Consider the following 54,871-nt stretch of genomic DNA (forward strand, 5'->3'; position numbering starts at 1 on the left):
GCAGCATGGGCACACTGCGTTAAGCAGCCTTGGGTGTCTGTGTGAGGCCTGCGGCATAGCGCGACCTTAGGGAAGATTAAGGGAGACTTCGGTCTCCCTTTTTGCTGGCTGAGTTTTTTACAAAACCTGAACGCCGGCATTTTCGAGCATCCGTACCAGACGGATCAGCGGCAAGCCGATCAGGCTGTTGGGGTCGTCGCCCTCCAGGCGTTCAAAGAGCGCGATGCCAAGTCCTTCGGCCTTGAAGCTTCCGGCGCACTCATAGGGCTCCTCTTTATCCAGATAACGGTCGATCTGTTGCTCGCTGAGAGTGCGAAAATGCACGCGAAAGTCGATCGCATCGATCTGGCTGTGCTGGCTGTTGCTGTTCAGCAGGCACAAGCCTGTGACAAAGCGCAGGCTGCGGCCTGATGCGCGCAGCAGCTGGGCGCGGGCCTTGTCGCGGCCCAGCGGCTTGCTGATAATCTCGCCATCGAGCACCGCGACCTGGTCGGAACCAATAATGAGGGCGTTGGGTGTCGTTCTGGCGATGGCGCGGGCTTTCTCCAGTGCAAGGCGCCGCACCAGGTCTTCGGCGTGCTCGTCCGGGTGTGCGCTTTCATCGATATCGGGGCTGATGCATTCGTAGGGCAGCTGTAATTTGTCGAGCAGGGCACGCCGGTAGACGGAACTCGAGGCCAGGATCAGTTTATTCATCAGTGAATGCCATTTCAGCGTTACAGGGGGTTCTATACGTCGTAGAATACCAACCCGAATTAATCATGTGGAAGACCCCTGTTTTTCTTTGACAGTCAGGGTTTTGCACCCTAGAATTGCGCGCTTATGTCGTACGGACCATTACCGAAAAGAGTTGACCCGCGAAAGCTTGCCGAACGGGAAGTACGTATTCAGGGTCTTGCCAGTCTGAATGGAATGCCACGCTTGTCGTCTTACCTCGTCGAGGAAGAAGGCGAGATCACCGTGGATCTTCTGTTTTCACTTGATCCGCAGCGAATTCGTACAGTTTCGGGCAGTGCGCAAGGCAGGGTCTACATGACGTGTCAGCGTTGTCTGGAGCCCGTCGAGGTTGTCGTTGAGGCCAGCTTTAATCTGGCAGTCGCGCCCAGCGAGGAAGTGGCTAAAACATTGCCACGTCATTATGATCCGCTGATCGTTGAGGATGAAGATGTCGAGCTCTGGTCTGTCGTGGAGGAAGAGTTGATCCTAAACCTCCCGGTGGTGCCTTATCATGACGACTGTAGTATTCAGACCTCTTTCGGGGAAATCGCCCCGGAAGATGCGAAGTCAAAAAAACCTAACCCGTTCAGTGTATTGGCCAAGCTGAAGGCCAACACTGACAAGAGTTGAACTAGGAGTTATCTCACCATGGCAGTACAGAAGAACAAAAAGTCCCGGTCTAAGCGTGACATGCGTCGTTCCCATGACGCTCTGGGCACCCCGAGTCTTTCTGTTGAAGCCACCACTGGCGAAACTCATATGCGTCACCACGTGAGCGCCGATGGTTTTTACCGTGGTCGTCAGGTTGTCAACAAGCAGGACGAAATCTAAGCTTGTCCGGCTTTTGTACCATTGCGATTGATGCGATGGGCGGGGACTTCGGTCCCCGCGTTACGGTTCCCGCCACCGTTGAGGCGCTTGAGCGATACCCCGGTCTGACCATCAAGCTGGTCGGCCAAACCGATACCTTTACCCCCTATCTGCATAATATTCCCGCATCCGTGCGCGAGCGGCTGCAGCCTGTTCAGGCTGACGGCGTTATTGCCATGGATGAAAAACCGTCCCATGCGCTGCGCAAAGGTCAGGATAGCTCCCTCAGTGTTGCGCTGCAGCTGGTTGCCGATGGTCAGGCAAATGCCTGCGTCAGTGCCGGCAATACCGGTGCGCTGATGGTGATTGGGCGGCGTGTGCTGCGCATGCTGGAGGGGATTGATCGGCCGGCCATAGTGACCGCGGTGCCAACACTTGAGGGTCACTGCTACATGCTTGACCTGGGCGCCAATGTGGATTGCTGTGCCGAGCATCTGCTGCAGTTTGCCATCATGGGCTCTGCCATGACCCAGGCGGTGGACGCTGTTGCCGCGCCCCGTGTCGGATTGCTGAATATTGGTCAGGAAGCCATCAAGGGTAACGAGCAGGTCAAGCTGGCATCCGCCCTCATCAAGGCGCATGGGCGTCTCAACTATATCGGCTATGTCGAGGGCGATGATATCTTCGCCGGCAAGGCTGATGTGGTGGTGTGTGACGGTTTTGTCGGTAATATTGCGCTCAAAAGCAGTGAGGGTGTGTCGCGTCTGGTGGCGAGCAGGCTGCGCGCGGCTTTTGGGCGCAGCCTGTATCGACGCATCTTGGCCTGGCTGGCGCGACCGGTACTGCGCGAGCTTGGGCGGCAGCTTGATCCGTCGCGGCGCAACGGTGCCAGTCTGCTCGGGCTTCAGGGGATAGTGGTCAAGAGTCATGGTGGGGCAGATCGTGCCTGTTTTGGCTTTGCCATTGATGAGGCGGTTGCCGAGATAAAGATGGATGTGCCGAGGCGAATCAGTGAGCAGCTTGCTGCATCCCTGGCCTGAGTGCCTATACTTTGTCCCGATGTGCCGGTTTAAGGCCGTCTGGCGGGCGGTTCGGTCTGCCAAGTATCGCGTATTCATGTAAACTACCGCTCCATTATGCCCTTCGGGCGGTCATCGCAATTAGATTGCAAAGACGAGGAATCCATGTCGCAAGCGCTTGCTTTTGTTTTCCCCGGACAGGGTTCCCAGCATCTTGGTATGCTGGCTGAACTCGCCGAACAGTATTCCGTTATTCAGGAGACCTTTGCCGAGGCGTCCGAGGCGCTTGGGTATGACCTCTGGGCGCTGGTGCAGCAGGGTCCTGAAGACGAATTGAACAATACCGAGGTTACCCAGCCTGCGTTGCTGAGTGCTGCTGTGGCGCTGTGGCGCCTGTGGCAGCAGCGTGGCGGTGCTACGCCTGCGCTGATGGCCGGTCACAGTCTGGGCGAGTACAGTGCCCTGGTCTGTGCCGGTGTGCTTGGCTTCGCCGATGGCGTGCGCCTGGTGCAGTTGCGTGGTCGCCTGATGCAGCAGGCAGTGCCTGCTGGCACAGGTGCCATGGCGGCGATTCTCGGGCTGGATGATGCCGGTATAGCCGCTGCCTGTGAGGGCGCAGCCCAGGGGCAGGTGGTCTCGCCGGTCAATTTCAACTGTCCGGGCCAGGTGGTGATCGCCGGTGAAAAGGCTGCCGTTGAGCGCGCCATGGAAGCTTGCAAGGCTGCTGGCGCCAAGCGGGCGATTCCGCTGCCGGTGAGTGTGCCGTCACACTGTGCGCTGATGCGCCCGGCGGCTGAGGGCATGGCACCAGTACTGGCTGATATTGCCCTGCATGCGCCGCAAATTCCGGTGTTGCAGAACGTGGATGCGGCTGTACCGGCTACGCTTGAACAGATCAGGGAGAACTTGCTGGCGCAGCTTTACAGTCCGGTGCTCTGGACGCGTACTGTGCAGGCCATGGTAGAGGCTGGTGCTGAAACCATGGTTGAATGTGGCCCTGGCAAGGTGTTGTCCGGCCTTAACAAGAAGGTGCACAAGGCACTCAATGTGGTTGCGATCAACGAGCCCGCAGGCCTTGCCAAGGCGCTGGGCGAATAAATATCGATAAGGGACAGCAGATGAGTATCGAAGGTAAAGTGGCACTGGTGACCGGTGCTACCCGTGGTATCGGCAAGGCAATTGCACACGAGTTGGGTGGTCAGGGCGCCATCGTGGTGGGTACGGCAACCAGTGAGTCGGGTGCCCAGACCATCGGTGCCTACCTCGGTGAAGCGGGTTTCAAAGGCGCGGGCATGGTGCTGGATGTCTCCAGTGCAGAGTCCGTTGAACAGGTGATCAAACGCATTCAGGAAGAATTCGGTGCGGTGGAAATCCTCGTCAATAATGCTGGTATCACCCGCGATAATATACTGATGCGCATGAAAGAAGATGAGTGGGATTCGGTTTTGAATACCAATCTCACCTCGGTTTATCGTGTTGTCAAGGCGTGCCTGCGTGGCATGACCAAGGCACGCTGGGGGCGTATCATCAGTGTCAGTTCGGTGGTGGCGTCCATGGGTAACGCTGGGCAGGCGAACTATGCTGCTGCCAAGTCCGGCATGGAAGGCTTTACCCGAGCGCTGGCGCGTGAGGTGGGTTCGCGCAACGTTACGGTTAACTGCGTCGCGCCGGGCTTCATCGATACCGATATGACCAGTGGTCTGGCGGATGAGCACAAGGCCCATCTGCAGGCACAAATTCCAATGAATCGTCTCGGTCAGCCCGAGGAGATCGCTGCCGTGGTAGGCTTTCTCGCCGGCCAGGGGGGCGCCTATGTCACAGGCGAGACAATCCAGGTCAATGGCGGGATGTACATGGCCTGATTTAGGCTTCTGTCACAAAGAATTGTTTTTTTCGGCAATTTGTTGATAATTGGCCGTCAGTTTACGGTGATAATAAACGCTGTCACGCTTGCTAGGGCATGACGGTATCTATAAAATCCCGATTCGCATCTCAGGGTGCACGGGTTGAAAAGAATATAGGAAGAGTTATGAGCAACATTGAAGAGCGCGTAAAGAAAATCATCGCAGAACAGCTGGGCGTTAAAGGCGACGAAGTGACCAACGAAGCCTCTTTCGTTGAAGATCTTGGCGCTGACTCTCTGGACACTGTAGAGCTGGTTATGGCTCTGGAAGAAGAGTTCGAAACTGAGATTCCTGACGAAGAAGCTGAAAAAATCACCACCGTACAGCTGGCAATCGATTACATCAACACGCACCAGTAATCGACAGGTTCAAGAATAAGTGAAAAGCCGCACCTATCGCAGTATAGTGCGGCTTTTCTTTTTTACGGCCAGAGTAACTGGAGGATCGCAATGTCTCGCAGGAGAGTGGTGGTTACCGGCATCGGAATGCTGACCCCGGTGGGGAATACGGTTAAAGAAACCTGGGACAACATCCTTGCTGGCAAAAGTGGTGCAGCTCCGATTGACCACTTCGACGCATCTGCGTTTGCGACACGCTTCTCTGCCCCGGTCAAGGGGTTCGATGTTAGCGAGTACATGAGTGTTAAAGACGCCCGCAAAATGGACCTGTTCATCCAGTACGGCATGGCAGCCGCGATTCAGGCGATCAATGACTCTGGTCTGGAAGTGAACGACGAAAATTCGCACCGCATCGGTTGTGCGGTGGGCTCGGGCATCGGCGGCCTGTCGATGATCGAGAGAAACCACGATATTTTGAACGAAGGCGGCCCACGCCGTATTTCTCCGTTTTTCGTGCCAGGCAGCATTATCAACATGATTGCCGGCAATCTGGCGATCAGGTACGGCCTGCGCGGCCCGAACATTGCCATTACCACGGCCTGTACCACAGGCACACACAACATTGGTCATGCCATGCGCATGATTCAGTATGGTGATGCCGATGTGATGGTGGCCGGCGGTGCCGAAATGGCCAATACCCCCCTGGGTATCGGTGGTTTTGCCGCCGCCCGTGCGCTTTCGACCCGTAATGATGATCCGACAGCGGCAAGCCGCCCCTGGGATCGCGATCGTGACGGCTTCGTGCTGGGCGACGGCGCCGGTATTGTGGTACTGGAAGAGTACCAATGCGCCAAGGCGCGCGGTGCGCGGATCTATGCGGAAATCGTGGGCTTTGGCATGAGTGATGATGCCTACCACATGACCGCGCCGCCCGAGTCCGGCGAAGGCGCTGCCCGGGCGATGGAAAATACGCTGCGTGACGCCGGCATGAACCCGGATGAGCTGCACTACATCAATGCCCACGGCACCTCGACGCCGGCGGGGGATATGGCAGAGTCCAATGCCGCCAAGCGTGTGCTCGGCAGTGCCGCCTCGGGGGTGCGAATGAGTTCCACCAAATCAATGGTTGGACATTTGCTGGGCGCAGCCGGTGCGGTGGAGGCAATTTTCTGCCTGTTGGCCATTCGTGACCAGGTGGCACCGCCCACCATCAACCTGGACAACCCGTCCGACGGTTGCGATCTCAATTATGTGCCCAAGGTGGCCCAGGAATGCCGGATAGACACAGCGCTGTCCAATTCCTTCGGCTTTGGCGGCACCAACGGCACTCTTGCGTTTCGCAAGATTTGATCCGCCGTCGTGCGTTCCTGTCCTGCGGGGCAGGGGCGCAGTCTGTGCCCGTCTATGAATAAGTCTCCCTTCACTCTGATCAATGGCGTTCCGGCCGACTCAGTTACAGTAACCGACCGTGGCCTGGCCTACGGCGATGGCCTGTTCGAAACTGTGCAGTTGCGTGCGGGGCGCCCGCTTTTGCTGGATTTGCACCTGGAGCGCCTGCGCAGGGGGTGCGAACGTCTGGCGATCGATGCCTCAACGCTGTTTGCCGACTTGCAGCATGATCTGGAGCGCCTCGCCAGTCTCTGTGCCATGCAGGACTTTGGTGTGCTCAAAATCCTGGTAACCCGCGGCGCCGGTGGGCGCGGTTATCTGCCCCAGGCCGGTATGGCGCCGACGCGCATTGTAATGCTCTCTGTTATGCCGGAGTATCCGCACAGTCCTGCTCAGGCTGGCGTGCGGGTGCGCTGGTGTGACATGACCCTGGCGCTGAGTCCTCGGCTGGCGGGTATCAAGCACCTCAACCGGCTGGAACAGGTGCTGGCGCGCAGTGAGTGGGGTGATCCTGAGATCCGCGAGGGCTTGTTGTGTGACAGCGAGGGCTTTGTGGTGGAGGGCACCATGAGCAACCTGCTCTGGGTCCGCGGCACACGTCTTTATGCGCCACTGCTGGATCGCTGTGGTGTGGCCGGTGTGGTGCGTACGCGCTTGCTGCAGCTGGCCGCCGCCGCCGGGATCGGAGTACTTGAAGGGCGCTTTGGTAAATCGGAACTTGAACAGGCGGACGAAGTCATGCTGTGTAACAGCCTGATTGATATCTGGCCGGTGGTCACACTGGACGCACACCACTGGTCGGTGGGTCCGGTTACTCGAGCGCTGCAATCGCTGCTAGCAAAGGATTATCTTGCGTGTTGAAAAAATCTATAAACCTGATGGCCGTCGGCGCCTTTCTGGTTCTGTTGCTGAGCGCCATCGCCTGGCAGCGTATCAATGCCTATGTCGACAGTCCGCTGCCGGTGGATGAGCCCCGCACGGTGCTGATCGAGCGGGGGCAGGGGTTCAACCAGATTGTTGCCGAGCTGGAGGCCGAAAATCTGGTGCAGCGGCCGATTTTCCTGCGGATTTATGCGCGTCTGCATGGCCTGGCGCACCAGGTCAAAGCCGGTGAATATGAGCTGGAGCCGGGTCTGACGCTGCGTGCCCTGCTGCAGAAAATGATTGACGGAGATACGCTGCGTCATTTTTTCACCGTGGTGGAGGGTACCACCTTTGCGCAGTTGCGTGAGCAGCTGGAGGCCAATACAGTGCTGCTGCAGACCCTGAGTGAACTGGACGACAGCGAGGTCATGGCGCAGCTAGGGGAGCCGGAGAAACACCCGGAAGGCATGTTCCTGGCCGAGACCTACCAGTATCTGCGGGGCATGACGGACCTGGATCTGTTACGTCGCGCCCGCGCCTCGCTGGATGACGCCCTGGCACAGGCGTGGGAGAAGCGTGAGTCGGAGTTGCCCTATGATTCTGCGTACGAAGCCCTGACGATGGCCTCGATCATTGAAAAGGAAACCGCCGTGCCGCAGGAGCGCCCGCGCATCAGCGGCGTCTTTGTGCGCCGATTACAGCAGGGCATGCGTCTGCAAACCGACCCAACGGTGATCTATGGCATGGGGGCTGAGTACAAGGGCAATCTGCGCCGTTCCGATCTGCTGAAGAAAACGCCCTATAACACCTATGTGATCGAGGGGCTGCCGCCGACGCCAATCGCCATGGTCGGTAAAGACGCCATCGAAGCTGCACTCAATCCTGAAACCGGTCCCTGGCTGTTTTTTGTGGCCAAGGGTGACGGCAGTCACCATTTCTCGGCCCATCTGTCGGAGCATAATTCCGCCGTGCGGCGTTATCAGCTGCAACGGCGCGAAGACTATCGTTCGACGCCGGAGGGCTGAATCATGACCGCAATGCGAGGACGCTTTATCACCGTCGAGGGCACCGAGGGCGCCGGCAAAAGCAGCAACATTAAATATATTCGCAGTGAGCTCGAAGCGCGGGGCATCGACGTTGTGCTCAGTCGCGAGCCCGGTGGCACGCCGTTGGCTGAAGAAATCCGAACACTGCTACTCAGCCCGCGGGACGAACGCGTCTGTGAGGATGCCGAGCTGCTGCTGATGTTTGCCGCCCGTGCCCAGCATATAGCCGCACTGATCAAGCCTGCGCTGGCACGGGGCAGCTGGGTGCTCTGTGATCGCTTTACCGATGCAACCTTTGCCTATCAGGGCGGTGGTCGCGGGGTTGATGTTCAGCGTATCCGTACGCTTGAGTCTCTGGTGCAAGGGGCGTTGCGCCCCGATTGCACCTTCCTGCTGGATCTGCCGGTGGAGCTTGGGCTTGAGCGGGCCCGCAAGCGATCCATGCCGGATCGCTTTGAGCAGGAAAAGCAGGCATTCTTTGAGCGCGTGCGTGCAAGCTACCTGCAGCGGGTTGAGGCCGAGCCCGAGCGCTTTGCCGTCATCAATGCTGCGCTCGAGATGGAGCAGGTGCGCCAGCAGTTGTTGCCCCATCTGGATCGACTGCAGGCACTTCGCTATGGATGAGATTGCCGTACGCAGGAGCGCCGAGATTTACCCCTGGTTGCGCGAGCGCTGGGAACACTTAGCCCGTCTGCACAGGCAGCAGCGTCTGCCCCATGCGCTTATGCTCAATGGCCCCATGGGTATTGGCAAGCGGGATTTTGCGCAGGCGCTGTCGCGCTATCTGCTGTGCCAGAAGCCTGGTGACGATGCCGCCTGTGGTACTTGTCGCAGTTGCGTGCTGTTTGACAGCGGCGGCCATCCGGATCTGTTCCAGCTGAGCCCGGAAGAGCCTGGCAAGTCGATCAAGGTGCAGCAGGTGCGTGATCTTACCGGCTTCCTGCACAGCACGGCGCAGCAGGGCGGTTACCGGGTAGTGATTCTGGAACCGGCGGAGGCGATGAATGCATCGTCCGCCAATGCCCTGCTCAAGACGCTGGAAGAGCCCGGGCGCGATACCATACTGCTGCTGGTGACGCATCGTTTGGGCCAGGTGATGCCCACGATTCGCAGTCGCTGTCAGCGGGTGGACTGTCATCTGCCTGAGCCGGAAAAGGCGCAGGCCTGGCTGTCGACACAGTTGAATATCACGCCGGACAAGGCGCATCAATTGCTGAGTATCTGTCTGGGGTCGCCGCTGCGTGCACGCGAGTATATTGAGCAGGATCTGATGGCGCTGCGGCGTAAATTTATTGAGGGTCTGGCCGATATTCTAAAACAGCGTCGTTCGGCACTGGAGGTCGCGCAACAGCTGGCCAAAGAAGATCTGGAGCTTTTGCTGGGATGGTTGTATGGTTGGCTTTTAGATATTGTGCGGGTTCTGGAAACTGGCGATGAAAGTTGTTTGCGCCATCTGGATGCAAATAACATGCTGCGGGCCGTGTCGCGCAAAGCCGATGCTCAGACCGTTTACGCACTTTCTGACCTGGTTCACACTGAGCGGGTCAGCCTGATGCAGCGCTTGAACCCCAACCGCCAATTGCTGCTGGAGCGGATATTGTTGAGTTGGTCTGCGCTGGTTAGATGAAACTGAGTGGGAGCTTAGCTCGATGTCCTTAGTGCCACGCATCAGTCATGGTATTTTGTCCTTGGCCATAGAAACCAAGGAAGATCTGTACAAGGCCTTTATGCCGTTTGTTACCAATGGGGGCCTGTTTATTCCGACGCCCAGGGCCTACCAGCTCGGTGAGGAAGTTTTCATGCTGTTGAGCCTGATGCAAGAACCGGACAAGCTGCCGGTCACCGGCAAGGTTATCTGGGTCACGCCCAGGGTCGCTCAGGGTGGGCGTGTGCCGGGCATCGGCATACAGCTGTCTCCGGACGATAATACCCTTGTGCGTAAGGTCGAAACCTACCTCGCCGGTACTCTCAATTCCGGGCGCCGCACGCACTCCCTGTAAACCATTTTCTCCCGAGCTTATTTCGTCTGATGTTTATTGATTCACACTGTCACCTCGACAAGATCGACCTTGCTCCTTACAACAATGATTTTGATGCCATGCTGGCGGCCACCCGCGCCAGCCAGGTCGGTACGCTGCTCAGCGTTTCGGTCAGCATGCAGGACTTCCCCGCGCTCTATAAAAGTATCGAGCCCTACGATGGCATATACGCCTCAGTAGGGGTGCATCCGCTGCATTCCGATGAAGGTCTGGTCGAGGTTGACGCCCTGGTGCGAGAGGCGGCGCGGGCCAAGGTCATTGCCATCGGTGAATCCGGTCTGGATTACTTTTACAGCGCGGAATCCGCCGCGCTGCAAAAGGCGAGTTTTGTGAATCATCTGCAGGCGAGCACGCAGACCGGGCTGCCGTTGATCGTGCATACCCGGGATGCCCGGGCGGATACCCTGGCACTCATCGAACAGCACGGCGACCCTGACGTGGCCGGGGTGCTGCACTGCTTTACCGAAAGCTGGGAAATGGCAGCGGCGGCGATGGAGATGAATTACTTCATTTCATTTTCCGGCATAGTCACTTTTCGCAATGCCGCTGAGTTGCGTGACGTAGTGCGAAAAATGCCGCTGGAGCGTCTGCTGATCGAAACCGATTCGCCTTATCTGGCGCCGGTGCCGCACCGTGGCAAAAAGAATGAGCCGCGCTTTGTGTGCGAAGTGGCGCGCTGCATTGCTGATATAAGGGGCGTATCGGTGGAAGAAATTGCCGCCGCCTCGAGTGAAAACTTTTATCGGCTGTTTCGTCGCGCCGCCTGAGTTTCATTCTCCGGTCGTGCGGTCTTTGCACTGTTTTACAGGGTGAGCACTGCGGATGTTGCAAGTGCAGTATCGCAGCCTTATTTGAGTCTGTTCAGGCTCCCATCGTGGTTTGTCATCAAAGAGTCGGCTAGCGAACTTACATTACCCATCGGACTTTGGTACTAGTAGAGTTATACCAGGCTTTACTATTCCTGCATTCCAGATGGGAGCTCCAGATGAGAAGACCAGTACGAATTGCCGTTACCGGTGCGGCGGGCAGCATTGCGAATAATTTGTTGTTCAAGATTGCTGCCGGTGAAATGATGGGCAAGGATCAGCCGGTCATTTTGCAACTGATCGAAGTACCCCAGGCGATGGAAGCGCTGCGCGGTATTGCGATGGAGTTGGAGGATTGCGCCTATTCGCTGCTCCATACCATTACACTGCATGACAATGTCGAAGATGGCTTCAAGAACACCCATTTTGCGTTGCTCATCGGTGCCAGGCCGCGGGGTCCTGGCATGGAGCGTAGTGACTTGCTGGAAGTTAACGCCGAGATCTTTTCCCGCCAGGGGCGGGCGCTGAATAAGGTCGCCAACCGTGATGTGAAAGTGCTGGTCGTGGGCAATCCGGCCAATACCAATGCCCTGATCGCAAGCCGCAACGCTCCGGATCTGAGTCCGTCACAGTTCACCTCGCTGACGCGTCTTGATCAGAACCGTGCCCGCGGCATCCTGGCCAATCATACCGGCGCCAGCCCACGGGATATTCGCCGTGTCGTGATCTGGGGTAACCATTCTCCGACCCAGTACCCGGATCTGCATCAGGCGACCGTTCTGGATCGCGCCGCCATGGATCAGATCAGCTTCGACTGGTACACCGATGAATATATCCCCAAAATTCAGTTTCGAGGTGGCGAGATTATCAAGGCTCGTGGCCAGTCCAGCGCAGCCTCGGCGGCGCAAGGTATCGTCGATCACATGCGTGACTGGGTTCTGGGAACCGAAAGCGGCGAGTTTGTCAGCATGGGTATTGTCAGTGATGGCAGCTATGGCATCGAGAAAGGCATTTTCTACTCCTTCCCTGTGCGTTGTGACTACGGCCGCTACCAGATCGTGCAGGGGCTCGAAATCAACGAGTTTAGCCGTGCGCGCATGAGCGCTACCGAAGTCGAGTTGCTGGAAGAAAAGGCCATGGTGGAGCATCTTTTGCCCAGCGAAACTGCAGCATCACACGAGAATTTGAATATCTGCCTGCGCTCAGGCGTGACCCTGTACGCCGATGGTACAGGGCCGGACGGTGCGAGCAAATACCTCACCACTAACCGAATTGGATGAGGTAAGGGTTCCGTCAGCGCTGCTAGCCTGATACGCAAAAGCGCTCGCCTGGTGCTCGTAGAGTAAGAGGCGGGCGCTTTTTTTGTAGGCTGGCATGAGGTGCACACAAAAAAGGGTCATTAGTCAGGGTGGCGCAGAAGGAGTACTGTAAGACCTTCGCGCAGGGTGCAGGATTCCTTCCATGCGACTGCGCATTTACAAGATCAGGGACATCCATGTCTGCGTTGCGCGTGCGATACCAAACTATGGAGTTTGGTGGTGTAGATATCCATATCCGTTCCCTGCGAGATAACCAGCAGTTTCTTGATGTTGACCAGGTGGCTGCAAATCTGGGCATTTCATCAGCCTCCTGGCCGTTGTTTGGTATTGTCTGGCCGTCTGGTCAGGTACTGGCTCACCTTATGTTTGAATATGAAATCGCCGGCAAGCGCATTCTGGAGGTGGGCTGCGGTATCGGGCTGGCCAGTCTGGTGCTGAATCACCGTCAGGCGGATATAACCGCAACCGATTATCATCCCGAGGTGGCGGCTTTTCTCAGTGCCAATGTTCTGTTGAATGCAGGGCGCAGCATCCCCTTTGTGCGCACCGGGTGGGGTGATCCGCAGTCGCTGCTGGGTGAGTTTGATCTGATCGTCGGTAGCGATCTTCTGTATGAGCATGAGCATGTGGATATGCTGGCTGGCTTTATAGATCAGCATGCCGCGACCAGCTGTGCCGTGGTGTTGGTGGACCCCGGTCGTGGCAATCATGCCCGCTTTAGCAGGAAAATGATCAGCCTGGGCTACAGTCACAGCCAGGCGGCACCGGTGTCAGTCGACTATCTGTCCCAGCCGTTTCGTGGTCAGGTGTTGAGTTATCAACGTTAGGCCCGCAGCCTCCTGAGGTCAGCTTTGCACTTGGGCCTGTTGTCATCGGACACGGACGACTAAAGTTGTAGTAGTCAGAAACCCCGAGAGGCGGGAGGCAACAATGATCTTTGAGCAGGTTGCAACAGGCGGGTGTCAGTCCTATCTGGTGGGCTGTAGCGACACCTGTTCGGCGGTACTGATCGACCCCGAAATCAGCCAGGTTGATCGTTATCTCGCGATTGCCGCCCGGGACGGGCTGCGCATTCATTATGTGATTGATACGCATACTCACGCCGATCATTTTTCAGCTACCCAGGCGCTGGCGAAAAGGCTGGAGGTACCGGTGGTGATGCACCGTGACAGTCCGGCGCCCTTTGTCGATTTGCGCCTGCAGGATGCCGATCTGTTGCGCGTCGGCAATCTGCGTCTGCAGGCGCGGCATACACCGGGCCATACCCGTGATTCCATGTGCCTGTTGCTGAATGACCGGATTTTTACCGGCGATACACTGCTGATCGGTGGCACTGGCCGGACCGATCTGCCGTCGGGTGATGCTGGGGCGCTCTATGACAGCCTGTTCATCGGAATTCTCAAGCTTGATCCAGCTCTGCGGGTATTCCCGGCCCACGACTACAAACAACGTGGCTCAAGCACCCTGGCCGAGGAACTGGCCACCAATCCCAGGCTGCAGAATACGGATCGCGAAGGCTTTATTGCCATGATGGAGCACCTCGATCTGGGCGCGCCGACGCACCTGACCGAAGCCCTGAGGATCAATATGAGTGGCGGCAAGAGCGTGGCACAGTTGCTGGGGGAGGCGGCGGCAAAAACCCCCTTTGTCTCGCTGGTCGACTTGAAGGCCCGGATTGGCGACGGCAGCGATGATCTGATTGTGCTGGATGTGCGCGAACGCGAGGCCTTTGATGCCGGGCATGTACCGGGGGCGTTCAATCTGCCGCGTGGACAGTTGGAACTCAGGGTCAATGATGTGCTGCCTGATCCGACCCGCCGCATTGTAACCCTGTGCCAGTTCGGCAAGATCTCCACACTGGCGGCGGTTAGCCTGCGCGAGCTCGGATTTCTGCGCACCTCGGCGCTGGATGGCGGCATGGTCGCCTGGCAGGAGGCGGGCTATCCGCTGGAGAAAACAGGCTGAAAAATTGACTGTTCGGCCACGGTTGAGGCTGGCTGAAAATGACTGAGGGCAGTCGTGGGCGATTGAGGAGAAGCGGGGATGAACATTGTTATTGCCTGCGTGTGGGCGTTATCGCTCTGCGGGGCAGTGCAGGCACAGACCTTTAAATCCGGCCCGCAAGGCGCTGATCTAGTGGAGCTTTATACTTCGGAGGGGTGTAGCAGTTGCCCTCCGGCCGATGCCTGGCTGCGGTCATTGGTCGGTGATCCCAGGCTGTTCCGCAGCTTGTTCCCGGTGGCCTTTCACGTCGATTACTGGAATCGGCTGGGTTGGTCGGATCGCTTTTCGTCCGCACGTTATACCGAGCGCCAGCGCACCTATGTGCAGCAGGGTCATGTCAGTCAAGTGTACACGCCTGGGCTGGTGGTGAATGGGCGGGAGTGGCGCGGCTGGCTGCAGGGGCAGCGGCGCTGGCAGGTGGCGCCGGTGACGGCCGGGGCCCTGGCGCTTGATTATCAGGCGGGTCGGCTGGATGCGCGTTACAGTGCCGGTATCGCTAAGGCCGGCAAGCGGGGTAAAAACACGCTGCATCTGGTGCGCCTGGGCATGGGGTTGCAGACCGAGGTCGGGGCGGGTGAGAACAAAGGGCGCAGTCTTTCCCATGACTTTGTGGTGCTCGATTATCATCGGTTTGAGTCAGGCAGTGGCGACTGGTCACTGGATCTGGGTGCCATGCCTGATCAGGGGCAGAGCCGTTCCGCGCTGGTGGCCTGGGTGAGCCAAGACTCGGACCTGCGACCGTTGCAGGTGATCGGTGGTTATATTGAGGCTGGTCTGTAACAGGATCTAAGTGCGCTTTCTCTTTTAAACAGGAATAACGATGTGGATTCAGCGGGAAGTACGGCTGCGACCCCGTGAGCGTGGCTTTCATCTGATCACCGACGAAATAGTGCGTGAGCTGCCTGAGCTTGGTCGCCTGCGGGTGGGGCTGTTGCATCTGTTTATCAGGCACAGCTCCGCGTCGCTGACGCTCAACGAGAATGCGGATCCCAGTGTGCGGCGGGACTTCGAGCAGTTTTTTAGCCGTCTGGTACCGGAAAATGCTGCATGGTGTACGCATCTGGACGAAGGCCCGGATGACCTTCCGGCCCATGTAAAAGCCAGCCTGCTCGGATCGAGCCTGAGTATCCCCGTGACGGATGGGCACTTAACACTGGGCATCTGGCAGGGCATTTATCTGGGCGAGCACAGAAATCAGGGCGGCGGTCGCTGTATCCTTGTTACCCTGCAGGGCGAATAGGTAGCAGACCGTCGTTTGGCAATGGCCACCGGCGATGACCGGTTATCAGGCGTCTGGGGTGTCGTCCGGCTTGTTGGTGGCTTTGTCATTCAGTCGGGCTGGCGCATTCAGCGCTTCAAGCTGCATTAGCAGGCCGCTGTGATCCACGTTATCAAGGCCCCGTTCAACCAGTTGAGCGTACTGGGCAAAGGCCTGTTCGGTCAGCGGTAGCTGCAGCCCTTCGGTGCTGGCAGTATCCAGGATGGTCTGCAGATCCTTGAGCTGTACGCGGGCCGTTGCGCCCGGCATAAAGCTGCGCTCGATCATGCGCTGTCCGTGCAGATCCAGAATCCGGCTGGCGGCAAAGCCGCCCAGCAGGGCTTCACGCACGGCGGCCGGGTCTGCACCACCCCGGGCGGCCAGCAGCAGCGCTTCTGCCACGGCGCCGATGGTAATGCCGACAATTGCCTGGTTGGCGCACTTTGCCAGTTGGCCAGAACCTGCCGGGCCTATGTAGGTGGCGGCCTTGCCAAGGCAGGCGAACAGCGGGCCGGCGCGCTCAAAGTCGGCCTTGTCGCCGCCGGCCATAATGGACAGGCTGGCCTGTTCCGCGCCGACCGTACCACCAGATACCGGTGCGTCAAGATAGCCATGACCGCGCTCCATCAGTTGCCTACTGTGACGCTTGGCCAGCTCCGGCGGAATCGAACTCATGTCGATAACCAGTGCGCCGGGCTTGAGCGCCGCCAGTGTCGTCTCACTGAAGAGTACCGCATCCACGACCGGACCATTTTCCAGCATGCTGATAACGATATCGGCGTCCTTTACGGCCTCCTGCGGCTGGCTGTGCGGGGTGGCGCCGTGGCTGCGCAGGGCTTCTGCCTTGCTGAAGGTGCGATTCCAGGCGTTGAGTGGATAGCCTGCACGCAGGAGGTTGAGGGCCATGGGGTGGCCCATGAGGCCGATTCCAAGAAATGCGATACGGGGCTTGTTCATTGTTGTTGTCACTGCTGGCTTAAAGTTGGAAACCGCTACGTTGACGCCATGGCGTTAAAGGCAGTTGGTCGGTTTGGGTAAACCGGCAAGCCGTGCTGCAAGCTTGGCCGGGCTGTCGGGGAACAGCTTGAGCAGATAGATGCTGCGGCCTTTTTCCGGGCCCAGATTCAGGCTGACGGCCTTTACCAGCGGGCGCATGGCCGGCGCATGTTCAAAGCGCTGGTAGAAGTCGCGCAGCAGGTAGAGTATTTCCCAGTGGGCGTCACTCAGCTGCAGCGGAATCTCGGCGGCCAGGGCTTCGGCGACCTGGGGGGACCATTGCGAGAGATCGCGCAGGTAGCCCTCGTTGTCCAGCTCAATGCTGTGGTCATTCAATTGCAGATGCGTCATGTCAGTACCAGCTGATGACACGGGCATGCTCGCAGCACAGCTGCACGAAGTCGGCGTCATCCACCTGGCTGATGCTGCTTGCGAGCCGGCTGTCGAGCCCGCGTGCTGCGACATCTGCGGTAAGGGCGCAGACATTAACGCCGGCGGGCCATGCAATTGGCTGCTCTGCCAGCGCGCAATAGACGCCATCTTCGATCAGCAGCAGGGTATCTCCACTGCTGCAGGCCCGCAGACAGTCAGTCAGCAGGGCGGTGTCGGAGGGGGCGCGATTCAATGTATGCAGGGTCATGGTCAAAAGCTCAGTACCACATCGTGGTTGCGAATCAGTTGTGCAATGGCGTTACCGTCGAGCAGCTGAACCGGCAGCAGGCAGTCGTCAAGGCTCAGTCCGCGGCTGCGCAGGGCGCTATCGCAGACGTACAGCTGATCAATATCGTACATCGGCAGGGCGCTGAGCGTTGCACCCAGGTTCTTCTGCTGGATGCCGGCAGGTTGTTGAGCCTGCAGCAGTTGATAGACGCCGTCATCGAGAAACAGCATGCTGACGGGCTGCTCGAATACCGCAGTGGTCAGCGCCGTATCCAGCGCATCCCGTGCATGACTGCTGCCATAGGGCGGGCGACGGCTAATCACTAAAAAGCGTTTGCTTGTACTCATGTCAGGCTCCGAAAGTGATCATTCGATCGGACACTATGGCGGCTTCGGCGAGCTGGCCAAGGCCGGAAAGCTCAAAGCCTTGATGCAGATTGTGGCCGGGCTTTTCATAGCGGCGTGCTTCATTGGCATCCAGCAGGCCGCGACGCACGGCGGCGGCGATGCATACTACCAGGTCCAGCTCATGGGCCTGCGCCAGTGCCTGCCAGCGGGCGGGCAGGTTGGGTTCGTCCTGTGGCGGTGCCGCCAGGGCTGAGGCGCCATGAATGCCATCGCCATAAAAGAACACGCGATGAATGCTGTGTCCCTGGGCAAGGCAGGCAACAGCAAAGCGATACGCACTTTCTGCGCCCTGGTGGCTGTGGGGTGCGGCATAAACCAGCAATGAAAAGATCATTTTCAACCTGTGGGACAGAGCATGTTAAGTGAAACTGGCGCAAATGCATGTTCGCAATGGCAAGGCGCAGCTGTACCGAGCAACGTCCTGATTCAGAATGCAAAAGCCCCGCTATCTTAGCAAAGATAGCGGGGCTTGGCAGTCGCTTTGCCTGTTGCCGGTCAGTGACCGGCGTCAGGGTCTCAGTCGCCGCTGGTGACGCCCAGGATGTGCAGCAGGCTGAGGAAAATGTTGTAAATGGATACGTAGAGCGTAACCGTCGCGGAGATGTAATTGGTTTCGCCACCGCGCACGATCGACTGTGTGGTCAGCAGTATGGCGCCGGCCGAGAACAGAATGAACATGGCGCTAATGGCCAGTGCCAGCGCCGGCATCTGCAGGAAGATGTTGGCGATGACGGCGACGATCAGCACCACAAAGCCCGCCAGCATCATGCCGCCAAGGAAGGACAGGTCCCGCTTGGTGGTGAGGGCGTAGGCCGAGGTGGTGAAGAAGGTCAGGGCGGTGCCGCCCAGAGCCATCATGACGATTTCAGAGCCACCGCGGGCCATGACCATGTTGATGATCGGACCCAGTGTATAGCCCATGAAGCCTGTCAACAGGAATACGAATAGCAGACCCAGCGAGCTGTTGCGGTTCTTTTCGGTCAGGTACAGCAGGCCGTAGAAGCCCACCAGTGTGATGATCAGGCCCGGACGGGGCAGGGCCATGGCTGCGGCAACACCCGCGATAATGGCAGACCATGCCAGCGTAATACCCAGCAGAAAGTAGGTATTGCGCAAAACCTTGTTGGTCGCCAGGGCGGATGAGCTGTATGCATCGTTATTGATGGTACGAACGTTACGCATGGTTTCCCTCGATTGATTTCAGTCCGATAGGCACATCATGCCCTTTATATATGAATTTACAAGCCTTTCAACTGTTTGACTTACCGGTAATTCCACGTAAACTATGCGCCGCAAGACTTGGTGGGGTGGCTGAGTGGCCGAAAGCACCGGTTTCGAAAACCGGCGAGTCGAAAGGCTCCCAGGGTTCAAATCCCTGCCCCACCGCCATTTCCTTGCTTCCCGGATCCCGCCTGAGTCTGATAAGCACCATGTCCGAGCTGAAGATCCTGTTTGAGGACGAATACCTCGTCGCTATAGACAAGCCTTCGGGTCTGTTGGTTCACCCCAGCTGGATTGCGCCTGCCTATACCCCCAATGCCGTTGCCCTGCTGCGTGATTATTTGCAGGACACTGTCTACACCATCCATCGTCTGGACCGTGCCACCTCGGGTGTCATTCTGTTTGCCAAGCAGAAACAGGTCGCCCATGACATGAATCTGGCTTTTGCCGAGCGTCAGGTACGCAAAACCTATCTGTGCGTTACCCGCGGCTACACACCGGAAGCGGGTCTGATCGACTACGCTCTCAAGCCGATTTTTGACAAGAAAGCCGACCCCTTCGCGGACCCGGACAAGCCGGCCAAAGAGGCGCAGAGCGAGTTTCGCCGCCTGGGAACCATTGAGTTGCCGTTCGCGGTCAGCCGTTATCCCAGTGCGCGCTACTCCTTGGTAGAGGTGAAGCCGCACACCGGACGCAAGCATCAGATACGGCGCCACTTGAAGCATATTTTCCATCCGCTGGTCGGTGATACCGCCCATGGTGATGGCAAGCACAACCGCCTGTTTCGCGAAAAATTCGATCTGCACCGTCTGCTGCTGATGGCAACTGAACTTGAGTTTACCCACCCGGTCAGCGGCGAGCTTGTTAATCTGCAGTGTCCTGTCGATGCCGCCTGTGATCGGCTGTTTCAGCGCTTTGGCTGGGACGGTCTTTACCTGAGCTGAGGCCGTCGGGCCTGGTGGTTTTCAAGCGTCTGCGGTCTTGCCTGGCTCTGCCCGGTAGTCTCAAACGCGGGTCTTGAAGTGCTGTTCGGCGACATCAGGTGCCCGTTTGCTCTATTGGCTTGCCGAATTTTCCGAACAGGGCAGAAATAATCCGCACTGGCGGCATTAAAGCTGTCTGCACTATTCTTTCTGCAGGGTAAATTACGTATTCTTGCCCCGCGCAAAACATAATTCTCAGAGAACAACGGTAGTTACGATAGATGAGCACGCGGCTGGCTGACATACTCAAGCAAAAGGATGGATTACGCATCGGTATTATTGGTGCCATGGATCAGGAGGTAGAGCTGCTGAAATCGGCCCTGCAGCAGATCGAGGAACACCAGTACGCCGGCTATTCATTCTTTACCGGTCAGATGCACGGGCAATCTGTGGTGCTGCTGAAATCGGGTATTGGCAAGGTCAACGCTGCGGTCAGCACAGCGTTGCTACTGCAGCAGTTTACCCCGGACTGTGTCATTAATACCGGTTCTGCTGGCGGTTTTGATCCTCAACTCGAGGTCGGTGATATCGTCATTTCGACCGAAGTGCGGCACCACGATGTCGATGTGACTGTGTTTGGCTATGAGCCCGGTCAGGTGCCAGGCTTGCCTGCTGCGTTCGAACCCGACCTGTTGCTGGCGCAGATTGCCGAGCAGTGTGTCGGTCAGATGCGGGGCATGAAGACGGTGCGTGGTCTGATCGCAACCGGAGACAGCTTTATGAACTGCGCCGACCGGGTGGCCAAAACCCGGGCGCTGTTTCCGACGATGAAGGCTGTTGAAATGGAAGCTGCGGCGATCGCACAGACCTGCCATTGCTTCGATGTTCCCTTTATCGTTATTCGGGCGCTGTCCGATATCGCCGGCAAGGAATCCAACCTGTCGTTTGATCAGTTTCTTGAAACGGCCGCCACTCATTCGGCGCAAATGGTGATGGCCATCGTCAAAAGCCTTTCGGCTCATGCAGGATCCCGGGCCTAGGAGGCTGTCCTAGCTGCCTGTCGGGCTTAACGCTGATCTGCTCGGCTGGGGCATGCCGCCTGAGCCCTGCATCCATGCAGGGCAGGCGTGCGGAAAAGCCGATTCTCTCCGGTAAGGAGGGGGCATTTTTTGCGCTCTTTGTTAGCCGTCGCAGGCTCCTCGGTCTGCGACCCCGCTAAAACGGTTCTTTCCACTTAGTTCCAAGCGTTAGATAGAACCACTTTTCACAAGCTAGTGTACTGCTTCGCTCTTAGAGGCGCTTTTAGCGAGTCGCCAGGAGGTTGACCGCACGGCGCATTTTCGAAGCCATAGTGGGCCTATGTCGAGGAAATGCAACACCGCGGACGGCCTCCTGGCGGCTCGCCCGCAGGGAGCACGCCAATTCGCGCCCTGCTGCGTTGCCGCTCTTGGCAAGAGCCCCACTTATACCTGCGAACGGCGTCTTGCCGGACACGAATTGGCGGGCTCTATAAGCACCCATTAGGGCGAAGCAGTACACTAGTCGCTGTGCCTGGCTCCCAGGCCCCTCGCTTCAAATCCATGCGGGCTGGTTGCAGCCTGGGTGGACGGCGGAAACGCTGTGTTCACAGCTTGGCGTCCTCCATTTGTGTTCCTATCAATAGTCTTGTTAGCGACAAAGGTGCATCTGTTTGGTGCGTTTTACGTCTGCGCGGGCAATATCACCCTATTGTCTGTATCTTTAGTGCAGCATTTGCCTGAGCACTGTTATATCTATAGCGCCTGATGTTCGTTTGGTATGTCATAATGTCGCGGGCTTGCGACAATTTTTGTCTGATGAATACAATAGGGCTATATAACAATAACAGCTAAACTTTGGTCAGCTTCTGATTAGGCCCAAAGCACCGCTTTGCAAGGTGTCGCGCAAGCCGATACCGGCCAGTTACTGATCAGAATCTCTTAAGTGATGCGGTATAGCGAGAGGCCTGGTTTTGAGTGATTTATTGACGGTAAAGGATCTTCGCGTCTCATTCCGCCTGCCGGAAGGCGTGATCGAAGCAGTCAAGGGTGTGTCATTCAGCATTGCACCCGGAGCATCCGTGGCGCTGGTCGGCGAATCGGGGTCGGGCAAGTCGGTGATCAGCCAGGCAATCATGGGGCTTTTGCCAAAGGCCGGCGTCATTGATTCTGGCGAAATTCTGTTTCACGACCCGGAAACCGGCCAGACGGTCGATATCGCTGCACTGCACCGAGACAGCGCCCATATGCGCTCTATTCGTGGCGGGCGAATTTCGATTATATTCCCGGAGCCCAGCACCTCGCTATCGGCGCTGCACACCATTGGCGATCAGATCAGTGAAGCCCTGCGCCTGCATCGCAGTGTCGGCAATGCCGAAGCACTTGAGCTGACCCGGGATATTCTGCACCTGGCCGGCTTTGCCGATGCCCGCCGTGCCCTCAAAACTTATCCGTTCGAGTTGTCAGGAGGTCTGCGCCAGCGCGCCATGATCGCCATGGCGCTGGTGTGTCATCCGGCATTGCTGATAGCCGATGAGCCCACCACGGCGCTGGACGTCACCATTCAGGCACAGATTCTCAAACAGATCCGCGATCTGCAGCAGGAGCTCAAGATGGCACTGTTGCTGATTACCCATGATCTGGGTGTGGTTGCCAATATGGCCGAGGAGGTCGTGGTGGTGTATCACGGCGAACTGATGGAGGCCGGCACCCTGGATCATATATTCCGCCAGCCATCCCATCCGTACCTAAAGGCGCTGCTCAAGGCGGTGCCGCGTTTTGGCATGCGTCCGGACGAGCGTCTGGTGCCCATTCGTGAAATCCGCCCCAATACCGACAATCTGCACACTCCCAAGCACCCGCTACCTGCCACCGCGGACCTGAACAAGCCCATTCTGAGCGTGCGAAATATTCGCAAAGAGTTCCGCATTCGCTCGGCCTCCGCGGGGTCCGAGTCCAATATACTGGCGGTGGATAATGTCAGTTTTGATATTCAACGGGGCGAGTGTCTTGGGCTGGTGGGGGAGAGTGGCTGTGGCAAGACAACGCTGAGCAAGATTCTGATGCGGGCGCTGGACCCGGACCAGGGCAGTGTCACCTTCTACGATGGGCATCGGGACCTCGACCTGTCGTCCCTCAAGGGGCAGGACCTGCTGGATTTTCGTCAGCGCATGCAGTTCGTGTTTCAGGATCCGTTCTCGTCACTCAATCCGCGCATGACGATTCTCGATATTATTACCGAGCCCCTGGTGATCCATGGCATTGGTACGCACCAGGAGCGCCAGTCATTGGCGCGGGAGCTGATGGAGCTGGTCGGGCTGGATATGCGCTACCTGCAGCGCTACCCCCACAGCTTTTCCGGTGGGCAGCGCCAGCGTATCGGTATCGCCCGCGCCCTGGCGCTGAGTCCTGACCTGATTATCTGTGATGAGCCCGTTTCGGCACTGGATGTCTCGGTCCAGGCGCAGATACTGAACCTGCTCAAGGACCTGCAGGCGCAGCTTGGTCTGACGTACCTCTTTGTCAGCCACAACCTCGCAGTAGTGGATTACATAGCGGATCGTATAGCGGTCATGTGTCGCGGGCAGTTGGTGGAGATTGCCCCCAAGGCGCAGTTGTTTAGCCGACCGCTGCATCCTTATACCCAAACGCTGCTCAGCGCAGTGCCTGATCCCAATCCGGATCACCTGCTAGACTTCGAACGACTGATGCTTGATCGTGCGTCCTGTCCGGAAGACTGGCCCATGCCTTTCACACACCATCCGGATGCCCCGGCATCCCTGATTGAATTCGAAAAAGGTCACTTTGTCCGTGTTGTGGCCGGTACGCGCCCCGAGGAGCTGGTAGCATGAAATTTTTTGACTGGCGTTGTGGTCTGGTTCTGCTGTCGCTGTTGGGTTGCAGTCTCGGAGTCATGGCGGCCGGCTATTCCCAGGCGCCCTCGCTGGATGCGCGGGTGGCCAGCGGTGAGTTGCCGCCGGTAGAGGCTCGCTTGCCTCAGACGCCATTGACGATGGACTTTGCGGCCAACGGGCTGCAGGTGGGGGTCTATGGCGGCACGCTCTCGATGCTTATGGGCAAGGAGAAGGACACTCGCCGCATGACTGTGTACGGCTATGCGCGCCTGGTGCGTTATGACGAAAAGCTGAATCTGGTGCCGGATATTGTTGAGTCTGTGGATATTGAACAGGATCGTGTATTCACCTTTCATCTGCGGCCCGGTCACCGCTGGTCCGATGGCGCGCCCTTTACCTCAGACGACTTTCGCTACTGGTGGCAGGACGTTGCCAACAATGATCAGCTCTATCCGGTGGGGCCTCCGGCCGAACTGATGATCAACGGCAAGTTCCCCGACGTCAGCTTTCCGGATGCCGTTACGGTGCGCTACGCCTGGAGTGATCCCAATCCTGAGTTTATGGCCCATCTGGCATCTGCCACGCCGCTGTACCTGTATGCGCCGGCGCACTACCTGAAGCAGTTTCACTTCAAATACACCGAAGCCTACAAGCTCGCCGAGCGGGTGCTGGACGAAGGCAAGCGTGACTGGGCCGCGCTTCATACCGCCATGGGCAGGCTCTACCGGGCCGATAACCCCGACCTGCCGGTGCTGCAGCCCTGGCATCAGACCACGGCAAGCCCAAGCAGCCGCTATCTGTTTGAGCGCAATCCCTACTTCCATCGTGTGGACCCGGAAGGTCGACAGCTGCCCTACATTGACACCGTTATAATGGGGATTACCGAATCCAAGCTGATATCGGCCAAGGCCGCCACCGGGGAGACCGATCTGCAGGCACAGTACCTGCGCTTCAACGATTTCACGCTGCTAAAGCGCAATGAAAACGACTACAAATACCATGTCACGCTCTGGCCGATTGCCAAGGGCGCACACCAGGCGCTGTATCCTAACCTGAACCACAACGACCCCGTCTGGCGTGGGCTCTTCCGTGATGTGCGTTTTCGCCGTGCGCTTTCCATGGGTATCGACCGGCATGAAATCAATCAGGTGATTTATTACGGCATGGCGGTCGAGGGGCAGAACACGCTGCTGGAGCGCTCGCCGCTTTACAAGCCGGAATACCGTACCAGCTGGACCCAGTTCGATATCAAGCAGGCCAATCAGCTGCTGGATGAAATAGGCCTGACCGAAAAAGACATTGCCGGCACGCGCAAGCTGCCGGATGGGCGCTTGCTGGAGATCATTGTAGAAACCTTTGATGGCACCAGTGAGCAGGCCGACGTGCTGCAGCTGATTGCCGACAAGTGGCACCAGCTGGGAATCAAGCTGCATATCAAGCCCTCCAACCTCGACAACGTGCGCCGCCGTGTCTATGCCGGCGAAACCCTGATGACGATTTCATCCGGGCTTGAAAATGGCATCGCTACAGCGGCCAATTCTCCCCATGAACTGGCGCCAGTGCAGCAGGATTACTACCAGTGGCCCAAATTTGGCCAGTACAGGGAAACCCATGGCGTGGCGGGGCTTGCACCTGATTTCCCTGAAGCGCAGCAGTTAATGAACCTGCTGGATAGCTGGTACCAGGCGGATTCTACCGAGCAGCGGCGTGATATCTGGCAGCAGATGCTGCAGATCAATGCCGACAACCTGTTCAGCATCGGTATTCTGGCCGGGGTCATGCAGCCTGTCACCATTAACAGCCGCCTGCACAATGTGCCGGAAAAGGGTATCTGGAACTGGGATCCCGGCGCTCACTTCGGTCTTTATTCGCCCGATACTTTCTGGTTCGAGCAAGGCGCGGCGCACTGATGATGCTGAGATATATAGTTCGCAGAGTCCTGGTGATGATTCCGACACTGATCGTGATCAGCATGCTGGTGTTTACCATCATCCAGTTGCCACCGGGCGACTATCTGACCACCATGGTCAACGAGTTGCAGGCCCAGGGTGAAAACGTCAATCAGGAGCGGGTTGCGTACCTGCGCGAACAGTACGGTCTTGATCGCTCCGGCGTCGAACAGTATTTTCACTGGGTCTGGGGCATGCTGCATGGCGACATGGGGCATTCATTTGAACATGACAAGCCGGTCAACGAGGTGGTCGGGGATCGCATGTATCTGACCATGCTGGTGGCCTTCGTGACGACACTGTTCGTCTATGTGATGTCCTTTCCTATCGGAGTCTACTCCGCCGTACGCCAGTACAGTATTGGCGATTTTACGCTCTCATTTATCGGATTTATCGGTCTGGCGACCCCCAACTTCCTGCTCGCGCTGGTGCTCATGTATATGGCGAAGGCCTATTTTGGTACCGATATCGGTGGCCTGATGGATGCCCAGTACATTGACCAGCCCTGGACCACGGACAAGGTCATGTCGGTGCTGGCGCATCTCTGGGTGCCGGTACTGGTAATCGGTACCTCCGGCACCGCTGGCATGATCCGGCGCCTGCGGGCCAACCTGCTCGATGAGCTGCACAAGCAGTATGTGGTAACCGCCAAGGCGAAGGGGCTGGGTCCGATCAAGGTGCTGGTCAAGTATCCGCTGCGCATGGCGCTGAATCCTTTTATCGCCGATATCGGCAACCTGTTACCGGAAATGATCTCCGGTGCAGTTATCGTCTCGGTGGTGCTGGGGCTTGAAACCACGGGTCCCATGCTGCTTAAAGCGTTGCAATCGCAGGATATGTATCTGGCGGGCAGCTTTCTGATGTTTATTTCGTTGCTGACAGTTTTCGGCACCCTGATTTCGGACCTTGCGCTGGCGGTACTGGATCCGCGCATTCGGCTCGACGGAGGGCGCAACCGATGAGTCGCGAACCGCTGGAGCATTACGTTAACCCTGCGCCTTTCAATCCCTATGCGGCGCTGGAGCTGACGCCGGAGCAGGAACGCTACTACATGGCGTCGCAGTGGCGTCTGGTGTGGTGGAAGCTCAGGCGTCATCGCCTGGCGGTGATCAGCGGCAGCTTTCTGACGCTGATGTACCTCATTGTGGTCTTTGCCGAAGTCGTGGCGCCCTACGAGCTGGAGGCGCGCCACGTCGATTACCTGTTCGCACCGCCGCAGGATGTGCATCTTTTCGACGAGGGCGAGTTTCGCGGGCCCTTTGTCTACGGCATAGACGTAACCCTGGATATGGAGCGCCTGCAGTGGGTCTATCAGGAAGACCGCAGCCAGGTGAACCCGATTCGATTCTTTTGCGTCGGCAATGACTATCTAGGCTCCAGTTATGAATTCTGGGGTTTGTTTGAGGGCAGCTTTCATCTGCTGTGTCCATCGCCGGACGCGCCCATGTTCCTGCTGGGAACCGATCGTATGGGGCGGGACATGCTGTCGCGCATTGTCTATGGTGCGCGCATCTCCCTCACGCTGGGTCTGATCGGTATCGCCATCAGCTTTTTCCTTGGCATTACCATTGGCGGTGTGGCGGGCTACTATGGCGGGCTCGTGGATAATATCGTCCAGCGCATCATCGAGGTTATACGTTCGTTCCCGATGCTGCCGTTGCTGATGGCGCTGTCGGCGATACTGCCGATCACCTGGCCGCCGACGCTCATATTCCTTGGGATTACGGTCTTGCTGGCGTTGCTTGACTGGCCGGGCCTGGCCCGTGCCGTGCGCTCAAAGCTGCTGGCGCTGCGTGAGGAGGATTTCTGTGTGGCAGCACAGCTGATGGGGGCGAAGCCCGGGCGTGTCATCATGAAGCACCTGATGCCGAGCTTTCTGAGTCATCTGATCGCATCGGCTACGCTGTCCATTCCCACCATGATCCTGGGTGAAACGGCTCTGAGCTTTCTGGGTTTGGGGCTGCGCCCGCCGGTGACCAGTTGGGGTGTGCTGCTGAATGAGGCACAGAACATCAATTACGTGGTGCTCTACCCCTGGTTGTTGTACCCCGTCATACCCGTGATTATGGTGGTACTGGCCTATCAGTTCCTGGGTGATGGCCTGCTGGATGCCGCTGACCCCTACAAGCACTAATTGACGCGGATCGGCATTCAATAGCACTGACCATTATGACTATGGCAGGGTGGTCGCTTTGGGTGGCGCAGCCCGGTTCAGGGCTTCAGCCAGGCTTGGATCTGCGCAATGCGTTCCGGCGAGTCCCATTCGTGGCCGCCGGTTACGGTCTCCAGCAGTTCGCCATCACGGTCATACAGGTAGCTCATCGGCAGTCCGGGGATGCCCAGCTCCCGAAAGGCAGTGCCCGACTCATCCAGCAGCAGTTCAAAGGCCAGCGGCGTATCCAGCTGCTGCCTGAAGCTGGCGATCGCCTCGGGGCTTTCACCGACGTTCACCGCCACAATCGTCAGTTCTTTACTGTCAAAGCGCTGTTGTAACCGCGTCATGGAGGGCATTTCGCGGATGCAGGGTGGGCACCAGGTGGCCCAGAAGTTCAGCAGCAGCAGCGTGCCGCGGTACTGATCCAGCGGCGCAGGATTGCGCTGCAGATCGGCAAAGCTCAGTTCATATACCGACTCGGCCGCGTTGGCGGGCGTCAGGCTGGCAATGGCAATTTCAGCGGCAAGGGCAAAGCCCAGCAGGGCCGACTTCATGGCAACATCCTCTGTGTCCGGTGAGGCCAGCTTAGCAGGCCAGTCACGGGACGTCACTGTCGCCACTTGGCTGGTCAGGCGGGGTCGAAATATGGCATAACAGGGGCCCGCAAACAGTGCATAGGATATGACATGAAGCTGGCATTTCTGGGATTGGGTACCATGGGGTACCCCATGGCAGGCCATCTGCAAAAAGCTGACCACGACGTCTGCGTTTATAACCGCACCCGGGCCAAGGCGCAGCAGTGGGTCGAACAGTACGGTGGTACCCTGGCCGATACCCCGGCCCAGGCCGTCGCCGGTGCCGACATAGTGTTTAGCTGTGTAGGCAATGATGCGGATCTGCGTCAGGTAGTGATGGGCGAGCAGGGAGCCTTTTGCGGCATGAAGGCCGGCGCTCTGCTGGTGGATCACACTACGGCATCGGCGGATGTTGCCCGTGAACTGGATCTGGCGGCGCAGGCGCAGGGTTTTCATTTTATTGATGCACCCGTGTCCGGCGGCCAGGCCGGAGCCCAGAATGGCCAGCTCAGCATCATGTGCGGCGGGTCTGCTGATGCCTTCGCACAGGTGGAGTCGGTGCTGGCGGCCTATGGCAAGTCGATCCGCCTGCTCGGTGTCGCCGGTAGTGGGCAGCTGGCCAAGATGGTTAACCAGATCTGTGTCGCAGGCGTGGTGCAGGGGCTGGCGGAGGCGGTGCATTTCGCCAAGCGTTCAGGGCTCGACGGCCGTGCGGTGTTTGACGTGCTTCGTCATGGCGCGGCGGGGTCCTGGCAGATGGATAACCGGCACGAAGCCATGCTCGACGGCGAGTTCGACTTTGGTTTTGCGGTTGACTGGATGCGCAAGGATCTGGGTATTGCCCTCGACGAGGCGCGCAACAACGGCGCCCGCTTGCCGTTAACGGCGCTGCTGGATCAGTTTTATGGCGACGTTCAGGCGCTGGGGGGCGGGCGCTGGGATACCTGCAGCCTGGTGAAGCGGCTCGAGCAGGATTAAGGCGCTAATGGCGCTGGACTTATCCGGCGCTTTCCTTATAATCCGCTGCCAGATTTGTACAAAAAACACACTATATGAGGTTTAGCTCCATGACCCTGATCGACAAATACAGCCTGGTTTCCTTTGCTCCGAGTGTTCTGATCATTGCAGGCTGCGTGGCTTTTGTAGCGCTGGGTATTGGTTTCCTGCGCAAGAATATTGCCCGTGACGCGGCGGCGGCCATGTCAGTCGAAGGTCAGGCCAAGTAAGACCTGTCGTTGTAGCCCGGTCTGTGTCCTGCAGGCCGGGTTGGCTGTTTCCAGCCGCGCTGTTTTTCCCTGTACATCGTTTTTGCTGTTTATTCTCTTCTTGCGATAGCGCGTACCCCATATGGCCGAATTGCAGCTGCCGGTTTATCTGCGGTCATATAACATGACTGCAATGCTGAGGCGGGTGCTGTTGAAGTCTGTGCGACCTGTTTGTGCGCAACAGTGCACTGTGTTGTCACGCAGAGGGGTGAAACGGAGTAGTTGTGGCGCAGAAGAGTGCAGCTGGCCCGAACGGGCGTCCGGGCCAGCGGTTGTGCTTAACGTTTGGGCAGAACGTCCTTGAGCTGAGCGTGCATTTTCAGCAGGCTCTTTTCGGTGGTATCCCAGTCGATGCAGGCATCGGTTACGGACACGCCGTATTTCAGTTCACTCAGATCCGCCGGAATGGACTGACTGCCCCAGCCCAGATTCGACTCGATCATCAGGCCTACGAGGGATTTGTTGCCCTCCAGGATCTGATTGCCGACGTTCTCGGCTACCAGGGGCTGCAGTGCCGGGTCCTTGTTGGAGTTGGCGTGGCTGCAGTCCACCATGATGTTGCGGGCCAGGTTGTTCTTTTCCAGCGCCTGTTCACACAGTGTCACGTTGACCGAGTCATAGTTTGGCTTACCATTGCCGCCGCGCAGCACCACATGGCCGTACTGGTTGCCCTTGGTGCGAATGATGGAGACTTCGCCGCCCGGGTTGATGCCGAGGAAGTTGTGCGGGTGGCTGACGGACTGCAGGGCGTTGATGGCCACGGCCAGGCCGCCGTCGGTGCCGTTCTTGAAGCCCACGGCACAGGAGAGGCCCGACGACATTTCGCGGTGTGTCTGGGATTCGGTGGTACGGGCGCCAATGGCGGACCAGGAGATCAGGTCCTGCATGTACTGCGGTGAGATCGGATCCAGTGCTTCGGTGGCCAGTGGCAGGCCCATTTCCGACAGATCCAGCAGCAGTTTTCGTGCAATGTGCAGGCCTTCCTCAATGTCGAAGGAGTCATCCATGTGCGGGTCGTTGATCAGGCCTTTCCAGCCCACGGTGGTGCGTGGCTTTTCAAAATAGACGCGCATGACCAGATAGAGGCTGTCCTTGACCTGCTCGGCCAGTGCCTTGAGGCGCTTGCCATACTCGATGGCCGCGACCGGATCGTGGATGGAGCAGGGGCCGATAACAACAAAGAGGCGATGGTCCTTTTTGTCGAGGATGTCACGGATGACCTTGCGGCCTTCCATCACGGTGTCGGCCGCGGCATCGCTGATGGGCAGCTTCTGTTTCAGTGCATCGGGTGTGATGAGCACTGAGTGGGAGTCAATATTCAGGTCTTCTACGCGGATATCAGTCATGTTATTTCCCTGCAGCAGTGGCGTGCTGCGTCTTTATTACATCTTAGCGAATCTTTTTAACACATAAATCAGGAGGTTATAAGCCCAAACGGGCCCCTGTTCCGGGCCGGTGATACAATAGTGCCCACAGCTAAGGTGTAGCATGCGAACTCGAAGGCGCCGGTGTGGTCTATTGGCTGCCATTTTGATCAATCTGTGGAAACTGGAATCCCGTGCACTGTTATTTCTCTGTCTTTTTACGTCGCTGTCTGTGGTTCATGCTGCTGTTGCCGCTTGCATTTGCGGCACAGGCGGGCCTGTTTGACAAAAATCCCTTTGCCGCGGCAGAGGGCCCCTTGCAGGTCGATGAAGCCTTCAGGCTTGACGTTGAGCCCCTCGGCGATGGCCGCGTCAAGCTGCTATGGACCATAGCACCGGATTACTATCTGTACCGTGATCGCATGGACTTCAGCAGCACCACGCAGCGCTCGGAAGTGGTGCAGCGCATTAATGCACCGGCACTGGAGAAAGACGACCCGCTGTTTGGCAAGGTGTGGGTCTATCACGAGTTTGCCGAAGTTGAGTTGCAGCTGGCAAGTCAGGCAGGAGCCACCACCGACGATACCCTGGCGGTTACCTATCAGGGCTGCTGGGAGGGAGGGATCTGTTATCCGCCCGTGACCCAGGGTATCGAGGTTAAGGCGATAGCCATACTGGCGAATGCTGACAGCTCCACCGATGGCCAGGCCAGTAATACCGGCGCAGCCCCCGCAACAACGAGCTACATCACGGGCAATGTCTCAAATGCTGCCGCGAGCAGGGTGCCAAACACGGCTGCGCTGGATGGGCCTGTCAGTGAGCAGGATCGTTTTGCCGACCTGCTGCGAAACGCCAGTCTCACGGTTACGCTGGGAGCCTTCTTTCTTGCCGGTCTGGCGCTGGCGTTCACGCCCTGCGTCTTTCCGATGATCCCCATTATTTCCAGTATCATAGCCGGCCATGGTGCGCGCATGACCACGGGGCGCGCCTTCAGTCTGTCGCTGGTGTACGTACTGGCGGTTGCCGCCACCTATACCCTGGCGGGGGTGCTGGCGGGGCTGTTTGGCGCCAATATTCAGGCGGGCTTCCAGAACCCCTGGATCGTATCCGTTTTTGCCGGCATTTTCGTACTGCTGGCGCTGTCGATGTTTGGCTTTTATGAGCTGCAGCTGCCTGCCAGCTGGCAGAGCCGACTGGCCCGGGCGAGCAACCGTGGCAAACCCGGCAGTCTGCGTGGTGTCGCGCTCATGGGGCTGCTGTCGGCACTCATTGTCGGTCCCTGCATGGCGGCGCCCCTGGCCGGTGCCCTGATCTATATTGGCCAGACGGGTGACCCGGTGCTCGGCGGCCTTGGATTGTTCTTTCTCAGTCTTGGCATGGGCGTTCCGCTGTTGCTGATTGGTGCTTCGGCGGGCAAGTTGCTGCCCAGGGCCGGTGCCTGGATGGCATCGGTCAAGGCGGGCTTTGGTGTGCTGCTACTGCTGATGGCCATCTGGATGCTGGATCGCATCATTGCCGATCAACTGACCATGGCGCTGACGGCGATTGTGCTCGTGGTCTCCGCGGTCTACATGAATGCGCTGGATCGCCTGCCTGATGTGAATGGCGGCTGGCACCGGCTCTGGAAAGGTGTTGGTCTGGTGCTGCTGGTGTACGGTGTTGCGCTGATGGTGGGGCTGTTTTCCGGCAGTCGCAGCTTGGTGTATCCGTTGCAGGGGCTCTCTGGCGGGCCGTCCGTTGCGGCCCAGGCGCTACCGTTTCAGAAAGTGACCTCCAAGGCGCAGCTGGAACCCTTGCTGGAGCAGGCGCGGCGCAAGGGGCAGCCGGTGATGCTGGATTTCTTCGCCGAGTGGTGTGTGTCCTGCTATGAGCTGGAGTATGTGACCTTCAATGATGCGGGCGTGCGCCAGGCGCTGTCCGGCTATCAGCTGATCAAGGTGGATGTGACGGCCAATGATGCGGCGGCTCAGGTGCTGAATCGGGAGTATGGCGTTATAGGTCCGCCGGCATTGCTGTTCTATGGTGCCGATGGCACCTTGCTGCCGCAGCTGACGGTGGTAGGCGTGATGGATGCCGATGACTTTGTGCGTCATGTCGCCCGCGTGCCGGGCTAGCCCGCTGACGGGCTGTTGCTAAGCTGCGAATTGCGTGCGCCCGTGTCGACCTGGCAGTCGGTTGCGGGCGCAGCAGCTGGATAGTGTAGCTAGGTTACTAGCGCAGATAGGTGCGGCTGATATGGCGAAAGCTGTCGGTACCGGCCTTGCGCATCCATTCGAACGCCACCATTTCCCGACTGACGATCTGTATGCCCAGCTGGCGCATGCGCTCGATGGCGGCTGTCTTGTCCTGGGGGTTGCGCGATGCAATGCAATCGGCGACCACAAAGACGTCGCGCCCCTGCTGGCGCAGTTCGATGGCGCTTTGCAGCACGCAGACATGGGCTTCAATACCGATCACCACCACCTGTTCGCGTGCAATTGTGCTGATACCGGCGTCGCAGCCCGGCTCCGACATGCAGGAAAAATGCGTTTTCTCCAGCATGGCGCTGACGGGGATCAGTTCGCCCAGGCGCGGGTGTGTATGACCGATACCCTGGGGATACTGCTCAGTGCCCAGTACCGGCACCTTGAGGTGAACGGCAATTTCCAGCAGCCAGCGGCAGTTGTCCAGCAGCTGCTGCGGCGCTTCAACCGCCGGCAGCAGTTTGTCCTGGACATCTATCACCAGCAGCAGCGACCTGTCGGGATGGATCAGCATGGCGGTTGTCCTTAGAGCCTGTTTACGATCTATTGCTTGCTGCGACGGAGGCTATTTTCGCGCAGAGCAAGGAACGAGGAGCGTGGTGTACTTGATGTACATGAGCGACGAGAGACGCCGCTATGCGCGAAAAGGGCCCCGTCCCTTCGGGTTGCGCCCCTAAAAGCGCCATACGGCGTTGCTCGCCGCTCATTTAGGCCCACTAAATCACACGACTCGCGCCTTGTCTGGCGCTTTTAGGGGCGGCAACGCAGTCGGGCAAATAGATCGTAAGCAGGCTCTTAGGCAGCGGGCTTCTTGTCGACCATCACTAAGGCCTCGCCCTGGGTGACGCGCTTGCCTGCCACAAAGCACTCGGTGCTGAGGGTGACACGGCCGCGACGAAGATTGATGTCGGTGACGGTGACACGGGTTTCGACTTCATCGCCGAGGTGAATCGGCAGGCGAAACTTGAGGCTCTGATCCAGATAGACCGCGCCCGGGCCCGGCAAGTGCGTGCCCAGTACGGCGGATATCAGGCCAGCGCTGAACATGCCATGGGCGATACGGGTCTTGAACTGAGTGTGTGCGGCGAATTCCTCATCCAGGTGCACCGGGTTGGTGTCGCCGGTAATTTCGGCAAACAGGCGGATATCCTGATCGCTGACGGTCTTGAAGACCGACGCGCTCTGGCCAATTTCCAGATCTTCCAAATAGAGGCCGTGGGCCTGACTCATGCTGTTTCTCCGTCGATGAATTCTTCTGTACCAGGGTGTGGGGCGGGCGAGACCTGTCTAGTCTTCGTGCATTGCCTGCATGGATTCCTGCGCCCATTGCAGGCTGGCCCTATAGGCCCAGTCGTATACGGCGCCGTCAAAGTCCACCGGCAGGCGGTCCCAGTCGCCGTTTTCGTAGTTGATTACATTTTTCAGCACGTCACCGATGGGGCCTGCGCCGCCGCGAATGGCGGCTTTGACGTCATCTCCCAAGGGTACCTGGGCCAGCATGGATTCCTGCTGGATATCCAGCATGGCGTGCAGGCCCGACATCATGCCGGCCATGAAGTAGCTGGTAGGCGACTGCAGATTTTGGGTAATGGCCACGAGTTCGCACATGCGTCCGCGAATCAGCAGTACACGGGACAGTTCTTCGGGCTTGTCCTTGTTGGCGGACATGGAAATCAGCATGGCCCATTTCTTCACCTGTTCCAGGCCTAGCAGCACCACCGCCTGGGCAACAGACTCCACCTTGCGCACCAGAGCGTAGGCGGCGGAATTGACGATGCGCAGTAGCTTGAAGGTCAGCACCGGGTCGCGGATGATCAGGGCTTCCAGCTTGGCCGGTGTAGTACCAGGCTTTTGCAGCTCCTGAATCAGTTGCAACAGGGTGAACTGCTGGGCGCTGACGCGGCGTTCCTGCACCAGCTTGGGTTTGCTGAGAAAACCGCCCTGGTAAAGCTTGAAGCCCATGTCGATGCAGCGCTCAAGCTGCTCGAAACTGTCGATGCCCTCGCCGAGAAAGGCCACCTTGAAGGGTGTAATCAGGCGCATTTGCTCTGCCAGTTGCTCTTCGTCGAACTGGCGTATATCCAGTTTGACGATCTGAGCGGCCCGCAGCAGGTTGTCCTGTTTGGCATTGTAGTGAAAATTGCACAGCGCCAAACGATAACCGTCTTTTACCAGCTTGAGCGCCGCACGTTCATAATCCTGATCCGGATCAGCGCCGGGCTGCAGCTCGATAACCACCTGCTTTCTGGGCAGGTCGGGAAAATAACCGGACAACAGCAGTTCGCGGCTTACGGGTACGAACGCCGGTACCCGCCGGACGGAGCCGGCATCGGAAATGCTGGTATAGATATTGAGGATGATTTCGCCGTTGGGGGCAGATCCTTCGAGTCGTGTCGCACCAGTGCCTTCGTCATCAGGCCGGTAGAGCAACTCGTAGGCCACTACCTTTTGATGCTGATCGAAGATCGGCTGGCGGGCGACAAGCAGGCACTGATCGTCAGGGGTTTTGTCCATTTTCCCGTCACTCTTCCTGTTCTCGAGTTACAACCCAGAAGTGTATACGCAAATGGGCGTTTACCGATAGGGCTGATCGGCGTCACGGGAGTATCGCTTTGGCGCCACAACGCTATAATAGGCGGCCTTCGAACAGGGCAGGGTAAAGATGAGCATTAATTGGTTTCCAGGGCACATGCACAAGGCACGCAAAGAGATCGCCAAGACCATGGACGAGATCGATGTGGTGATCGAGGTGCTGGATGCCCGCCTGCCCCAGTCGAGCGAGAATCCGCTGGTGGATTCACTGCGCAAGGGCAAACCTGTTATCAAGCTGCTGAACAAGTCCGATCTCGCCGACCCGGACGTGACCGCTCAGTGGCTGGCGTTTTTCAATGCCATGGACGGGGTGCAGGCGCTGGCGCTGGATACCGAGAACCGCAAGCTGATCAAGCGCCTGCCCGAGCTGTGCAAGCAGCTGGTGCCGTCCCGCGTGGCCCAGGGGCGGCCGGTGCGCGCCATGATCATGGGGATTCCGAACGTCGGCAAGTCCACCCTGATCAACGCACTGGTGGGCAAGCGCATTGCCAAGGTGGGCAATACGCCGGCGGTTACGCGTCACCAGCAGCGTTTCATGATGCAGGGCATGGCGTTGTCGGATACGCCGGGCATCCTCTGGCCTAAAATAGCCGATCGAGATTCCGGCTACCGTCTGGCCGCCAGTGGTGCAATCCGTGATACTGCCATTGAGCTGGAAGATATAGCGCTCTTTACCGCCAGCTTTATGCTGGTGTCGTACCCGCAGCGGCTGATGGAACGATACCGCCTGACGACACTGGCCGACATTGGCGATGAGTTGCTGGACCAGATAGGGCGCAAACGAGGATGTCTCAGGCCGGGCGGCATAGTCGATCGGCACAAGGCATCCGAAATACTGTTAATGGAATTACGTAGCGGCAAGCTCGGACGAATCAGTTTCGAGACCGTCGCTGAATGGGATGAGAAACGACGCCAGGCTGCTTTGGAAGAAGCCGAACGGCTGGCGGCGCTAGACGAGCAACAGCAGGATCCAACATGACACGTTTAAAGAAGAAACGCTCCGATGCCAACCGTATCGAGTGGGGCGAAAGCGCGCCAAGGCGCAGTGAAAAACTGGCTGATCCCGGCAGTTACGAAAGCCGCAAGCGCAAGTCGCTGGACAAGCGCAAGCAGCAGAAGTCCGTGTACGAAAAACAGCTTGAAAAGGAAGAGCGCGAAGCGCGTCTGCGTGCGCAGCAGCAACCGCGCGGCGGTCGTCTGGCGGAAAAAATCCGCCGTCTGAACCGTGAAAAGAACGCGGCTGAAGTGCCTGAAGAGAATGCGGCGGCAGAGTCTGTAGCAGAGACAGCTGCAGAGCCCGCAGACCAGGCGCGGCAGGACACAAAGGACTGACGGCCACCCGGCACCTGTGCCGGGTGTCTCCTGGCCCTGCTGTGTATGGTCAGGTGCGTGGTTGGCGTTCCTCTCGGTGGACTGCTAGCTTTAGCTCATTGCGACAAGCGGAGAGCAGCAGCATGACCCACTCACCGATTCACCGCGCCGGCAACGCACCGATAAAGGTCGAACTCACCCAGGGCGAGACTTATACCTGGTGTGCCTGCGGGCGCTCCGAAAACCAGCCCTGGTGCGATAGCTCCCATCAGGGCACCGGTATTGATCCGGTGGTGTTTGTTGCCGAGCGCACTGGTAGCGTCTGGCTCTGCCTGTGCAAGCAAACCGGAACCCCGCCACTGTGTGATTCCAGCCATAAAAAGTCGCCGCCTGACTCTGCCTGATTTGGTTCCATAGCCGCCGCATACAATACCTTGAAGTAAGGCCCTCAAGGCGCTTGGTTGCAGTTGCGCCTAGCACTTTGTGCTAGCATACGCGCCTTTCCAACACAGCCAGGTAAGCTCCTTGCATTCCCAGGATTTTTCCCGTGATGTCATCATTATCGGTGCCGGCGCCGCAGGTCTCATGTGTGCCGCCACGGCCGGTTACCGGGGCCGTTCGGTGCTGCTGCTCGAGCACAGCAACAAGATCGGCCGCAAGATACTGATGTCCGGCGGCGGACGCTGCAACTTTACCAATCTGCATAACAGCCCGGCCAACTACCTGTCGGCCAATGCGCATTTTTGCAAGTCGGCGCTGAGCCGTTATCCGGCGTCGCGCTTTATCGAGCTGGTGGAGCGCCACGGTATCGATTACCACGAAAAGACGCTTGGGCAGTTATTCTGTGATGTTTCCAGCAAGGAAATACTGCAGCTGCTGCTGACCGAATGTGACTGGGCGGGGGTGGATGTGCGCACCGACAGCTCGATCTATCGCATCGACAGGGTCGCCGACGGTTACCGCGTCAAGACCTCCGCCGGTATCTGGCAGTGCAGTTCTCTGGTGATTGCCACCGGTGGCCTGTCGATACCCAACGGCGGCGCAACGCCCTTCGCCTATGAAACGGCGAAGCAGTTTGGCCTCAACGTCTTGCCGCTGCAGGCCGCACTGGTGCCCTTCACGCTGCAACCCAAGGACCTCGAGGTATTCAAGCCGCTGTCCGGCGTATCGCACCGCATTCGTGCCCGCGTCGCTGAGACCGCCTTCGTGGAAAACCTGCTCTTTACCCACCGTGGCCTCAGTGGCCCGGCGATTCTGCAGATCTCATCCTACTGGGACCCGGGCGCCGAGGTGGAAATTGACTTGTTCCCGGAACTCGATCTGCTGCAATGGCTGGGCGGGCAGCGGGAGAGTCGCCCCAAAGCGGATATCCGCACCTTGCTTTGCCAGCAGATGCACAAGCGGGTGGTGCAGACCTTCTGTGATCTCTGGTCCTTCGAAGGCCCCATTAACCGCTTCGATGGTCCGCAGCTGGCCGCGGTGGCCGAGGCTTTTCACCGCTGGGTCATCAAACCCGCTGGCACCGAAGGGTATCGCACAGCGGAAGTCACCCGCGGCGGCATCGATACCGATGAGGTTTCATCCAAAACCTTTGAGGCGAAAAAGGCCCCAGGGCTGTACTTTGTCGGCGAATGCCTGGATGTCACCGGTCACCTGGGAGGGCACAACTTCCAGTTCGCCTGGGCCTGCGGCGATGCCGCCGGGCAGTACGTCTGAACTGCATTGCCTTCTGCCTGTGATCTTCTGAGGTCAGATAGGGCGCCTGCAGCTCCGATGACAACGCCAATGCAGCGGCGGCGTCAAGGCTGAGGCTGCAACGCCACCATGACGATGGGGTTCAGGTATGGAAAAGGCCCCGGATGGGGCCTTTTGTGCGTCTGGATACCGGAGTCCGGGTCTAGCGCGGCTCGCTCATCAATCCCTTGACGATGGCAAAGCACGCCAGCAACAGCACGATGGTGAACGGGAAGCCGGTGGATACCGCCATGGCCTGCAACGCGCCCAGGCCGCCGCCGAGCAGCAGGGCGATGGCCACCAGGCCTTCGAACACGCACCAGAACACCCGCTGGGGTGTGGGTGCGTCAATCTTGCCGCCGGCGGTGATGGTGTCTATCACCAGGGAGCCGGAGTCCGATGAAGTGACGAAGAACACGATGACCAGCACTATACCCAGGAAGGAGGTGATCTGGGTCAGCGGCAGCTCCTGCAGCATGGAGAAGAGTTGCAGTTCCAGCGGCGCACCGACCACGGTCTGAATGCCGTCGTTGACCAGCTGGCTGATGGCGGTGCCGCCAAAGGCGGTCATCCAGAACACACAGACCAGGGATGGAATCAGCAGCACGCAGGTAATGAATTCGCGCACGGTGCGGCCACGGGACACACGGGCGATAAACATGCCGACAAAGGGCGACCAGGATATCCACCAGGCCCAGTAGAAGGCGGTCCAGCCCTGGCTGAAGTTGGCATCGCTGCGGCCTATCGGATTCGACAGTGCCGGCAGGTTCTGCACATAGGCCAGCAGGTTATTGAAAAATCCGCTGAGGATGGCAACGGTCGGACCGACGATGACCACAAACAGCAACAGCAGAACCGCCAGTACCATGTTGATCTCGGACAGCCGCTTGACGCCGGCATCCAGTCCGGCCACAACCGACAGCAGAGCAATGCCGGTGATGCCGATGATCAGGAAAACCTTGGTGGTTTCGGTGGCAGGCAGACCGAACAGAAAGTCGAGTCCGGCGCTGGCCTGTTCGGCACCGAATCCCAGCGATGTTGCCAGCCCGAACAGGGTGGCAAACACGGCCAGAATATCGATGATATGGCCGGTCCAGCCCCAGATGCGCTCGCCGAAAATCGGGTAGAAAATCGAACGCATGGTCAACGGCAAACCCTTGTTATAGGAAAACAGCGCCAGGGCCAGCGCGACAACCGCATAGATTGCCCAGGGGTGAAGCGCCCAATGAAAGATGGTCGCTGCCATGCCTAAGCGCCGCGCTGCCTCCGCATCCCCGGGAGCGCCGGCCAGCGGTGCCCAGCTTTCGGGCGTACCTGCGTTGTCGGCAAAGGATGAGGAAAAGTGCGACAGCGGCTCCGATACGCCATAAAACATCAGGCCGATGCCCATGCCGGCTGCAAACAGCATCGCAAACCAGCCGCTGTAGGAGTAGTCCGGTGTGGCATCGGTACCGCCCAGGCGTACCCGGCCCAGCGGCGAGAGCACCAGGACGATACAGAGCACAACGAAGACATTGGCCGAGGCGATAAAGAACCAGTCGAAGGTCGAGGTCAGCCAGACACGCATGGCATTGAACATGGGTCCTGCGCTGTCCTGAAAGGCAAGAGTAAAAAAGACAAAGGCGACAATACACAGGCCGGAAATCAGAAAGACGGGGTTGTGCACATCAAGATTGAAGGGCCCTATCTGGGTATTGATATTGTCCTGACCGATCTCATAGTCGGTTTCAATCAGATTGGAATCCCCGTCGGGGGTTAGTTCGGTAGGTTCAGTCATGTGTCTCCCTTGTGGACTGAGCTGGGTGAAGAATTTTTAACGGGTCTGGTTAGCGAACAACCAGCACGGACACCTTGGCGAAGGAGGCGAAGTAACCGGCGTTGGATGCAAAGATATGCTCCATGACGCCTGGAACATGGGACGCCATGACCACGAGATCGGCGCCGGTCTCGCTGGCGGCGCGCATCAGGGTGTCGTCCAGATCCGCAGTGGGGTCGTGGCTGATGTAGGTGGCGCTGCTCACGTTGGACAGTTGATGTTTCGCTGCCTGGGCCTGGCTGAACTCTTCCATCTTGCTGGAAAACTCTTCCGGCGTATGGGCGATACTGCTCGGTGTACTGGCGCTGACGCCGACATAACAGACACTGGCCTGGTAGAGCTTGGCCAGATCTGCGGAGGTTTGCAGGGCTTTGTGAAGTTGCTCGGCGTGGGCCAGATCGACTGGCACCATTATATGACTGTACATGCGGTTTCTCCCTGCGGGTGGCAGATGACACTTTTTGAGAGTGAATTACACTGACAATTATTGCAGATGCTTGAGAATGTGGGAGATTTTTTTAAAAAAAACAGCGGGAAAGGGGGGATTCAGCGGGTGTTATTCGGGCCAGTTAATACAAAAAAAGCCGGCGTTGGCCGACTCCTTAATCTGGTTTGCGCTGTTATGGGGCAGCGGCACCTGGGGTAGTTCAAATGTGAGGTACGGCGTCGCTCAGCTCGCGACGCTTCTGAAAGCGCTTGCGCAGTGTCAGTGCCAGTACGGACGACGACAGCAGGAAAGTCACCAGATTGGCCAGAAACATCGGCAGATCCTGCAGAATGATGCCGTAAATCAGCCACAACGCCACGCCGAAGGTCAGTATTGAATACATGCTCACTGAAATGCCTTCGACGTTGCCGGTTTTCAGGATCCGCAGAACCTGGGGGACAAAAGCCGCCGTCGTGCAAAGGGCAGCGACCATGCCAATCAGTGTTGTGTTGTCCATCGGGTGCGGCCTCGGCCAGTTGTTCCATACACAGCAGCATCAAGCCAGTGCGTAGCGGCAGTAACTAAATTATCTGGATTTGATAGTCAGGGTTCTTGCTTGCACAGGCTTTGTGAGAGTCCGCGAACGCAGACAGCATTGTGCAAGAAATACATATCGCCGGCAGTCTAAAGGCGGCTGCGGATACTTGCAAGTGATATAAATCTATCGGACAGCTTAGTTATATTCGCCCATTTTCAGACCGGATCGGGAGCAGATTAGGTACGGCGGTAGCGCGCCAGACCTGGTTTTTTGCCCTGGGGCTGTCGTGCCTTAGTCTTTTGGGGTACTTTGACCCGCAGCGCTTATCAGGAGGCAAAAAATGGAATTTGTAATACAGGACTGGCACTGGCTGGCCTTTGGCATGTTGCTGGTAATGGCGGAGTTGTTTATCCCCAGTTTCACGATTTTCTGGTTTGGCCTCGGCGCCGTGATCGTGGCGGCTATTCTCTGGCTGGTACCGGATTTTGCGTTCAGCTGGCAGCTGGTGGTCTGGGCGCTATCGTCGAGCCTGTTTGTTGCGCTCTGGTTTCGCTTTTTCAAGCCTTTGATGGTGGATCGTACCAAGGCGGGCATTGCCCGCGAGGCAATCAGGGGTGAAAGTGGCCAGGTGATCAAGGCTCCGCAGCCAGGTGGGCGTGGTGTAGTGCGTTTCACCACTCCCTTGCTCGGAGATGACGAGTGGGATTTTATCTGTGATACCGAGGTTGCAGTGGGCGACCGGGTGCAGGTCAAGGAGCTGTCGGGTAATACCCTGATCGTGGAAAAGCGTTAAATCTGAAAGTCTGAAGGAGTAGCACGCATGATGATTGATGGAATTGTACTGGCCGGGATTTTTCTGGTGCTGGTTGTTGTTACAGTGGCACTGGGTGTCAAAACTGTTCCCCAGGGCAGCAAGTTCGTGGTGCAGCGCATGGGCAAATACCACAAGACACTGGGGCCTGGCCTCAATATTATTTTCCCCTATATCGATGCCGTGGCCTACAAGGTGACCACCAAGGATATAGTGCTGGATATTCCGTCGCAGGAAGTGATTACGCGGGATAACGCCGTGATCATCGCCAATGCCGTGGCATACATCAATATCGTCTCGCCGGAAAAGGCAGTCTACGGTGTGGAAGATTACCGCTTTGCCATCCAGAACCTGGTGCAGACCTCGTTGCGCTCGATTATCGGGGAAATGGATCTGGACGATGCGCTGTCCAACCGCGACTCCATCAAGGCCAAGCTCAAGGGTGCCATCTCCGACGATATCGCCGACTGGGGTATTACCCTCAAGACCGTTGAAATTCAGGACATCAACCCGTCTGACACCATGCAGCATGCGATGGAGGAACAGGCCGCTGCCGAACGTGGCCGTCGCGCGACCGTGACCCGGGCCGGTGGTGAAAAGGCGGCAGCCATTCTCGAGGCAGAAGGCCGGCTCGAGGCGTCCCGTCGCGATGCCGAGGCTCAGGTGGTACTGGCCCAGGCGAGCCAGACCGCAATCGAGAAGGTTACCGCTGCGATTCAGAATAACGAGCTGCCGGTGATGTACCTGCTGGGTGAACGTTATATCGAGGCGATGAAAGAGCTGGCTGGTTCCGATAATGCCAAAACCGTGATTCTGCCGGGCGATATCCCGGCGGCGGTGCGTGGCATCATGGGCGGTTTTAGCAAGTAACAGTCGCTGCTGCCCTGGTTTTCAGGGCACCTTGACCACCGGGCCGGCGGATGGCGGCCCCGAGTGAATGTCTGTCTTGCCGCCATCCATGGCGGCCACTTCGCTCTCCCGGGAAGATTCCCGCATTCTCGGAATTTCTGACATCCCTGGCACTCAGGGCATCCTGCGGCTTTCGGCACCGGGCAGGGCTCCCTGAGTGCAACCCATGGTGCCGCCCGCGCCGACGCGGGACGGGTCAGCCGTTTCAGATGCCTTTCGCGCTTTCTCTCCCAGGCGCACCAGATATTCGCCCAGCAGCAGCGTTGCCAGCACTCCGGTGCCCACCTGCCCGAGGATATACCAGTCCAGCGGCTCGCCCGGCACCCAGAAGAAGAGCGCTATCGCCATCCCTAGAATCAGTATGCAGTTGCATGCCAGGACTCGGTGCAGCCAAGTGCCTGGAACCCGGAAACAGCCGGCCCGTGGTGCGTCGCGCCGGCGCAGTTTCAGGTAGGCCAGGTGCATGCCGACATAGGGCATCAGGAAAATGATGGCGCTGAACGAGAACAGGTTCCAGAACAGTTCCTCGGCGGTGCCGGCCATGATTCCATAGAGCAACAGGATGCTTGAGCTAAGAGCGCTGGTCAGGAGCGCGGCGCCGACCGGTGCTCCGTGCTGCGGATGTTTCTTCGCGAAGGCGGCCGGCATTTCCCGTGCTGCCCCTGCCTCGGCCATGGCGCAATTGCCGCCCAGGGTCCAGGTCACCATGGTAGAGAAAAAGGTCAAAAGCGCCGCGCCGCCAACGCTCAGCGCCAGGGTTTCACCGAAGGCTGCGCTTGCGAAGAGTTCGCGCAGGCTTACTGCAATGATATCGACGGTATCGATGCGCTCGGCAGGCACCGCCGCCAGCACACCGAGGGTGCCAAAGATGTAGCAGGCAGCCGTCAGCAGGCCGGCCACCAGCATTGCCCGCGGAATATTACGATGCGGGTTGCGGATCGCGCCGCTCTCGGCGCTGATCAGTTCGACGCCGAGGCAGCCGTAGACGATCACCGGAATATAGGCGAGACCCTCGTCGAGGCGCTCCAGGCTATGGGCCAGGCTCAGGTCGTTGGCGAAGCCGTGCTGCAGGCCGTACCAGAGGCCGCCGATGCCCAGAGTCAGGATGACGAGGAACTTCAGTGGCGTGCCCAGGTTCGGGATCCACTTGCTCAGACGCAGCGGCAGGCAGTTGATCGCGGCGGTCAGCCAGCACAGGGCGAGACCGATGCCAATCTGGCCCCAGAGGCTCAGCTGGGGCCAGTAAAGTGCCGAGAATATGGCACCGAACATGATGAACACAGCCGGCATCCAGAGGGCAATATTGATCCAGTAAAGCCAGGTGATGCGGGCGCCCCAACGGGTGCCGAAGGCATCGCGGATCCAGGCGTAGATACCCCCCTGTTCGGGGTAGCGGGTACCGAGTTCTGCGGTCACCAGGGTGTTGGGAATAAAAAACAGCACCAATACCACCAGCCACCAGAAAATGGCGGACGCGCCGACCGCGGCCGACAGGGCGATCTGGTCCACCAGCAGAATCGCCGAGATGGTGTAGAGGGTGATATCGAGGGCGGATAACGCCTTTTTATGTTGCGGGTTATGGCTCATGAAAGCAGGCCTATTTTTGTCGTTATCAGGGCGCAGCCGGTTCAGACCTTGTTGGCGGCGATGACGTAGAGAAATTCGAGCGCCAGCGTCGCCGCCGCCAGGGCGGTGATTTCAGCATGGTCGTACGCCGGGTTGACCTCGACCAGGTCCATGCCCACCAGGTCCAAACCGCTGAGGCCGCGGATTACCTTGAGGGCGCAGTCGATAGTCAGGCCGGCGCTGACCGGCGTGCCGGTGCCGGGGGCGTAGCTGGGGTCTAGGCCATCGATGTCGAAACTGACATAGGCGCGGGCCGCGCCCACCCGCTGGTGGATGCGTTCAAGTACCGCGGCCGGTCCATGGTCGTTGACCCAGGCGGCGTCGAGTACCTCGAAGGGGTGGTCGTGCCGGTCATAGGTGGTGCGGATGCCGATCTGAATGGAGCGTTCGGTGTCGACCAGGCCTTCCTGTACAGCGTGATGAAAAATGGTGCCGTGATCGTACTGGGTGCCACCCGAATAAGTATCAGTATGGGCGTCGACGTGAATCAGGGCCAGTGGGCCATGCCGGCGGGCATGAGCCCGCAGCAGCGGCAGGCTGATAAAGTGGTCACCGCCGAAGCTGAGCATGCGCCGTCCGGCCTCGAGCACCCGGTCGGCATGGGCCTCAAGGTTGTCCACCAGGGTCTGGGGTTCTCCGTAGCGGAACTGCAGGTCGCCGGCATCGGCGACTTTCAGCTGGTCGTCGAGGGTGAAGTCCCAGGGCCAGCGAATGCCTTCCCAGATCAGATTGGCCGAGGCCAGTCGGATGGCATTGGGTCCAAGGCGGGTGCCGGAGCGCCCGGAGCAGGCGAGGTCGAAGGGGACGCCGGTCACCACCACCTCGGCCTCCGATGGCCCGTGCGGGTCGTAGGTCGGGCACTGCATGAAGGTCGAGGCCAGGGTGGCATAGATCGGGCTGTAATCCTCGTTGGCTTTGGTATTGTTCTGGGACATGGGTACTCCGTGGGCAGGCTGTGGTTGAGTTGCTGTCACGGTAGTGCCTGTCTGTTAATTAATAAAATGAATTGAAATTATGGTGTAATTCGTAGTACGAATAGTTGGGTGGCGCTTTGACCCTGGGCCGCCTGTCATTTCCCTGTTCAAGGTTTTGGTTTTTATGCAGTCATTGCGTCAATTCGATCTCAACCTGCTGGTGATATTCGATGCCCTGATCACCGAATGTCATGTCACCCGGGCGGCTGAAAAGGTCTTCCTGAGCCAGCCGGCGGTGAGTCATGCGTTGAAGCGCTTGCGTGATGTGCTGGATGACCCGCTGCTGGTGAAGACCGACAGCGGCATGCAGCCAACGCCGCGGGCGCGTGCCTTGTTGCCGGGCGTGCAGCAGGCACTGAAGCTGATTGATCAGAGCCTGGCGCCGCCGCCCGAATTCGACCCGGCGACGAGCCGGCGCCGTTTTGTCATCGCCACCAGCGATTATTTCGAGGAGCTGCTTTACCCGGCGTTTCTGGCGGACGTTCAGCAGCGGGCCCCGCATGTGGAGTTTGAGATCGAGCTGATCAGCGAGGCGGTACTGCGAAAGGGGCTCGAAAACGGTGATGTCGACCTGGTCGTGGGGCTCGAGGCGGACGTCGAGATCCCTGCGATACTGGTGCGTGATCCCTGGATTACCGAGGAGCTTGTCTGTCTGGTGGCGATATCCAACACAGCGATTGGGAATTCGCTCAGCCTGGACGATTTTGTCCGTTTGCCCCAGATCGGCCTGTCCCATATTGGCGCCGGAAATCCCGAAGGGGTGGATCAGTGGCTGGCGCGCCAGGGGCTCGGCCGGCGGCTGCTGTCGCGCAATCTAAACTACATGGCGGCGGCGCGGGCGGTGGCCTTGACCGATGCGGTGCTGACGCTGCCCCGGCAGATGGCTGCGCTGTTCTGCACCTTGCTGCCGGTGCGACTGGTCGAGGCGCCGCCGGGCATGCCGAAACCGGAGATGACGCTGGTCCAGCATCCGTTATACACGCGGGACGGCGCCATCCGCTGGCTCAGGACACAATTGCAGGCCTTCGGGCATACGGCATGATCGGGAGCTGAGATGGGATTCAGTATCGAACAGTTGCAGGCCTTTGTGGCCACGGCCCAGGAAGGCTCCTTCTCGGCGGCGGCGCGACATCTGCGCAAGGCGCAGTCGGTGGTCAGCGTGGCCGTTAACCACCTGGAGATCGACTGCGGCGTGACGCTGTTCGATCGCAGTGCCCGCAGCCCGGTACTGACGCCCCAGGGGCAGGCACTGCTGGCCGATGCCGAGGCCATTCTGCACCGCTGTAACGAGATGCGCAGCAGTGCAGCGGCCCTGAGTCAGGGGCTTGAATCCCGCCTGACGCTGGCGGTGGACGCGGCCATTCCCCTTGAATCCCTGGTACAGACGCTCAAAGGGTTCGAGCAGAGATTCCCCCATCTGGAGCTGGAGCTGCTGAACCCCACCAGCAGCGATGTGGCGGAACTGGTTAGCAGCGGGCGGGTCGATCTGGGCGTGATGTTCGAGCAGGAGTTTTATCCCCGCGGCTTTCATTTCAAGGGTATCGGTCATGTGGACGTCATAGCCCTGGCCGGCCCCACCCATCCATTGGCGGCGCTGGAGTGCGTGCGCCTGGCGGACCTGGAGCAGTATCGCCAGCTCATGGCGACCACAAGGTCGATGCACTTCAGCCGCCAGCCCGAGCTTCGGGGCGGGCGCAACTGGCGGGTGGAAAGCCAGTACGGCATTCTGGCGCTGGTGCGAGAAGGCTTTGGCTGGGCCTATCTGCCGCGCCATTTTGTGCACAAAGCGCTGGAGCGACAGGAGGTCCGGCAGTTGCCGCTGGCGTTTCAGCAGGTGGATATCCAGACCGGGGTGGATCTGATCTGGAGCAGTGATCGGGCACCGGGTCAGGCCTTTCGCTGGCTGATTGATTCTATCACCAGTGCCGGCGCCAGTACTCCGATCCGAGCGCCGCGCTAGGAGCCTGCCTTTACTGCTGCCGGACATGATCCGGCAGTAGCCGATTTGGCGCTACCACCAGCCGCGGCGTTTGAACTGAATCATCATGCCCAGCACGATCAGGATCATCAGACCCCACACCAGGAAATAGCCCCAGCCCCACCTGAGCTCCGGCATGTTTGCGAAGTTCATCCCGTAGACACCGACAATAAAGGTCAGTGGGATGAATATGGTGGCGATGATGGTCAGTACTTTCATGATTTCGTTCATGCGGTTGCTGACCGTCGACAAACAGGTGTCGTGCAGACTGCCCAGAATGTCCCGGTACCCCTCCACCATATCGATCGACTGGATGATATGGTCATACAGGTCGCGCAGGAATAACCGGGTCTGAGGCGTTATCAGGGGCGAGTCGATCTTGTCGAGGTAACTGACTTCTTCGCGTAGCGGCCAGACGGCCTTGCGCACGCGTATAGCTTCACGCTTGAGGCGGTGAATCTCCTGCATGTGCTGCGCCTGAGGCGAGTCCAGGATGGCCTCGTCGAGTATCTCGATATAATCGCCGAACTGTTCCAGTGCGGTAAAATAGTGGTCAACCATCGCATCAGCCAGTGCATAACAGAGGTAGTCCGCGCCCAGGCCCCGCATGCGACCCTTTCCCTGGCGCAAACGCTCTCGCACCGTATCAAACATGTCCTGGGAATCTTCCAGGAAGGTCAGGACATAGCCATGACCGAGAATCAGGCTGGCGTGTTCGGTTTCGATGGTGTTGTTGACAGTGTCATACTGCAATAGCTTCAGCGCCATGAATATATAGTCATCGAAATCCTCAGCCTTGGGTCGCTGGGTCGTATTGACGATGTCTTCCAGTGTTAGCGGGTGCAGTCCGAAGGTCTCGCCAAGTTCTATGATCATTTCGACGTCGTGGATCCCGCTGATGTTGATCCAGGTGACGCTGTCAAATGCCTTTAGCCGTGCGCATTCCTCCAGACTTGTTTCAAAATACTCATCCAGCCGCTGTTTGTCGTAGTCCATCACGTGGATGCGAACTTCGTCCACCTTGCGCTCACCGACAAAGACCGGTGTGCCCGGCGACAGGCCTGGCTGCTTGGTTCTCTTGTTGATCGGGGCCTCTGCGACCGCAAGTTTGATCATGGTCATGGCACTGCTGTCCTTTCAAAGCCATCGGCTCGATGATAATGCCTGCCTGGCGGTACTGCATTCAAGTCAATCCGGGAAATGGGCCCGCGAGCGCCATGTGACTGCAACACTACAGGCGCTGACATCAAGGTGCCTCAGGCTGAGGTTCAGCCTCCCGGAGCGGGCCATCTGTGCCAGACTTGTCGGTAATGCCCTGTATCCTGGCTGTCGGGCAGGTCAATTCATTCTGTCCGGCAGCAACGGTGAATTCTGATGAAGGCAATCTACGACCTGATCGTTCGCTATGGCACCTTTTTACTGGTGTTATTGCTCACCACCCTGGTTGCGGTCACAAGTGCATTCGACACCGAACGAGCCTTTTGGCTGCTGATGCTGGTACCGCTTTCCCTGCTGGGTGTGTGGGACGTCGTGCAGTCCCGGCATACCCTGCTGCGCAATTATCCTCTGGTGGCCCATACGCGCTGGGTTTTCGAAGCTGTCCGCCCCTATGTGCGTCAGTATATCGGCGAAAGCGACCTGAGCGGGCGACCCTACAATCGCGAACAGCGCTCACTGGTCTATGAGCGTGCCAAGGATACGGTGGATTCCCAGCCCTTCGGCACCGTTTTCGATGTGTATGACAATCAGTACGAACTGATGACCCACTCCATCGCGGCGCGGAAGATTGAGGATACCGATTTTCGCATTTGTATCGGCGGTCCGCAGTGCCGCAAGCCCTATGATGCCTCATTGCTGAATATTTCGGCGATGAGCTTTGGCGCGCTGGGTGGCAAGGCGATCGAGGCGCTCAACAAGGGCGCGCGCAGCGGCGGCTTTTATCAGGATACCGGCGAGGGGGGCGTCAGTCCCTACCATCGCCTCCACGGTGGCGATCTGGTGTGGGAAATCGGCACCGGCTATTTCGGCTGTCGTGACAACGATGGCGGCTTCGATGCCGAGCTGTTTTCCCGGGAAGCGCAGCGCGAGCAGGTGAAAATGATCGAGATCAAGCTGAGCCAGGGCGCCAAGCCCGGCCACGGCGGCGTCTTGCCGGGGGAAAAGGTGACCGCGGAAATCGCCCGTGCCCGACGGGTGCCCGTGGGCGTTGAGTGTGTCTCGCCGGCATTCCACAGCGCGTTTTCCACGCCGCTGGAGCTGCTTGAGTTCGTGTCGCTGCTGCGCGAGCTTTCAGGCGGAAAACCCGTGGGCATCAAGCTCTGTATCGGCCATCCCTGGGAGCTGTTTGCTATCTGCAAGGCGATGCTCAAAACCGGTGTTCTGGTGGACTTTATCGTGGTCGACGGCGCTGAAGGTGGCACGGGCGCGGCGCCGGAAGAGTTTTCCGATCACATGGGCATGCCCCTGCACGAGGGCCTTGTTATGACCCGCAATGCGCTGGTCGGCACCGGGCTGCGAAGTGATATCAGGATCGCTGCCAGCGGCAAGGTATACAGCGCGTTTTCGATAGCCCGCAATCTGGCGCTGGGCGCCGACTGGTGCAATGCCGCCCGGGCTTTCATGTTTACCCTGGGGTGCGTGATGTCGAAGAAGTGCCATACCGACAAGTGCCCCACTGGTGTTGCTACCCAGGATCCACACCGGCAGCGCGGGCTGGTGGTGGAGGACAAGTATCTGCGGGTCGCCAACTATCACCGCAATACGCTGACGCGCCTTGGTGAACTGGTCGGGGCTGCTGGACTGGAGCACCCGAGGTTTCTGCGCCCGCACCATCTTCATCACCGCACCGGGCCCAATACGATTGCGACGATGGACAAAATCAAGGACTTTCTGGAGCACCGGATTCTGCTGGATGACCCCGAGTCGACGCCCTATGCACACTGGTGGGCTGCCGCGACGCCCGACAGTTTTCAGCCATTGCAATCGACCGGGCCTGAAGCTGAAACCTGAATGTCGGCAGGCCTAGCAGCCTGTCGGACTTAACACTGGTCTACTGTGGAAAAGCCGAATTTGGTCATTTTTCGAGCTCTTTTTTGTTAAATAGAACCACTATTTGCCTCAAAAGAACTCAAAAACTAACTCAAATCGGTCTTTCCCTCGTTACGACCGGCCAAGCCCGACAGGCTGCTACCGGCTTGTTACTCACCCTGTTACCGGGGGGTACCCGGATGCACCAGGGCGCCCAGTCCCGCCGTAGTCAGCGCCTGCAGCAGCAGGGCCCGAATGCTGGTGGCCTGTTCCTGCGCCAGTGCCAGGCTGAGCAGTTCCTGGCCCTGATCGCGGCTGAAGGAGCGGATCACCCATTTGATGCGCGGCAGGTCCCCCGAACTCAGGCTCAGACTTTCAACCCCGAGTCCCAATAGCAGCAGTGCCACGGCTGGGTCGCCTGCCGCCTCGCCGCAGACACAAACCGGCTTGCCATGCCGTCTGGCGGCGTCTGTCACCTGAATCAGCGCCCGTATGACCGCAGGATGCAGCGCATCAAACCAGCGCGCCACGCGTTCGTTGTTGCGATCCACCGCCAGCAGATACTGGGTCAGGTCATTGGTGCCCACACAGAGAAACTCCACCCGCCGGGCCAGCTCCTGGGCCTGATAGACCGCGGCGGGTACCTCGATCATGACCCCCAGCGGTGGCACCATTATATCGTCCTGCTGGTTCTGTAACTCATGGCAGGCGCCGTTGATCAGTACTATGGCCTCATCCAGATCCTCGACGCGGCTGATCATCGGCAGCAGCAGACGCAGGTTGCCCAGGCCTGCGTTGGCCTTGAGCATGGCGCGAATCTGCGTCAGAAAGATATCGGGGTTGTCCAGCGAGATGCGAATGCCACGCCAGCCCAGATAGGGATTGGCTTCCTGTACCGGGAAGTAGGTCAGCGCCTTGTCGCCGCCTATATCCAGGGTGCGCAGCGTCACCGGGCGGGGGTGAAAGGCTTCCAGTACCTGGCGGTAGAGCAGGTACTGTTCGTCTTCGGTGGGGAAGCTGTTGCGCACCATAAAGGGAAACTCGGTGCGATAGAGTCCGATACCCTCAGATCCCCGGGACAGAGAATGGCTCAGGTCCGACAATAGCCCTGCGTTGGTATAGAGCGGCATGCGGACGCCATCCAGGGTTTCGGCGGGCAGGTCCCGCAGGCTCTGCAGTTCCTCAGACAGCTTTTGCTCCTGACGCTGCACGCGCCTGAAGTCCTTCTGCAGGGATTCGCCGGGGTTCAGGTAAAGTCGTCCCTGGTAGCCGTCCACGATCAGGCTTGTGCCATCGAGCTCCCCAAGCGCGACGTCACCGGTGATGCCCATGATGGCGGGTACCTCCATGGAGCGGGCCAGAATAGCCAGGTGCGAGAGGCTCGAGCCGTGGCCTGATACTACGCCGGCCAGACGTTCGGCCGGTACGGCGGCCAGATCCACCGGGCTCAGATGCTCGCCAATTAGAATAGTGTGGGGCGGGTAGTCGGTGTTGCCGGTAGCGTCACCCGGTAGCAGTCTGGCCAGCAGGCGGTGGCCGATATCACGGATATCGTGGGCACGCTCGCGCAGATAAGGGTCGTCCATGGCTTCAAACAGGCGCACATGTTCCAGGATGCTTTCACGCAGCGCTCCGGGTGCCCAGTTGCCGTGACGAATGCGGTTCACAGTGGCGTCGAACAACTCCTGGCTGCGGGCAATCAGCGCATAGGCGCGAAACAGCGCCCGGTCTTCTGCGCTGAGACCGGGTTCAAGGCGTTCGGCCAGCAGCTCAAAATCCGCCGCCACGCCATCGACAGCTGCCTGCAAGGCCGCGATTTCGGCCTCGCTGTCTTCAACCGTGCGATCCGGTACCTGGTCCAGGTCCACCGTTGAAAACACCAGCACGCCGGTTCCCATGGCGATGCCGGGCGCACCGGCACCGCCTTCGTACTGGCTTGGGCTCTGGCTCTGTGCAGGGGCGCTGCCCTGCAACGCGCTCTGACTGAGGGAGAGCGCGATGGTGCCGGCCAGCTGTGTAGCCAGGGTGGCGAGAAACGCCTGTTCGGATTTTTTGAAGCGGCTCTGTGCAAGCTGCTGTGCGACCAGCACGCCCAGCAGTTGCTGGCGGTGAATAATGGGCACGCCAAGAAAGCCGTGGTAAGCCTCCTCATCGGTGCCCTGCAGACGGCAAAAACGCGGATGTGCCGGCGCATTGCGCACATTTACAGCTTCCCGCCGTTCGGCGACCCAGCCCACGAGGCCGGTGCTCTGTCTGAGGTGCAACTTGCCCGCACCCTGGGCGTTCAGCCCTTCGCTGGCCATGAGCACATAATGACTGTGGGCCTGATCGCTCAGGTACACCGCGCAGGCATCGGTGTGCAGGGTATTGCGAACGCCTGAGACGATGGCCTGCAACGCCGACTCCAGCGAGTCCGCCTGGCTGACCTGCTGGATGATCTGGTGCAGTTCGGTGAGTTTCTTCAGGGCACCAGCGCTTTTGCGTGCAGGTACCCGGGAGGCGGGAGATCCGATTGCCGGGCTACGGTCGCTGTCTGCGCCAGCGTTAGGGGTGTTTTGCGGTGGAGTCTTGTTCGACATGATTGCTCCTTCTGGAGAATCAGGAGCCCGGCGCAACCACACAGATACAACACAGGTGCGGCTCATCTGGCCAGGTTACTGTATGGCAATCACTTTATAGGGCCTGCGGGGTCTTGTCATTGTTGGCTAGGCGCCATCTAATAAAACGACCATTACCGCTCTGGCCACTGATGCGCAGTGGCCGTTACGGCAGGGCCCGTTACAGCAGTGACAGTTGATCTCCGGCCTGGGGCGGTACGCTGAACAGGTCTGTGCGCAGGGCAGACCTGCGATCGGCGCGCAGGCCGAACTTGTTGCAGGCCAGTCGAAAACGCTGGGCGATCATCTCGGCGAACAGGCCTTGGCCGCGCATCCTGGTGCCAAAGCGGCTGTCGTAAGCGGCGCCGTTTCTGCTTTGCTGGATAAGGCTCATGACGTGCTCGGCGCGCTCAGGATAATGGCAGTCGAGCCATTCCCGGAACAGGTCTGCCACCTCCAGTGGCAGGCGAATGAAAACGTAGCCCGCGGAGCCTGCGCCGGCCTTTGCGCTGGCCTCGAGCATGGCTTCCAGTTCCCGGTCATTGATCATGGGTATCAGCGGCGCCAGCAGTACCCCGACCGGCACGCCGGCGCCGGTCAGTGCGCCTATGGCACTGAGTCGGGTCTGGGGGCCGGCGGCACGGGGTTCCAGCGTTCGCTTGAGCTGTGGGTCCAGCGTTGTCATGCTGACCATCACCGAACAGAGTCCCTGTTCGGCCATGGGGCCAAGGATATCCAGGTCGCGGCTGATCAGCGCACCCTTGGTGATGATGGTAAAGGGGTGGCGAAAGCGCGCCAGCACTTCCAGCAGGCCGCGGGTTATGCGCCTGTGCTGTTCCAGCGGCTGGTAGGGGTCGGTATTGGCACCCAGGGTAATGGGCCTGCAGCGGTAGTTCCTGGCCCGCAGCTCCAGCTCCAGCCGTTCGGCCGCGCCTTCTTTGACAATAATGTGCGTTTCAAAGTCGAGTCCGGGTGACAGGTCCCAGTAGGCGTGGCTCGGGCGCGCGAAACAGTAGATACAGCCATGCTCACAGCCGCGGTAGGGGTTGATGGACTGCTCGAAAGGCACGTCCGGTGACTGATTGCGGCTGATGATGGTCTTCGGCCGTTCGTTGATCTGGACAGTAGCGATGCGCACCGGCATTTCGCCATCCTCGACAGGGTCTATGTCGCTGTGGCTTGGCGCGAAGCGGTTGGCGGGATTGGAGAGGGCGCCGCGGCCCTTGAGCGGATTGGACATTGCGGAATGCTGCTGCAAATGAATACTGTTTAAATATACAGTATTTTGTCGGGGAGGCGAATCCCTGTTGCGCAGTTCAGCAGGACACAGGGGGGCATAGGTGGGCATAGGGGTAAGGCGCAGACCGGCATGCCATTCAAGGCGCTCG

The 54,871-nt window shown here is 58.8% G+C and carries 57 protein-coding genes and 1 tRNA gene (1 of these 58 cut by a window edge); 38 read left to right on the top strand and 20 right to left on the bottom strand.

Features of this window, described 5'->3' with window-relative positions; translation table 11 throughout:
* Positions 1–23, top strand: partial view of a S49 family peptidase gene (locus tag MRS74_RS07575; RefSeq protein WP_254579672.1) — the 3' end only. It extends 985 nt beyond the left edge of the window; 23 of the gene's 1,008 nt are visible here — the last part of the coding sequence; the start codon falls outside the window, past its left edge; its stop codon occupies positions 21–23.
* A gap of 94 nt (positions 24–117) precedes the next feature.
* Here MRS74_RS07575 and MRS74_RS07580 read toward each other — a convergent pair whose 3' ends face one another.
* Positions 118–696 (bottom strand): Maf family protein, encoded by a 579-nt coding sequence (locus tag MRS74_RS07580; RefSeq protein WP_254579673.1) that lies wholly within the window; start codon positions 694–696, stop codon positions 118–120.
* Positions 697–822: 126 nt separating this feature from the next.
* On the opposite strand from MRS74_RS07580, the gene MRS74_RS07585 reads away from it, so the two are divergent.
* The 18 genes from MRS74_RS07585 (at position 823) to MRS74_RS07670 (ending at position 15,495) form a co-directional block, all read left to right on the top strand.
* Positions 823–1,347: a YceD family protein gene (locus MRS74_RS07585; protein WP_254579674.1), complete on the top strand. Its 525-nt coding sequence runs from the start codon at positions 823–825 to the stop codon at positions 1,345–1,347.
* Positions 1,348–1,365: 18 nt separating this feature from the next.
* Complete coding sequence (gene rpmF, locus MRS74_RS07590) at positions 1,366–1,548, top strand: 50S ribosomal protein L32 (protein WP_254579675.1); 183 nt, start codon at positions 1,366–1,368, stop codon at positions 1,546–1,548.
* A 2-nt stretch (positions 1,549–1,550) separates the two neighbouring features.
* Positions 1,551–2,567 (top strand): phosphate acyltransferase PlsX, encoded by a 1,017-nt coding sequence (gene plsX, locus MRS74_RS07595; protein WP_254579676.1) that lies wholly within the window; start codon positions 1,551–1,553, stop codon positions 2,565–2,567.
* A gap of 144 nt (positions 2,568–2,711) precedes the next feature.
* Positions 2,712–3,644 carry an ACP S-malonyltransferase gene (gene fabD / locus MRS74_RS07600; RefSeq protein WP_254579677.1) on the top strand — a complete coding sequence of 311 codons (933 nt, stop codon included), beginning with the start codon at positions 2,712–2,714 and terminating at the stop codon, positions 3,642–3,644.
* Positions 3,645–3,664: 20 nt separating this feature from the next.
* Positions 3,665–4,408, top strand: a complete 744-nt coding sequence (gene fabG / locus MRS74_RS07605; RefSeq protein ID WP_254579678.1) for a 3-oxoacyl-ACP reductase FabG — start codon at positions 3,665–3,667, stop codon at positions 4,406–4,408.
* Positions 4,409–4,575: 167 nt separating this feature from the next.
* On the top strand, positions 4,576–4,809 hold the full coding sequence (acpP, locus tag MRS74_RS07610; protein ID WP_067381152.1) for an acyl carrier protein: 234 nt from the start codon (positions 4,576–4,578) through the stop codon (positions 4,807–4,809).
* 90 nt (positions 4,810–4,899) lie between these two features.
* Positions 4,900–6,138 carry a beta-ketoacyl-ACP synthase II gene (gene fabF / locus MRS74_RS07615; RefSeq protein WP_254579679.1) on the top strand — a complete coding sequence of 413 codons (1,239 nt, stop codon included), beginning with the start codon at positions 4,900–4,902 and terminating at the stop codon, positions 6,136–6,138.
* Positions 6,139–6,192: 54 nt separating this feature from the next.
* Complete coding sequence (pabC, locus tag MRS74_RS07620; RefSeq protein WP_254579680.1) at positions 6,193–7,038, top strand: aminodeoxychorismate lyase; 846 nt, start codon at positions 6,193–6,195, stop codon at positions 7,036–7,038.
* Complete coding sequence (mltG, locus tag MRS74_RS07625; RefSeq protein WP_254579681.1) at positions 7,032–8,066, top strand: endolytic transglycosylase MltG; 1,035 nt, start codon at positions 7,032–7,034, stop codon at positions 8,064–8,066. The genes pabC and mltG overlap by 7 nt, the downstream gene beginning before the upstream one ends.
* Positions 8,067–8,069: 3 nt before the next feature.
* Positions 8,070–8,711 (top strand): dTMP kinase, encoded by a 642-nt coding sequence (tmk, locus tag MRS74_RS07630; RefSeq protein WP_254579682.1) that lies wholly within the window; start codon positions 8,070–8,072, stop codon positions 8,709–8,711.
* Positions 8,704–9,714, top strand: coding sequence for a DNA polymerase III subunit delta' (locus MRS74_RS07635; RefSeq protein WP_254579683.1), 1,011 nt, complete (start codon positions 8,704–8,706; stop codon positions 9,712–9,714). Before tmk ends, MRS74_RS07635 begins: the two co-directional genes overlap by 8 nt.
* 22 nt (positions 9,715–9,736) lie before the next feature.
* The gene (locus MRS74_RS07640) at positions 9,737–10,087 is read left to right on the top strand and encodes a PilZ domain-containing protein (protein WP_254579684.1); all 351 of its coding nucleotides are present in this window, start codon (positions 9,737–9,739) and stop codon (positions 10,085–10,087) included.
* A gap of 29 nt (positions 10,088–10,116) precedes the next feature.
* Entirely contained in the window at positions 10,117–10,893 is a 777-nt protein-coding gene (locus MRS74_RS07645; RefSeq protein ID WP_254579685.1) for a TatD family hydrolase, read from the top strand.
* Between the two features lie 218 nt (positions 10,894–11,111).
* Positions 11,112–12,212, top strand: a complete 1,101-nt coding sequence (locus tag MRS74_RS07650; protein ID WP_254579686.1) for a malate dehydrogenase — start codon at positions 11,112–11,114, stop codon at positions 12,210–12,212.
* Positions 12,213–12,442: 230 nt separating this feature from the next.
* Positions 12,443–13,078: a class I SAM-dependent methyltransferase gene (locus MRS74_RS07655; protein WP_254579687.1), complete on the top strand. Its 636-nt coding sequence runs from the start codon at positions 12,443–12,445 to the stop codon at positions 13,076–13,078.
* A 103-nt stretch (positions 13,079–13,181) separates the two neighbouring features.
* Positions 13,182–14,216 carry an MBL fold metallo-hydrolase gene (locus MRS74_RS07660; protein ID WP_254579688.1) on the top strand — a complete coding sequence of 345 codons (1,035 nt, stop codon included), beginning with the start codon at positions 13,182–13,184 and terminating at the stop codon, positions 14,214–14,216.
* Between the two features lie 78 nt (positions 14,217–14,294).
* Positions 14,295–15,035, top strand: a complete 741-nt coding sequence (locus MRS74_RS07665) for a DUF1223 domain-containing protein (protein WP_254579689.1) — start codon at positions 14,295–14,297, stop codon at positions 15,033–15,035.
* Positions 15,036–15,075: 40 nt separating this feature from the next.
* Entirely contained in the window at positions 15,076–15,495 is a 420-nt protein-coding gene (locus tag MRS74_RS07670; RefSeq protein WP_254579690.1) for a secondary thiamine-phosphate synthase enzyme YjbQ, read from the top strand.
* 45 nt (positions 15,496–15,540) lie between these two features.
* On the opposite strand, the gene MRS74_RS07675 is transcribed toward MRS74_RS07670, so the two are convergent.
* From MRS74_RS07675 to MRS74_RS07700, 6 genes are all read right to left on the bottom strand, one after another.
* Complete coding sequence (locus MRS74_RS07675) at positions 15,541–16,470, bottom strand: NAD(P)-dependent oxidoreductase (RefSeq protein ID WP_254579691.1); 930 nt, start codon at positions 16,468–16,470, stop codon at positions 15,541–15,543.
* A gap of 54 nt (positions 16,471–16,524) precedes the next feature.
* Complete coding sequence (locus tag MRS74_RS07680; RefSeq protein WP_254579692.1) at positions 16,525–16,860, bottom strand: TusE/DsrC/DsvC family sulfur relay protein; 336 nt, start codon at positions 16,858–16,860, stop codon at positions 16,525–16,527.
* A gap of 1 nt (position 16,861) precedes the next feature.
* On the bottom strand, positions 16,862–17,149 hold the full coding sequence (gene tusB, locus MRS74_RS07685; protein ID WP_254579693.1) for a sulfurtransferase complex subunit TusB: 288 nt from the start codon (positions 17,147–17,149) through the stop codon (positions 16,862–16,864).
* A gap of 2 nt (positions 17,150–17,151) precedes the next feature.
* Complete coding sequence (tusC, locus tag MRS74_RS07690) at positions 17,152–17,517, bottom strand: sulfurtransferase complex subunit TusC (RefSeq protein WP_254579694.1); 366 nt, start codon at positions 17,515–17,517, stop codon at positions 17,152–17,154.
* A 1-nt stretch (position 17,518) separates the two neighbouring features.
* Positions 17,519–17,911 carry a sulfurtransferase complex subunit TusD gene (gene tusD, locus MRS74_RS07695; RefSeq protein WP_254579695.1) on the bottom strand — a complete coding sequence of 131 codons (393 nt, stop codon included), beginning with the start codon at positions 17,909–17,911 and terminating at the stop codon, positions 17,519–17,521.
* Between the two features lie 182 nt (positions 17,912–18,093).
* Positions 18,094–18,759, bottom strand: a complete 666-nt coding sequence (locus MRS74_RS07700) for a Bax inhibitor-1/YccA family protein (protein ID WP_254579696.1) — start codon at positions 18,757–18,759, stop codon at positions 18,094–18,096.
* Between the two features lie 119 nt (positions 18,760–18,878).
* Here MRS74_RS07700 and MRS74_RS07705 point away from each other — a divergent pair.
* The 7 genes from MRS74_RS07705 (at position 18,879) to MRS74_RS07735 (ending at position 27,675) form a co-directional block, all read left to right on the top strand.
* A tRNA-Ser gene (locus tag MRS74_RS07705) sits at positions 18,879–18,966 on the top strand.
* Positions 18,967–19,007: 41 nt separating this feature from the next.
* A complete protein-coding gene (locus MRS74_RS07710) occupies positions 19,008–19,742 on the top strand; it encodes a pseudouridine synthase (RefSeq protein ID WP_254579697.1) in 735 nt (244 codons plus the stop codon).
* 260 nt (positions 19,743–20,002) lie between these two features.
* Positions 20,003–20,761 carry a 5'-methylthioadenosine/S-adenosylhomocysteine nucleosidase gene (mtnN, locus tag MRS74_RS07715; RefSeq protein ID WP_254579698.1) on the top strand — a complete coding sequence of 253 codons (759 nt, stop codon included), beginning with the start codon at positions 20,003–20,005 and terminating at the stop codon, positions 20,759–20,761.
* 950 nt (positions 20,762–21,711) lie between these two features.
* Positions 21,712–23,589, top strand: coding sequence for an ABC transporter ATP-binding protein (locus MRS74_RS07720; protein ID WP_254579699.1), 1,878 nt, complete (start codon positions 21,712–21,714; stop codon positions 23,587–23,589).
* Positions 23,586–25,502, top strand: coding sequence for an ABC transporter substrate-binding protein (locus tag MRS74_RS07725; protein ID WP_254579700.1), 1,917 nt, complete (start codon positions 23,586–23,588; stop codon positions 25,500–25,502). Before MRS74_RS07720 ends, MRS74_RS07725 begins: the two co-directional genes overlap by 4 nt.
* A complete protein-coding gene (locus MRS74_RS07730; protein WP_254579701.1) occupies positions 25,502–26,503 on the top strand; it encodes an ABC transporter permease in 1,002 nt (333 codons plus the stop codon). Before MRS74_RS07725 ends, MRS74_RS07730 begins: the two co-directional genes overlap by 1 nt.
* A complete protein-coding gene (locus MRS74_RS07735; protein WP_254579702.1) occupies positions 26,500–27,675 on the top strand; it encodes an ABC transporter permease in 1,176 nt (391 codons plus the stop codon). Before MRS74_RS07730 ends, MRS74_RS07735 begins: the two co-directional genes overlap by 4 nt.
* Before the next feature lie 77 nt (positions 27,676–27,752).
* Here MRS74_RS07735 and MRS74_RS07740 read toward each other — a convergent pair whose 3' ends face one another.
* On the bottom strand, positions 27,753–28,250 hold the full coding sequence (locus MRS74_RS07740) for a TlpA disulfide reductase family protein (protein WP_254579703.1): 498 nt from the start codon (positions 28,248–28,250) through the stop codon (positions 27,753–27,755).
* 132 nt (positions 28,251–28,382) lie between these two features.
* Here MRS74_RS07740 and MRS74_RS07745 point away from each other — a divergent pair, with 132 nt between their 5' ends.
* Together MRS74_RS07745 and MRS74_RS07750 are read left to right on the top strand one after the other, a co-directional pair.
* Positions 28,383–29,249 carry an NAD(P)-dependent oxidoreductase gene (locus MRS74_RS07745; protein WP_254579704.1) on the top strand — a complete coding sequence of 289 codons (867 nt, stop codon included), beginning with the start codon at positions 28,383–28,385 and terminating at the stop codon, positions 29,247–29,249.
* 89 nt (positions 29,250–29,338) lie between these two features.
* Complete coding sequence (locus MRS74_RS07750; protein WP_254579705.1) at positions 29,339–29,497, top strand: hypothetical protein; 159 nt, start codon at positions 29,339–29,341, stop codon at positions 29,495–29,497.
* A 317-nt stretch (positions 29,498–29,814) separates the two neighbouring features.
* Here MRS74_RS07750 and MRS74_RS07755 read toward each other — a convergent pair whose 3' ends face one another.
* A complete protein-coding gene (locus MRS74_RS07755; RefSeq protein WP_254579706.1) occupies positions 29,815–30,882 on the bottom strand; it encodes a 3-deoxy-7-phosphoheptulonate synthase in 1,068 nt (355 codons plus the stop codon).
* Positions 30,883–31,139: 257 nt separating this feature from the next.
* Here MRS74_RS07755 and dsbD point away from each other — a divergent pair, with 257 nt between their 5' ends.
* On the top strand, positions 31,140–33,014 hold the full coding sequence (gene dsbD / locus MRS74_RS07760) for a protein-disulfide reductase DsbD (protein WP_254579707.1): 1,875 nt from the start codon (positions 31,140–31,142) through the stop codon (positions 33,012–33,014).
* Positions 33,015–33,111: 97 nt separating this feature from the next.
* Here dsbD and MRS74_RS07765 read toward each other — a convergent pair whose 3' ends face one another.
* The 3 genes from MRS74_RS07765 to MRS74_RS07775 form a co-directional block, all read right to left on the bottom strand.
* Positions 33,112–33,657, bottom strand: coding sequence for a hydrolase (locus tag MRS74_RS07765; RefSeq protein WP_254579708.1), 546 nt, complete (start codon positions 33,655–33,657; stop codon positions 33,112–33,114).
* Between the two features lie 281 nt (positions 33,658–33,938).
* Complete coding sequence (locus MRS74_RS07770; protein ID WP_254579709.1) at positions 33,939–34,373, bottom strand: MaoC family dehydratase; 435 nt, start codon at positions 34,371–34,373, stop codon at positions 33,939–33,941.
* A gap of 57 nt (positions 34,374–34,430) precedes the next feature.
* Entirely contained in the window at positions 34,431–35,657 is a 1,227-nt protein-coding gene (locus MRS74_RS07775) for an EAL and HDOD domain-containing protein (RefSeq protein ID WP_254579710.1), read from the bottom strand.
* Between the two features lie 148 nt (positions 35,658–35,805).
* Here MRS74_RS07775 and ylqF point away from each other — a divergent pair, with 148 nt between their 5' ends.
* The 4 genes from ylqF to MRS74_RS07795 all read left to right on the top strand — a co-directional run bounded on the left by ylqF (position 35,806) and on the right by MRS74_RS07795 (position 38,762).
* Complete coding sequence (gene ylqF, locus MRS74_RS07780; RefSeq protein WP_254579711.1) at positions 35,806–36,714, top strand: ribosome biogenesis GTPase YlqF; 909 nt, start codon at positions 35,806–35,808, stop codon at positions 36,712–36,714.
* Complete coding sequence (locus tag MRS74_RS07785) at positions 36,711–37,067, top strand: hypothetical protein (RefSeq protein ID WP_254579712.1); 357 nt, start codon at positions 36,711–36,713, stop codon at positions 37,065–37,067. Before ylqF ends, MRS74_RS07785 begins: the two co-directional genes overlap by 4 nt.
* 122 nt (positions 37,068–37,189) lie before the next feature.
* The gene (locus tag MRS74_RS07790; protein WP_254579713.1) at positions 37,190–37,450 is read left to right on the top strand and encodes a CDGSH iron-sulfur domain-containing protein; all 261 of its coding nucleotides are present in this window, start codon (positions 37,190–37,192) and stop codon (positions 37,448–37,450) included.
* A gap of 181 nt (positions 37,451–37,631) precedes the next feature.
* Positions 37,632–38,762: a BaiN/RdsA family NAD(P)/FAD-dependent oxidoreductase gene (locus tag MRS74_RS07795; RefSeq protein WP_254579799.1), complete on the top strand. Its 1,131-nt coding sequence runs from the start codon at positions 37,632–37,634 to the stop codon at positions 38,760–38,762.
* Between the two features lie 181 nt (positions 38,763–38,943).
* Here MRS74_RS07795 and MRS74_RS07800 read toward each other — a convergent pair whose 3' ends face one another.
* From MRS74_RS07800 to MRS74_RS07810, 3 genes are all read right to left on the bottom strand, one after another.
* The gene (locus tag MRS74_RS07800) at positions 38,944–40,557 is read right to left on the bottom strand and encodes a BCCT family transporter (RefSeq protein WP_254579714.1); all 1,614 of its coding nucleotides are present in this window, start codon (positions 40,555–40,557) and stop codon (positions 38,944–38,946) included.
* A gap of 49 nt (positions 40,558–40,606) precedes the next feature.
* A complete protein-coding gene (locus MRS74_RS07805; RefSeq protein WP_254579715.1) occupies positions 40,607–41,023 on the bottom strand; it encodes a universal stress protein in 417 nt (138 codons plus the stop codon).
* A 220-nt stretch (positions 41,024–41,243) separates the two neighbouring features.
* Positions 41,244–41,540, bottom strand: a complete 297-nt coding sequence (locus MRS74_RS07810) for a SemiSWEET transporter (RefSeq protein WP_254579716.1) — start codon at positions 41,538–41,540, stop codon at positions 41,244–41,246.
* A gap of 361 nt (positions 41,541–41,901) precedes the next feature.
* Here MRS74_RS07810 and MRS74_RS07815 point away from each other — a divergent pair, with 361 nt between their 5' ends.
* Positions 41,902–42,354, top strand: coding sequence for an NfeD family protein (locus MRS74_RS07815; RefSeq protein ID WP_254579717.1), 453 nt, complete (start codon positions 41,902–41,904; stop codon positions 42,352–42,354).
* Between the two features lie 27 nt (positions 42,355–42,381).
* Positions 42,382–43,242: an SPFH domain-containing protein gene (locus tag MRS74_RS07820; protein ID WP_254579718.1), complete on the top strand. Its 861-nt coding sequence runs from the start codon at positions 42,382–42,384 to the stop codon at positions 43,240–43,242.
* A gap of 153 nt (positions 43,243–43,395) precedes the next feature.
* On the opposite strand, the gene MRS74_RS07825 is transcribed toward MRS74_RS07820, so the two are convergent.
* Entirely contained in the window at positions 43,396–44,868 is a 1,473-nt protein-coding gene (locus MRS74_RS07825) for an APC family permease (RefSeq protein ID WP_254579719.1), read from the bottom strand.
* A 41-nt stretch (positions 44,869–44,909) separates the two neighbouring features.
* The gene (gene speB / locus MRS74_RS07830; RefSeq protein ID WP_254579720.1) at positions 44,910–45,842 is read right to left on the bottom strand and encodes an agmatinase; all 933 of its coding nucleotides are present in this window, start codon (positions 45,840–45,842) and stop codon (positions 44,910–44,912) included.
* A 163-nt stretch (positions 45,843–46,005) separates the two neighbouring features.
* On the opposite strand from speB, the gene MRS74_RS07835 reads away from it, so the two are divergent.
* Entirely contained in the window at positions 46,006–46,923 is a 918-nt protein-coding gene (locus MRS74_RS07835) for a LysR family transcriptional regulator (protein ID WP_254579721.1), read from the top strand.
* Between the two features lie 12 nt (positions 46,924–46,935).
* A complete protein-coding gene (locus MRS74_RS07840) occupies positions 46,936–47,841 on the top strand; it encodes a LysR family transcriptional regulator (RefSeq protein WP_254579722.1) in 906 nt (301 codons plus the stop codon).
* Between the two features lie 51 nt (positions 47,842–47,892).
* Here MRS74_RS07840 and corA read toward each other — a convergent pair whose 3' ends face one another.
* Positions 47,893–48,981 carry a magnesium/cobalt transporter CorA gene (corA, locus tag MRS74_RS07845; protein ID WP_254579723.1) on the bottom strand — a complete coding sequence of 363 codons (1,089 nt, stop codon included), beginning with the start codon at positions 48,979–48,981 and terminating at the stop codon, positions 47,893–47,895.
* A gap of 252 nt (positions 48,982–49,233) precedes the next feature.
* Between corA and MRS74_RS07850 the strand changes: the two genes are divergently transcribed.
* The gene (locus tag MRS74_RS07850) at positions 49,234–50,868 is read left to right on the top strand and encodes an FMN-binding glutamate synthase family protein (protein ID WP_254579724.1); all 1,635 of its coding nucleotides are present in this window, start codon (positions 49,234–49,236) and stop codon (positions 50,866–50,868) included.
* 200 nt (positions 50,869–51,068) lie between these two features.
* Here the strand turns inward: MRS74_RS07850 and ptsP are convergent, their stop codons facing one another.
* Positions 51,069–53,465, bottom strand: a complete 2,397-nt coding sequence (gene ptsP, locus MRS74_RS07855) for a phosphoenolpyruvate--protein phosphotransferase (protein ID WP_254579725.1) — start codon at positions 53,463–53,465, stop codon at positions 51,069–51,071.
* A gap of 199 nt (positions 53,466–53,664) precedes the next feature.
* Positions 53,665–54,723, bottom strand: coding sequence for a PA0069 family radical SAM protein (locus MRS74_RS07860; RefSeq protein ID WP_254579726.1), 1,059 nt, complete (start codon positions 54,721–54,723; stop codon positions 53,665–53,667).
* Positions 54,724–54,871: the final 148 nt, after the last annotated feature.

This window comes from Marinobacterium sedimentorum (genome assembly GCF_024267675.1).
GTDB lineage: Bacteria > Pseudomonadota > Gammaproteobacteria > Pseudomonadales > Balneatricaceae > Marinobacterium_A > Marinobacterium_A sedimentorum.

What these genes read in the sequence shown, in the direction of transcription:
- MRS74_RS07580 (WP_254579673.1), bottom strand. Translation starts at nt 696, where the DNA reads ATGAATAAACTGATCCTGGCCTCGAGTTCCGTCTACCGGCGTGCCCTG.
- MRS74_RS07585 (WP_254579674.1), top strand. Translation starts at nt 823, where the DNA reads ATGTCGTACGGACCATTACCGAAAAGAGTTGACCCGCGAAAGCTTGCC.
- rpmF (WP_254579675.1), top strand. Translation starts at nt 1,366, where the DNA reads ATGGCAGTACAGAAGAACAAAAAGTCCCGGTCTAAGCGTGACATGCGT.
- fabD (WP_254579677.1), top strand. Translation starts at nt 2,712, where the DNA reads ATGTCGCAAGCGCTTGCTTTTGTTTTCCCCGGACAGGGTTCCCAGCAT.
- fabG (WP_254579678.1), top strand. Translation starts at nt 3,665, where the DNA reads ATGAGTATCGAAGGTAAAGTGGCACTGGTGACCGGTGCTACCCGTGGT.
- acpP (WP_067381152.1), top strand. Translation starts at nt 4,576, where the DNA reads ATGAGCAACATTGAAGAGCGCGTAAAGAAAATCATCGCAGAACAGCTG.
- fabF (WP_254579679.1), top strand. Translation starts at nt 4,900, where the DNA reads ATGTCTCGCAGGAGAGTGGTGGTTACCGGCATCGGAATGCTGACCCCG.
- pabC (WP_254579680.1), top strand. Translation starts at nt 6,193, where the DNA reads ATGAATAAGTCTCCCTTCACTCTGATCAATGGCGTTCCGGCCGACTCA.
- tmk (WP_254579682.1), top strand. Translation starts at nt 8,070, where the DNA reads ATGACCGCAATGCGAGGACGCTTTATCACCGTCGAGGGCACCGAGGGC.
- MRS74_RS07635 (WP_254579683.1), top strand. Translation starts at nt 8,704, where the DNA reads ATGGATGAGATTGCCGTACGCAGGAGCGCCGAGATTTACCCCTGGTTG.
- MRS74_RS07640 (WP_254579684.1), top strand. Translation starts at nt 9,737, where the DNA reads ATGTCCTTAGTGCCACGCATCAGTCATGGTATTTTGTCCTTGGCCATA.
- MRS74_RS07645 (WP_254579685.1), top strand. Translation starts at nt 10,117, where the DNA reads ATGTTTATTGATTCACACTGTCACCTCGACAAGATCGACCTTGCTCCT.
- MRS74_RS07650 (WP_254579686.1), top strand. Translation starts at nt 11,112, where the DNA reads ATGAGAAGACCAGTACGAATTGCCGTTACCGGTGCGGCGGGCAGCATT.
- MRS74_RS07660 (WP_254579688.1), top strand. Translation starts at nt 13,182, where the DNA reads ATGATCTTTGAGCAGGTTGCAACAGGCGGGTGTCAGTCCTATCTGGTG.
- MRS74_RS07665 (WP_254579689.1), top strand. Translation starts at nt 14,295, where the DNA reads ATGAACATTGTTATTGCCTGCGTGTGGGCGTTATCGCTCTGCGGGGCA.
- MRS74_RS07670 (WP_254579690.1), top strand. Translation starts at nt 15,076, where the DNA reads ATGTGGATTCAGCGGGAAGTACGGCTGCGACCCCGTGAGCGTGGCTTT.
- MRS74_RS07675 (WP_254579691.1), bottom strand. Translation starts at nt 16,470, where the DNA reads ATGAACAAGCCCCGTATCGCATTTCTTGGAATCGGCCTCATGGGCCAC.
- MRS74_RS07680 (WP_254579692.1), bottom strand. Translation starts at nt 16,860, where the DNA reads ATGACGCATCTGCAATTGAATGACCACAGCATTGAGCTGGACAACGAG.
- tusB (WP_254579693.1), bottom strand. Translation starts at nt 17,149, where the DNA reads ATGACCCTGCATACATTGAATCGCGCCCCCTCCGACACCGCCCTGCTG.
- tusC (WP_254579694.1), bottom strand. Translation starts at nt 17,517, where the DNA reads ATGAGTACAAGCAAACGCTTTTTAGTGATTAGCCGTCGCCCGCCCTAT.
- tusD (WP_254579695.1), bottom strand. Translation starts at nt 17,911, where the DNA reads ATGATCTTTTCATTGCTGGTTTATGCCGCACCCCACAGCCACCAGGGC.
- MRS74_RS07700 (WP_254579696.1), bottom strand. Translation starts at nt 18,759, where the DNA reads ATGCGTAACGTTCGTACCATCAATAACGATGCATACAGCTCATCCGCC.
- MRS74_RS07710 (WP_254579697.1), top strand. Translation starts at nt 19,008, where the DNA reads ATGTCCGAGCTGAAGATCCTGTTTGAGGACGAATACCTCGTCGCTATA.
- mtnN (WP_254579698.1), top strand. Translation starts at nt 20,003, where the DNA reads ATGAGCACGCGGCTGGCTGACATACTCAAGCAAAAGGATGGATTACGC.
- MRS74_RS07725 (WP_254579700.1), top strand. Translation starts at nt 23,586, where the DNA reads ATGAAATTTTTTGACTGGCGTTGTGGTCTGGTTCTGCTGTCGCTGTTG.
- MRS74_RS07730 (WP_254579701.1), top strand. Translation starts at nt 25,502, where the DNA reads ATGATGCTGAGATATATAGTTCGCAGAGTCCTGGTGATGATTCCGACA.
- MRS74_RS07735 (WP_254579702.1), top strand. Translation starts at nt 26,500, where the DNA reads ATGAGTCGCGAACCGCTGGAGCATTACGTTAACCCTGCGCCTTTCAAT.
- MRS74_RS07740 (WP_254579703.1), bottom strand. Translation starts at nt 28,250, where the DNA reads ATGAAGTCGGCCCTGCTGGGCTTTGCCCTTGCCGCTGAAATTGCCATT.
- MRS74_RS07745 (WP_254579704.1), top strand. Translation starts at nt 28,383, where the DNA reads ATGAAGCTGGCATTTCTGGGATTGGGTACCATGGGGTACCCCATGGCA.
- MRS74_RS07750 (WP_254579705.1), top strand. Translation starts at nt 29,339, where the DNA reads ATGACCCTGATCGACAAATACAGCCTGGTTTCCTTTGCTCCGAGTGTT.
- MRS74_RS07755 (WP_254579706.1), bottom strand. Translation starts at nt 30,882, where the DNA reads ATGACTGATATCCGCGTAGAAGACCTGAATATTGACTCCCACTCAGTG.
- dsbD (WP_254579707.1), top strand. Translation starts at nt 31,140, where the DNA reads ATGCTGCTGTTGCCGCTTGCATTTGCGGCACAGGCGGGCCTGTTTGAC.
- MRS74_RS07765 (WP_254579708.1), bottom strand. Translation starts at nt 33,657, where the DNA reads ATGCTGATCCATCCCGACAGGTCGCTGCTGCTGGTGATAGATGTCCAG.
- MRS74_RS07770 (WP_254579709.1), bottom strand. Translation starts at nt 34,373, where the DNA reads ATGAGTCAGGCCCACGGCCTCTATTTGGAAGATCTGGAAATTGGCCAG.
- MRS74_RS07775 (WP_254579710.1), bottom strand. Translation starts at nt 35,657, where the DNA reads ATGGACAAAACCCCTGACGATCAGTGCCTGCTTGTCGCCCGCCAGCCG.
- ylqF (WP_254579711.1), top strand. Translation starts at nt 35,806, where the DNA reads ATGAGCATTAATTGGTTTCCAGGGCACATGCACAAGGCACGCAAAGAG.
- MRS74_RS07785 (WP_254579712.1), top strand. Translation starts at nt 36,711, where the DNA reads ATGACACGTTTAAAGAAGAAACGCTCCGATGCCAACCGTATCGAGTGG.
- MRS74_RS07790 (WP_254579713.1), top strand. Translation starts at nt 37,190, where the DNA reads ATGACCCACTCACCGATTCACCGCGCCGGCAACGCACCGATAAAGGTC.
- MRS74_RS07795 (WP_254579799.1), top strand. Translation starts at nt 37,632, where the DNA reads ATGTGTGCCGCCACGGCCGGTTACCGGGGCCGTTCGGTGCTGCTGCTC.
- MRS74_RS07800 (WP_254579714.1), bottom strand. Translation starts at nt 40,557, where the DNA reads ATGACTGAACCTACCGAACTAACCCCCGACGGGGATTCCAATCTGATT.
- MRS74_RS07805 (WP_254579715.1), bottom strand. Translation starts at nt 41,023, where the DNA reads ATGTACAGTCATATAATGGTGCCAGTCGATCTGGCCCACGCCGAGCAA.
- MRS74_RS07810 (WP_254579716.1), bottom strand. Translation starts at nt 41,540, where the DNA reads ATGGACAACACAACACTGATTGGCATGGTCGCTGCCCTTTGCACGACG.
- MRS74_RS07815 (WP_254579717.1), top strand. Translation starts at nt 41,902, where the DNA reads ATGGAATTTGTAATACAGGACTGGCACTGGCTGGCCTTTGGCATGTTG.
- MRS74_RS07820 (WP_254579718.1), top strand. Translation starts at nt 42,382, where the DNA reads ATGATGATTGATGGAATTGTACTGGCCGGGATTTTTCTGGTGCTGGTT.
- MRS74_RS07825 (WP_254579719.1), bottom strand. Translation starts at nt 44,868, where the DNA reads ATGAGCCATAACCCGCAACATAAAAAGGCGTTATCCGCCCTCGATATC.
- speB (WP_254579720.1), bottom strand. Translation starts at nt 45,842, where the DNA reads ATGTCCCAGAACAATACCAAAGCCAACGAGGATTACAGCCCGATCTAT.
- MRS74_RS07835 (WP_254579721.1), top strand. Translation starts at nt 46,006, where the DNA reads ATGCAGTCATTGCGTCAATTCGATCTCAACCTGCTGGTGATATTCGAT.
- MRS74_RS07840 (WP_254579722.1), top strand. Translation starts at nt 46,936, where the DNA reads ATGGGATTCAGTATCGAACAGTTGCAGGCCTTTGTGGCCACGGCCCAG.
- corA (WP_254579723.1), bottom strand. Translation starts at nt 48,981, where the DNA reads ATGACCATGATCAAACTTGCGGTCGCAGAGGCCCCGATCAACAAGAGA.
- MRS74_RS07850 (WP_254579724.1), top strand. Translation starts at nt 49,234, where the DNA reads ATGAAGGCAATCTACGACCTGATCGTTCGCTATGGCACCTTTTTACTG.
- ptsP (WP_254579725.1), bottom strand. Translation starts at nt 53,465, where the DNA reads ATGTCGAACAAGACTCCACCGCAAAACACCCCTAACGCTGGCGCAGAC.
- MRS74_RS07860 (WP_254579726.1), bottom strand. Translation starts at nt 54,723, where the DNA reads ATGTCCAATCCGCTCAAGGGCCGCGGCGCCCTCTCCAATCCCGCCAAC.